The following is a 57,076-nucleotide window of genomic DNA, read 5'->3' on the forward strand; positions in this document are numbered from 1 at the left end:
ACCCAGGACGTGGTGCCGGCCCCGAGCGGACATGCGGAGGGCCGGTACCAAGTTCCCGGAATGCCGGTACCAACCATCCAGACCAGCGGTACCAACTGAAGCTATCTGTCACCTTGGCTTGGAAGGGGAGGCTCAGTGACCCGATGACCCTACATTTTCACGCGCATACAACCTTTGCGTATTGTTTATTGGGGTCGGGTTGCCTGAACATCGCGCCGCGGAATCGATGGATCTATCCCTCAGCGGGTAGGGGTCCGCTCTCTATGGGCTGAGCAGCAGCATGGTGTGCCGAGCGTCGAAGCCTTGTTTCACGTGAAACATCACGTAGGGCCTGCGCTAGGCGGAATAGCCCGCCGCCACATAGTCGCTGTTCACAGAACGTGGAGCATTGGGTCCGGTGTTTCACGTGAAACATTGTGGCTGGGAGGGTTGCGCCGTCTCCTTCCAAAGCCGACCGTAGAGTCTCGCCAAACACGGCACCGCCAGCGGCCCTCTTCCCGGATGGTCTGGTGGGTGCGTTCCCTTGCCATACCCCGGCGTATTTGGGCACCGAACGAACCCGGTCTCAGCTCATTTCGCGTCGCCCGCACGGAACCGGAGTCTGTGCTGTCGCGGCAGGCAGCCCCCGTCGCACCAGCGGCCCCCACGCAGGCGTGGCGCCCGGCGATCCCGTGCATCACTGAAATTGGGGATTGCGCCCGGACCGCCGATTTGTACCTCCGCATTTACAGAATGGTGAAGCGGATGCCTAGCGACAGTCGCGGGATGTGGAACTGAGGCCGTGCGGCATGGAAGTTTCACCTTCCCCAGTCAGATTGCCTATGCCCGAACGGCTGTACCGCCATACCGGCCGGGGGAGTCGCCTGAGAGAACCTGCGGCGTTCGGGTGTGTTCCACGTGAAACATCCGTGGGCCGTCAGACAAGCCAACTCCCGCGATCGCGCCGACCCTGGGGCGAACGCTACAGACCTCCGCGGTCGCGCCTCTTCAGGCATGGCGGTTAGCGTGGAGATGCTTCGGGTCTGACGTACTGGTGATTCCACCCTGGGGAATGTTTCACGTGAAACACTGTGCGGCGGGGTACCCTCGGCTGTATCGGCTGGTCTGTTCGCAGCGAAGATAGACTGCATTCGATAGACCACTGTCGTTTACTGACTACGTGCCTAAACTGGCGGCGTCCAGGGCGGATCAACGTGCCTGAAGCCTCAATCCTGTTGCCTGCTACCCGGCGCCTGGGAACACCGGAACTTCCGTTCATCCGAACCACACCCCCATAGGCCACATGGGAGGCATCTCAGCTTGATTCATACTGCCTTCCCACATCGAGGGAAGCCCTACGCGTCCGTTGAGCGACGGCGATTACCCCGCAGGACGGGGCTTCCTGCGCCAGCTGCAGCCACGAGAATACTCACAAGACTTCGCTGTTTCACGTGAAACACAACGCATCCTATTGTCTCGGGCATCACCAATAGTGAGAATTCTCCACTGTGCTGGCTCGGCCGCCGCTAGCCGCTGCCCATGCTTGCGACTGGGAACAACCGCGGACGCCGTCCGTCCCGAGAACAGCGGCTACCTTTCCCGGGAAGAAGCAATAGGAAGGCTAGGAAGGACCGCGGAGCTCGGACTGTAATGGTTGGGTCGAAGTGATTGCGTCGAAATGATTGGTCAGATATTGGGCACGTCTGCACTTCCGGTGCCGCATAGCGCCTGCCGCCCCCACCACTAACCTATGCTTACGTCTTGCTGGCACTGGCCCCAGGAGCCGGGCTTGGCACACCAGCACCCGACACCCCATTCTCCACAAGGACGCAGCGGAACCTGGAGTCCGGAGGTGTTCACTTGGCTGGGCACGGAGGAAGGGCAACCTAGCCGCCTTGCCCGCGACGGTGGCCACCTCACTGGAATCCTCTGCTCGCGTCCGGCCAGAGGGGAGCGGAAGACGAATGCGCTCGTCAGCCTTGGTGACCCAGATGGGGGAGCAGGCAAGATCGTGCCAGGCAGAAGCCACGTTACGTATCCAGAAGATGTGGTGGGACGGCCGCTACCTGGCCCGCCGTGGCTTCCTCTATCGCGGAGGTGGAGAGACCCCGGGCTACACTTTCACCGCCGGCATGAATCTCCAGGCGCGGCGCCCGACAGGCGCTGACGACTGCTGTGGCGGCATCTCACGGCCCGAGATCCAAGTGATACGGCTCCTCAAAGCTCTAAGCAAGTGCCGCCTGCCCTGCCCGGGGGAACGACAACTGTGAACGGATTGGCCCGAGGGCAGTCGTGAATTTGGGGATCCGAAGGACTGTTCTGGGTAGGCCGATGAGATCCTGAATCGCCTCTTGATGCCATTCAAAAGTGAAACGGGGCGGATTCCCACTGAGTTCTCCACAGAACTTATTCACACAGTTATCCACAGGCAGCGAGGCCTTGATCACAATCTCACCATCCGTCCCTTACCAGTGGGCCGAACCGTCGCTTCCATCTCGTCGACGAACGAGCGGCCGTGACACATCCGATCCCATCGATGCGCGTTCACGACCGGGCATCGTCACAGCGAAACTGCACACGGCAAAGTGCGGAATACCGCAGAAAATTAACCATCAGTGGGGGATTTTTGAAGCACAGCAGGGCGTGAATGAGGTCAGGCTTCGAGGCCTGTGAATGTTTCACGTGAAACACGTCTGACTAGCCGAAGGCACCCCTATTGCGGACTCTCCTTCGGCGCCCGTGGAGCAGCGTCGCCACGTGCGACACCCACACCCAACCTCCGGGTAATCCACAAAGTTATCCACAGGCTTTTCCACCGGGATATCCACCGTTGTCAAAGGCCACAACCTACTGCCGCTCCCGCCACCGTTGGACATACTGGTCCGGGCCCAGGCGGCTATCGACGCAGCCTTCAAGCCAGTGAAGGGCGACCGTATCCTCCGGCGCAGGCGTGCACCCGCCGCGCCGGAAAGGGATTTGCTGGGGAGTAGCCAATGGCACTCGCCATCTTCCGGTCCCGCCAGAACAGGCGATCCCGTCAAACCCGCCAGAACAGGCGATCCCGTCATACCTGCCAAACCTGACAGACCGGCCCGCCAGCCAGCCAGCTGGTACTTTGTCACTCCTCTTGACCTCATCCGGCCAGGGGCGGTGTGGACGCGTGCAGCCATCAGTGCCGGAATCCGTAAGGCACCCCCCGAGCCGGAACAGTGCCGGCCACGCGAGGAACCTTCCGATCATGTGAAATCGTCTTTAAGGGGCGACAGCAATCACCCGGTGGGAGTCTTCCCTCTCCTGCAGGTTCACCATGTGGCCATTCCCCCGCACGAGGGAAGGGCTGCAGTTCGGGCGTCCCGTACCCTCCTTTTCGAGACCGGTACCGTGGAGTCGCACTGGCGCTGCCGCTGCGACGGCACAGCTGGTTCCTGCACCGCACAACAACGATCACCAGTCGGCTGCCCGCCGGTTCGCCAGTCGCCGGCGGTCCCCACACACTCACCATCGGCCGGTGCCCTGGTGAATTGCCCTCCACGTGACTGACCCGTCTCCCCGTTGAAGATGGCTCACACCGATGGCGGGCCCGCGGAGCGCATGTCTGGGGTGTCCAACGGGCTGGCGGAATTCTCAGGAGCCGACGGCATCAGTATTGGAGGATGTCGTCCGGGTTTTACTGCGATCTGGTCGGCAGACGGAGCCTGTCCGGCTACCGGGGGAGACCTCGCCGTGGCGACACCAACGCGCTATGCCGCGGGACACCAGCACGCTCCTGTGCCCCGTGTAGGGCGCCGGGGAACCGCTAGGCGTCCTGCAGCGTCCCTGATGAAGCCGGGGCTGGCCTTGCCTGCCTATAGCCCGCGTAGGGGCCTGTGGCCCATTTCCGGGCTGACGGCGCGACGAACCCGATCCCGCCTACTGTTTCTCCGCCTATCCCGCCAGTGCGCCACCTGTATCGCAACCACCCCTGCATGTTTCACGTGAAACACGAGACTGCGTCCACACAGAGTCTGAGGAAGCACTTTCGGGTCATCATTGCGAGTGGATCACTCCATCGAAGACGTCGACGGATCACTCCGCCTCAGGGCCGAAGTTGATTCCACTGTCCGTACCCTTCTGAAGTCCAGCGCGCCACCGTCAACTGGAGAACAGCCGCTGAGTTCGCACCCACCAAGGGTCAGCAGCCCGTACTCGGGCCAGACCGGATCCACACACTTCCAGATCCGTGACAGGTGGGTGGGTGCGAAAATCCTCGCGCGGAGTAGGGGGTTGCCTGTCGGCCTGGCCGATAACTCAGCGGTCTTCCGCACAATGCAACGGCTTCCTAGGGCCCATCAAGCATGACTTGATGTTTCACGTGAAACCCGCCACCGATCAAAATATGCGAAGGCGCCGGTCCTGTCCGAAGACCGAGCTTCGTTTGGGCGGGAAATGTAGCCCGGAAGCCGCAATCAGATACCTCGGGAGGGCGGTAGAAAGTCAGAAACAGACTCCAGAACCACCGCTGCGGAGACTACAACAACCAACAATTGGTGTCGCGACCAACAACAAAGGGACCCGTTTCACGTGAAACGGATCCCTTCGGAGTGCGGTTCTAAGCTAGCTCGGAGCACCGGGCGTGAGGACATCCATAATGCGGTTGAGGTCCTCCACGCTTGCGAACTCGATACTCACACGGCCCTTGCGCGCACCGAGGGAGATCTTGACATTGGTATCGAGCCGGTCCGAGAGCGATGACGCCAAATAGTCCAGGCGCTCGTGCCGTGCGCCAGGACGCGGAATGTTGTTCTTTGGTGTCGAAGCCGGATTCTGGTAGAGGGTCACGGCCTCTTCCGTCGCACGGACCGACATGCCTTCGGCAACAATCTTCTGGGCGAGGCGTTCCATCGCGGCGGCATCCGGAAGCGCAAGCAGCGCACGCGCGTGGCCGGCAGAGATGACGCCCGCAGCAACCCGGCGCTGAACCAGCGGCGGAAGCTTGAGCAGCCGGAGGGTATTGGACACCTGCGGGCGCGAACGTCCGATGCGGTCGGCCAGTTGTTCATGGGTGGTGCCGAAGTCCTCCAGCAGCTGCTGGTACGCGGCCGCCTCTTCGAGCGGGTTCAGCTGGCTCCGGTGCAGGTTTTCCAACAGTGCGTCGCGGAGGAGGTCATCATCGGTGGTGTCCCGGACAATGGCAGGAATAGTTTCGAGGCCCGCGGCCTGCACTGCCCGCCACCGACGCTCGCCCATGACGAGCTCGTAGGGTTCTCCACCCTCTTCGGTTGAAGTACGGACAACAATTGGCTGGAGGACGCCAATTTCCCGGACGGAGTGCACCAGCTCCGCCATGTCGTCCTCATCGAAGACGGAACGCGGCTGCTTGCGGTTGGGGTGGATGTCAGTGACCGGGATTTCCGCAAAGCGGACTCCAGGCACGTCAACGAGTTCCACACCCTGATCTTCAACGCCGGAAACCGATGCTGTCCCGGGCGCCTTCTTCACGGCCGGCTTGGCCGCCGCAGCGGGGGCCTTCCGTGCCGTCGCCTTCTTGGCCGCGGGAACGGTTTTCGTATCCGGCGCGCTGGAATTGGTCCCAGCCGCTGTTGGGGAGAGTGTCTGCGACGCTGCAGCTGCTTCCTCGTCGGGCACAACTGTGGTGTCTTCGGCTACCTCGGGGGCCGGTGTCCGCTTGCGGGCTTCAGGAAAGAAAAGATCCACGGGACGGGACGGCGCTGAACCGTTGCCGGAAGCCGCGGCGGAACTTGGAATGAGTGCCCCAAGTCCACGGCCGAGGCCGCGTCGCTTATCGCTCATGGATAAATCCCTCCATTGGAAGAGCCAGGCATCACCGGACTCTAGCTAGTGCAATTCTTGAAAAGATTCTAACGTTCCGCGATTTCGGCTGCGGCTTCCAGGTAGGACAGGGCCCCGCTGGATGAGGGATCGTAGGTCATCACGGTTTGCTGGTAGCTGGGAGCTTCTGAAATACGGACCGATCGGGGGACCACAGCGCCGAGCACCTGCTCCGGGAAGTGCTCGCGCACCTCAGCTGCCACCTGGGCAGCGAGATTGGTGCGGCCATCGTACATGGTCAGCAGGATGGTGGAAACGACCAGATCCGCATTCAAGTGCTTCTGGATCATTTCGATGTTCTTCAGCAGCTGGCTCAGTCCCTCCAGCGCATAGTACTCGCACTGAATCGGAATGAGCACCTCGTTGGCTGCGCAGAACGCGTTGACGGTCAGCAGGCCCAGGCTCGGCGGGCAGTCGATGAAGATGTAGTCCAGCCGCTCCTCACCGTTCTTCGCCCGTTCCTTGGAGTACACGTCAATCGCACGGCGGAGGCGCTGCTCGCGGGCAACAAGGCTGACCAGCTCAATCTCCGCGCCCGCAAGGTGGATGGTGGCGGGTGCACAGATCAGCTTATCGATGTCCGGGCAAGGTGCCACAACGTCCTGCAACGGGATGTCGTTGATGAGCACGTCGTAGATGCTGTCAACGTCGGCGTGGTGTTCAATTCCGAGCGCTGTCGAGGCGTTCCCCTGGGGATCGATGTCGATGACCAGCACGTTCAGCCCCGCAGCAGCCAGGGCGGCAGCGATGTTGACGGTTGTGGTGGTCTTGCCGACCCCGCCCTTCTGGTTCGAGACGGTGAAGATCCGGGTCTTCTCCGGCTTCGGAAGTTCGCGTCCCAGGAGACGCTCGCGCCGCTTGTTCTCATGGGCGAGCTCACGGGCAATCGGGCTGGAATCATCGATGGAGTCGAGGACATTTCCACTGGAGACTACGGATGTTTCACGTGAAACACTCGCCATTCCGGTGGTCTTTGCAACTGAAGCCGTGCGATTTCCGGAGTAATCGTGTGCGACTGCGGGCGCAACAAAGGCCCGTGCGGACCCCAGGGACACGAACGGGGGAATCCGTTGTGTGGAGGCTTCGCTACTGGTCACTGTGACACACTCACTCTCGTTCGGCTCTTGCTGCCGGTTACTAGCCTAACCTCTTACCCAAGGAGACCGAGGGCACCGGGCTGATGCTAGGCGATCTTTTGAGGCTTATTCACAACGATTCGGACAACGGTTGTGGGTTCGTCGAGGAGGTCCTCACCCACCAGTACAACGGAGGTCTGGGTGCCGCCGAGCTTCCGGATCACCTTGGCGGCTTTTTCAATTTCCTCGCCGGCGCTGCGTCCCTTAATGGCGACCACTTCGCCCTTGCCCGCCAGCAGCGGAATGGTGAGTCCGGCCAGGTTGGACAGTGCTGACACGGCGCGGGCGGTGACGACGTCGGCGTTCACCATCCCCACCGCAAGTTCCGCGCGGGTGCGCATAATCGTCACGTTGTCCAGGCCGAGGTCGTCCACGACTTCCTGGAGCCAGATGACGCGGCGCTCAAGGGGTTCGATCAGAGTCAGTTCCAGATCCGGCCGGGCTATGGCCAGGCACAGGCCCGGCAGTCCGGCGCCGCTGCCAACGTCGGCCACATGGCTTCCCTCGGCAATCTGGCTCTCAATCACGGCGCAGTTCAGCACGTGCCGGCTCCACAGCCGGGGTACCTCACGGGGGCCGATGAGGCCCCGCTCCGTCCCGGACGTGGCGAGGTGCTCCACGTAGCGCTTTGCGAGGTCCAGGCGGTCACCAAAGATCGCCTGTGCTGCCCGCAGTTCAGCCTCGGTAATGTCAACCATCAAGCTATCCACCGGCACGTTCAGTCGGCGGAGACGACGATATGGCGGTCGGCGCCTTCGCCCTCGGACTCGCTGATGAGGCCCAGGTCAGCGACGGCGTCGTGCACAATCTTGCGCTCATAGGCGCTCATCGGGGCCAAGGCCACGGTTTCACCGGACTTCTTCACGGAAGCGACGGCGTCTTCTGCAATCTTCTGCAGCTCGCCGGCGCGCTCCGAACGGTAGCCGTTGATGTCCAGCACCAGCCGGGACCGGTTTTCGGTCGCCGACAGCACGGCGAGCCGGGTCAGTTCCTGAAGGGCTTCGAGTACTTCGCCGTCCTTGCCAACCAGGTTCTCCAGCCCGGCCGATTTTTCCTCAGCGACGATAGAAATGTAGGTACGTCCGTTGCGGACTTCAATGTCGATGTCGCCGTCAATGTCGGCGATGTCCAGCAATTCCTCAAGGTAGTCCGCCGCGACGTCGCCTTCTTCTTCCAGACGGCTCGCGGAGATTCCCTTGCCCTCGGCACCCTCGGAATCTTCGGCACCTTCATCGGTGGTCTGATCGGTGTCCTGGACTGCGTTCAAGGCGTCGTCCTGCTCGTCGATGGCTTCAGCGGAAATAGCGTGTGCGGTACTCTCGGCGGACATTACTTCCTCTTCCTGTTCTTACGTTGTGGCTGGACGCGCTGGCTCTTGGCCACCAGGGCCTCAGCGGCCGCGGCTTCAGCGGCAGCTGCTTCGGCCTTCTTGGCGCCCGTCAGGGGCAGGGCCGGCAGCCCCTTTGCGGCACGGCGCTCGGCCAGGGCCTTGGCGGCGGGGGATCCCGGCGTCGGCATGCGGCGGATCACGAAGAACTGCTGCGCCATGGTCCAGAGGTTGGTGGTGGTCCAGTAGATCAGGACGCCGATGGGGAAGTTGATGCCACCCACACCGAAGACGATCGGCAGGACGTAGAGCATCATCTTCTGCTGCTTCATGAACGGGCTGGCCATGGCCTCTTCGGACATGTTCTTGGCCATGATCTGCTTCTGCGTGATGAACTGCGAGGCCGTCATAGCCAGGATCATCACGATCGACAGGATCCACACGGCCACCACGTTGCCGCCCTCGGGTGTGCCGTGCAGCAGGGTGGCGGAGAGCGGGGCCCCGAAGATGCTGGACTCATCGAACTGGACCACTTGCTCGTGGCTCATCGCGCCGATGCTCTTCCCGCCGGTCGCCGCCGTCGTAATCCCGGAGAGGACCTGGAACAGGGCGAAGAAGAAGGGCATCTGGATCAGCATGGGCAGGCACGCGGAGAAGGGGTTGGTGCCATGCTTTTTGTACATGGCCATCTGTTCCTGGGCCATGGCCTGGCGGGACAGCTGGTCGGTCTTGCCCTTGTACTTGTCCTGCAGCTTCTTCAGATCCGGCTGCAGCAGCTGCATGCCGCGCTGGGCCTTGATCTGCTTGACGAACACGGGAATCAGAGCCGCACGGATCACCAGCACCAGGCCGATGATGGACAGGGTCCACGTCCAGCCATTGGCGGCGGGCATGCCGATGGCGCTCAGGCCATCGTGGAAGACCACCATGATGGCGGACACAAGCCACTTGAACGGAAACATGATTGTTTCAAAGAAATCCATACGATATCCCTATTCGTCAGGCCGCAGAGCGGCCTTCTCCATCAGTCTGAGCAGCCAGGTACTTGTCCGGATTGTTCAACACAACAATTGTGGGGGTGCGGTCTGCGGGCCACTCGTATTTACCGGCGGGGACATGGTCCACACCACCGGCATTCCAGGGATGGCAGCGCAACAGACGCTTGGCAGCCAGCCAGCTTCCCTTCACCGCGCCGTGGACCGTAACCGCCTCAAGGGCGTAGGCCGAGCAGCTGGGAAAGAAGCGGCAAACCTGGCCGTACAGCGGTGAGATCGCCTTGCGGTACGCCAGAAGCAGCAGGATAAGGATATTGCGGGGCAAGTTCCAGACTGCCCGACCCAGCCATACGGCTGCGGATTTTGCAGGAGGGACGACGGCGGCAGTTAAGTTACGCACGCGGGGTCCCTTCCTGTGTTGTCTCGTAAGAAACTGAAGAAGCAGCCTTAGGAAGGCGGCTGCCCAGCCGTTTCATGTTGCTTTCAAGGGCGGCGTCATAGTCCGATCGCAGCTGGTCCCAGCTGGCCCCCGACGCAGCGGGCAGGGCCCGGACCACGATCGCGAACCCGCTGCCGTATTTCTGCAACGACAAGGCACCGACTTCTCTCAGTCTCCTCTTAACGAGGTTCCTGACAACAGCGTTCCCGACACTCTTGGAAACGATGAATCCGATCCGGCTTGGTTCATTGGCAGCCAGGGCTGCCGTATATAACACTACGTTCCGGCGTCCATTGCGGACACCGGAACGTACAGTTGTTGAAAAATCGGTTGATGTCCTCAGACGGTTGCGGGTGGCCAGCACCTTTAAACTCGCACAGGGATGTAGACCGACGAGTCAGTTATTTAGGCCGACAGCTCGGTGCGACCCTTGCCACGACGGGCTGCCAGGATGGCACGGCCGGCACGGGTACGCATACGAAGGCGGAAGCCGTGCTTCTTGGCTCGACGGCGGTTATTCGGCTGAAAAGTCCGCTTGCTCACGTTAGTTACTCCAGTGGGATCAAAGGTGCGCCCACCCGATCAAGGGGAAGAACTGGTCGACGCTAAGTTTTGTATGTGCCGCTTCCCTCGACTCGCAAGACGCAGGGCGTCGGGAGAGAAACAAAAGAGGCGAAAAGCGTACACATGGGACTTCACAACGTTAGGGCTTGCTGCCCTCCGGAGTCAAACCGGGGGTCGCGCCGCAGACTTTCCCCAGCTATGGCTAACCGCCGCCCCAGCCTGTGGATGAAGTGCGTCACGCACCCCGTTTTCGAACTACACCAGTGTGATTATCCACAGGACAGAACCCAGCTATCTTCTGGACTTTTCATCGCCTAGAGTGTCCCAGTAGCCGATTATCCACGGACTGTGCATAACCCTGTGGATTAAGCCGGGGCCAGCGCACTGGTTCGGGACTTGTGGCTGCAGGTAATGCAGGCAAGCAAGTTTGAGGAACTGATTGATGACAGTAGACGAAGCCAACCAAGCCAACACTGTCGGAAGTTCCTGGCGGCGGGTAGTGAGCCTGCTGGAGAATGACCACCGTGTCTCACCCCGACAGCGTGGCTTCGTCATCCTCGCCCAGGCCCAGGGCCTCATCGGTTCCACCCTTCTGGTCGCCGTGCCCAACGAACTCACCCGCGAGGTGCTCCAGACGCAGGTGAAGGAAGCCCTCGACGACGCCCTCCGGAACGTTTTTTCCGACGAAATCCGTTGTGCGATCGACGTCGACACCGATCTGGTACCGCTCCACACGGAACCGGAACCCGCCGTCGAGCTGTCCCTGGTGGCCGATCCCTCGGTGGAACTGAAGCCGCAGCCGATGCTGCCAAGCACCTCGCACGAATTCGGCCGGCTGAATCCAAAGTATGTGTTCGACACCTTTGTGATCGGTTCTTCCAACCGCTTCGCCCACGCAGCGGCCGTCGCCGTCGCCGAAGCTCCGGCCAAGGCCTACAACCCCCTCTTCATCTACGGTGATTCCGGACTGGGCAAAACCCACCTGCTCCACGCGATCGGCCATTACGCCCGCCGGCTCTACAGCGGGATCCGGGTCCGTTACGTCAACTCAGAAGAATTCACCAACGACTTCATCAACTCGATCCGCGACGATGAAGGCACCAGCTTCAAGACGACCTACCGCAACGTGGACGTCCTGCTGATCGATGACATCCAGTTCCTGGCCGGCAAGGACCGGACGCTGGAGGAGTTCTTCCACACGTTCAACGCCCTGCACAACAACAACAAGCAGGTGGTCATCACTTCCGACCAGCCGCCCAAGTTGCTCGCTGGTTTCGAGGACCGGATGAAGTCACGGTTCGAATGGGGCCTGCTGACCGACATCCAGCCGCCGGAACTCGAAACCCGGATCGCGATCCTCCGGAAGAAGGCCCTCAGCGAGGGCCTCTCCGCACCGGACGATGCCCTGGAATACATCGCTTCGAAGATCTCGAGCAACATCCGCGAACTCGAGGGGGCCCTGATCCGCGTCACGGCCTTCGCCAGCCTGAACCGCCAGCCCGTCGACGTTGCCCTGGCCGAGATGGTACTCAAGGACCTCATCACCGATGATGGGGCCCAGGAGATCACCTCCGCGCAGATCCTGACCCAGACTGCCGACTACTTCAAGCTCAGCATGGAGGAGCTTTGCAGCAAGTCGCGGACCAGGACTTTGGTGACGGCCCGGCAGATCGCCATGTACCTGTGCCGTGAGCTCACGGACATGTCCCTTCCCAAGATCGGCCAGGAGCTCGGCGGCCGCGACCACACCACGGTCATCCACGCGGACCGCAAGATCCGCGAACTGATGGCCGAGCGCCGGGTGATCTACAACCAGGTGACCGAGCTGACCAACCGGATCAAGCAGCAGCAGCGCAATTCCTAGGCAGTCCGTCCGCGCACTCTTACCTTATTAACAGGCACCTGTGGACAAGCCTGTGGATAGTTAAGGGGACAACCGCGGTTAATGGGCTTAAAACCCTTAAGGCATCTGTGGATCAGCGGATCGGCAACAAATGTTATCCCCATCCACACCCTGTTTAAAACCTGCTCCACCCACAGTCCATGAACAGGGCTTAACCCCGGAATCGCACCGCCAAACAGGGTTATCCACAGTATCCACAGCAGTTATTAACACTACTAATCCCTAGAAAATGAAATTCCCTCAAATAACAACTTCGCTCCGGACCCCGCACACCGCCAAGGACCGTCCCGGCCCTGGCCGGAAACCGGCACCGGGCCGGGCGGAGCGAACCACACGGATGTAACCCGGGGATGGGAGAATCACACTTCTTGCGGCTAAGCTGTCTGCAGTGTGTCCGTCCTGGACATCTTTTGTGATTCCCAGCCGGGCCGGTGGCCCGGCCACCAGCGATGACAGCAGCAATGAAAGGCGGCACCCTTCCGTGAAGTTCAGAGTCGAACGGGACGTCCTGGCAGAAGCCGTGACCTGGACCGCCCGGTCGTTGTCTCCGCGGCCGCCGGTACCCGTACTTTCCGGCCTGCTTCTCAAGGCTGAAGCCGGTACGGTCAGCCTGTCGAGCTTCGATTACGAAACGTCAGCGAGGCTTGAAATCGCAGCTGACATCACAACCGAAGGCACCATCCTGGTCTCGGGACGCCTCCTTGCCGACATTTGCCGCAGCCTTCCGTCCGCACCGGTCGACATCGAAACCGACGGCAACAAAGTCACCCTCACCTGCCGCCGAAGCAGCTTCCACCTGGCCACCATGCCGGAAGCTGAATACCCGCCCCTGCCAGCACTGCCCCCGATCAGCGGCACGGTCCCGGGCGACTCCTTTGCCCAGGCTGTCTCCCAGGTGATCATCGCGGCGAGCAAGGACGACACCCTGCCGATCCTCACCGGCGTCCGAATGGAGATCGAGGACGACCTCATCACGCTGCTGGCCACCGACCGCTACCGCCTGGCGATGCGCGAACTCCCGTGGAAGCCCGTCACCCCGGGCATCTCAACCAGCGCCCTGGTCAAGGCCAAGACCCTCAACGAAGTAGCCAAGACCCTTGGCGGCAGCGGCGACATCAACCTCGCCCTTGCCGATGACGACAGCAGGCTCATCGGATTTGAGAGCGGCGGACGTACGACGACGTCACTCCTGGTTGACGGCGACTACCCCAAGATCCGCTCACTGTTCCCCGAGTCCACGCCCATCCACGCGACTGTGCAGACATCGGAACTTGTCGAGGCCGTGCGCCGCGTCTCGCTCGTGGCGGAACGCAACACCCCGGTCCGGCTCGCTTTTACCCAGGGCCAGCTGCACCTCGACGCCGGCACCGGCGAAGATGCGCAGGCCTCCGAAGAGCTCGAAGCTCAGCTCACCGGCGAAGACATCACCGTCGCGTTCAACCCGCACTACCTGATCGAAGGCCTGAGCGTCATCGAAACCAAGTTTGTCCGGTTCTCCTTCACGAGCGCGCCCAAACCGGCCATGATCACGGCTCAGCACGACGCCGACGGCGAGGACCAGGGCGACTACCGCTACCTGGTCATGCCGGTCCGGCTGCCCAACTAACTGGCAGTTACCTCCGTTTTGAGGGATCAAAACGGCCGTAACTGCCAGCCAGTTGGGTAGACGCCACCACCGGAAACACCCCAGCGCAGAAAAGAGTTCAACCCGTGCACATCGGACTTATCGGCCTTGGAAAAATGGGTTTCAACATGCGCGAACGGCTGCGCAAGGGTGGAGCTGACGTCACCGGGTTTGACCGCAACCCGGACGTCACCGACGTCGCGAGCATCGATGAACTGATCGCCGCCGTCCCGGCGCCGCGCCTGATCTGGGTGATGGTCCCCTCCGGCGAGATCACCGACGCGGTCATCACCGAACTCGGCAACAAGCTCGACGCCGGCGACCTGGTGGTGGATGGCGGCAACTCCCGCTTCACCGAGGACCAGAAACACGGGGCAGCACTGGCGGAAAAAGGCATCCGTTTCGCCGACTGCGGTGTCTCCGGCGGGGTCTGGGGCCTGCAGAATGGTTACGGACTCATGGCCGGCGGTGACGCCGCGGACATCGAACGGGCGATGCCCGTCTTCGACGCACTCCGTCCCGACGGCGACCGCGCCGACAGCTTCGTCCACGTCGGCGGGATCGGCGCCGGCCACTACGCCAAGATGGTCCACAACGGCATCGAATACGGACTGATGCAGGCCTACGCCGAAGGCTACGAACTCCTGGCCGCCAAGGACATCGTCACCGATCTCCCCGGCACGTTCCGGGCCTGGCAGAAGGGAACCGTCGTCCGGTCCTGGCTGCTGGACCTCATGGTAAAAGCCCTTGACGAGGATCCCGGCCTGGAGTCGATAGACGACTACGTCGAGGATTCGGGTGAAGGCCGCTGGACCGTGGAGGAAGCAATCGCCAACGCCGTGCCGGCCCCGGCCATCACGGCAGCGCTTTTCGCCCGCTTCTCCTCCCGGGAGGACAACTCGCCCGCGATGAAGATGGTTTCCGCGCTGCGCCACCAGTTCGGCGGGCACGCCACCCGTCCGGCCAAGTAGTCCCGCCCTGAAATCCTGAACCGGCGTGTACCTAGAACAACTTTCGCTCACAGATTTCCGCAGTTATGCCCAGGTGGAGCTGAGCCTGGAGCCCGGCGTCACGGTGCTGGTCGGCTCGAACGGCATCGGCAAGACCAACCTCATGGAAGCCATCGGCTACCTGGCTACGCTCAGTTCGCACCGGGTCAGTTCCGATGCCCCGCTGCTGCGTTTCGGCACCGACCGGGCCATGATCCGTGCCAAGCTGGTCCGCAGCGAGCAGTCCACCGTGCTCGAACTCGAAATCAACAGCTCCCGCGCCAACCGCGCCCGGATTAACCGCAGCAATCCGGTCCGGGCCAGGGACATCCTGGGTATCTGCCAAACCGTACTGTTCGCCCCCGAGGACCTGGCCCTGGTCAAGGGTGATCCGTCCAGCCGGCGCCGTTTCCTCGATGAACTCCTGGTCAGCCTCATCCCGCGGCATGCAGCCACCCGCAGCGACTACGACCGGGTGTTGAAGCAGCGCAACGCGCTCCTGAAGTCCGCCCGCGCGGGCAAATTCAGCACGGGACACGAGGCCACCCTGGATGTCTGGGACCAGCACATGGCCCGGGCGGGAGCCGAGCTGTTGCACGCGCGGCTGGAACTGGTGGAACGGCTCCGGCCCCACCTCATGAGCGCCTACGCGCAGCTCACGGACGGTTCCAAGGAAGCCGGCGCCATCTACCGCTCCACACTGCAGGGTGCGGTGGAGGACGACGGCGCTGCGCCGGCCGCCGCTTCCGGTCCCGCGGCTGCCCGCGGCGGGGAAGCCACCGGGCCCGCCGAGGACCTGCGCCTGCTCTCCGTCGACCAACTCACCGAACGGTACGTCCAGGCGTTCGCTTCGTCGCGGCGCAAGGAACTGGAGCGCGGGATCTCCCTCGTGGGCCCGCACCGCGATGAACTCGAACTGGTTCTGGGGTCAGCCCCTGCCAAAGGGTATGCCTCGCATGGCGAGACCTGGTCCATGTGCCTGTCCCTGCGTCTGGCCTCGTACTACGTCATGCTCGATGACACCAGAACCGGGGGATCCGCCCCGATCCTGATCCTGGACGATGTTTTTGCCGAGCTTGACGTCCAGCGGCGGCGTAAACTGGCCGCAATAGTATCCGGCGCCGAGCAGGTGCTCGTGACTGCCGCCGTGGAGGACGATATCCCGACGGAACTGGCCGGGCGGCGGGTGAAGGTAATCCCGGGAGGAATCGATGAGCGGGAAGATCGATGAATAAGGATACCGACGGCGGCCTGCAGCCGGGCCGCGACCCGGATGACATCGACGCCGCCCAGTCGGCGCTGAACAGGATGCGCGACGCGGCCGCGTCACGCGGCGAAATCCGGCGCAAGGCGCCGCCGCGGCCCGGAACCACCCCGCCGAAGTCCGGCCGCAGTACCGGCAGCACCCGCGGTTTCGGACAATTCCATGGCACCGGCCGGGACCCGATGGGGCTCGGCAAAGTGGTGGGGCGCCTTGTCGCGGAGCGCGGCTGGAGCTCTCCTGTGGCCGTCGGCTCGGTGATGGCCGAGTGGGCCACACTCGTCGGACCGGAGATTTCCGCCCACTGCACCCCGGAGAGCTTCACCGATACCACCCTCCACGTCCGCTGTGATTCGACCGCCTGGGCTACGCAACTGCGCCTGCTGAGCCTTAGCCTGCTGGAGAAATTCCGCACCGAACTCGGCGAAGGGGTCGTCACCAAGATCCAGGTCCTTGGACCTGCGGCGCCCAGCTGGCGCAAGGGCGGCCGGACCGTCAACGGGCGCGGGCCGCGGGACACCTACGGATAACGTCCGGGACTCCCACCGCACCCGGTCTGAAGCACTCCTTGCAAAACTCTTGAAAATTCCGCAAACGGCGTGTAGGGCGCTCAGAGGCACCGGAGCCGTATAGGAACCCGCATCCCGTACCCCTGGAGCCTTGCAGGCGGAGTCTGCGGCCTCCCAGCGGCACTTTCCTTCCCGTTTGGCCCCCTGGAATGCGGGTTTCACCCCTATAACACGGTAGAATCGTGAGAGATAACTGGGCGCCGGTGAAACGTTGACTGAGTCCGTTTCCGACGCAATATCCGCGTGCGGTAGACGGATCCTCGAGCCAGCAGAACAACCGGTGTCATCAGTGACGTGCCCGTTGGCAGTAGCTGTTTCCTCCGGGAAGGGGCAACGGCCGGCCTTTAACGAAAAAGAGGAGTCGAAAGCGCCTGTGGCTAACGACAATGCAGAGATCCCGGCAGTGGAACCAGTAGTGGCTGATACGGCGGACACCCCGCCCGAAACCGCGACTCCCCACAGCTACGGCGCCAGCGACATCACGGTGCTCGAAGGCCTGGAGGCTGTCCGGAAACGTCCCGGCATGTACATCGGCTCCACCGGACCGCGCGGTTTGCACCACCTGGTCTATGAAGTCGTGGACAACTCGGTTGACGAGGCCTTGGCCGGGTACTGCACCCACATCGAAATCGTGCTGCAGGCCGACGGCGGGGTCAAGGTGGTCGACAACGGCCGCGGCATCCCGGTCGACATGCACCCGACGGAGCACAAGCCCACCGTGGAGGTCGTTATGACCATCCTGCACGCGGGCGGCAAATTCGGCGGCGGCGGCTACGCCGTGTCCGGCGGCCTGCACGGCGTCGGCATCTCCGTCGTCAACGCACTCTCGAGCCGCGTCGATACCGAGGTCCGCCGGCAGGGCAACGTCTGGCGGATGTCCTTCGCCGACGGCGGCAAGCCGCAGGGCGGCCTGGTCCAGGGCGAAGAGACAACCGAGACCGGCACCACCCAGACGTTCTACCCGGATGCCAGCATCTTCGAATCCACGGATTTTGATTTCGAAACGCTCCGCGCCCGCTTCCAGCAGATGGCGTTCCTGAACAAGGGGCTGCGGATCACGCTGACCGATGAGCGGCGCGCCGCAGCGGAACCGTCCGAGGTCGGGGACCTGGACCTCGACGTCGTTCCGACCGAGGGTGAAGTCCCGGCCGAATTCCACACCGTGGTCTACCAGTACGACGACGGGCTGCTGGACTACGTCAAACACCTGAACTCCGGCAAGAAGGTCGATGTGGTCCACGAGGACGTCATCGCCTTCGAAACCGAGGACAAGGAACGCCACATCGCCCTGGAAATGGCGATGCAGTGGACCAACGCGTACTCCGAGAGCGTCCACACCTACGCCAACACCATCAACACCCATGAGGGCGGCACCCACGAAGAGGGCTTCCGCGCCGCGATGACCTCGCTGATCAACCGCTACGCGCGGGAGAAGAGCATCATCAAGGAAAAGGACGACAACCTCACCGGCGACGACATCCGCGAAGGCCTGACCGCCGTTATTTCAGTCAAGCTGGCCGAACCCCAGTTCGAGGGCCAGACCAAGACCAAGCTCGGCAACTCCGAGGTCAAGGGCTTTGTCCAGCGCGTCGTCACGGACGGGCTCGGCGACTGGCTCGAACGGAACCCCGGCCCCGCCCGCGACGTCATCCGCAAGGCCATCTCTGCTGCCCAGGCACGGATGGCGGCCCGGAAGGCCCGCGACAACGCTCGCCGGAAGAGCCCGCTGGAATCCTTCGGCATGCCTGGAAAACTCTCGGACTGCTCGTCGAAGAACCCGGAAAAGTGCGAGGTCTACATCGTGGAGGGCGACTCCGCCGGCGGTTCCGCCAAGCGCGGCCGCAACCCGGAAACCCAGGCCATCCTGCCGCTGCGCGGCAAGATCCTGAACGTGGAGCGGGCCCGGCTGGACAAGGCGCTGGGCAACGCCGAGGTCCAGTCCATGATCACCGCGTTCGGCACGGGGATCGGCGAGGACTTCGACCTGAGCAAACTGCGCTACCACAAGATCGTCCTCATGGCCGATGCCGACGTCGACGGCCAGCACATCACCACCCTGCTGATGACCCTGCTGTTCCGCTACATGCGCCCGTTGATCGAAAACGGCTATGTCTACCTGGCGCAGCCCCCGCTGTACCGGATCAAATGGTCCAATGCACCGCACGACTACGTGTACAGCGACCGGGAACGCGATGCGCGGCTGCTGTCCGGCCAGGCCGCCGGCCGCCGCATCCCCAAGGACAACGGCATCCAGCGTTACAAGGGCCTGGGCGAAATGGACTACACCGAGTTGTGGGACACCACCATGGACCCCGACCACCGGACGCTGCTTCAAGTCACCATGGACGATGCCCTGGCCGCGGACCAGACCTTCTCCACCCTGATGGGCGAAGACGTTGAATCCCGCCGCAACTTCATTCAGCAGAACGCCAAGGACGTTCGGTTCCTGGATATCTAGCGGCTCGAAGCCCTGAATATTCCCGGACCGATATATACCTGAAACGGAAAATATAGACTATGAGTGACGAAACACCAGAAGTCCCGGCCGACGCCGAACCCGTCATTGAGGGCACCGTCCTTAACACCGATGTGCTGACGGACCGTGTCGAGCAGGTTGACCTGCAGACGGAAATGCAGCGGTCCTACCTCGACTACGCAATGGCCGTGATCGTGGGCCGCGCCCTCCCTGACGTCCGCGACGGCCTCAAGCCCGTCCACCGCCGCGTGCTGTACGCGATGTTCGACGGCGGCTACCGCCCGGAGCGCTCGTTCAACAAGTGCGCCCGCGTGGTCGGCGAAGTCATGGGCCAGTACCACCCGCACGGTGACACCGCCATCTACGATGCGCTGGTCCGGCTGATCCAGGACTGGACCATGCGCTACCCGCTGGCGCTGGGACAGGGAAACTTCGGCTCGCCGGGCAACGACGGCGCAGCAGCACCGCGGTACACCGAAACGAAGATGGCCCCGCTGGCCATGGAGATGGTCCGCGACATCGACGAGGAAACCGTCGACTTCCAGGACAACTACGACGGCAAGAACCAGGAACCCACCATCCTGCCGGCGCGTTTCCCGAACCTCCTTGTCAACGGCTCCTCGGGCATCGCCGTCGGCATGGCCACCAACATTCCGCCGCACAACCTCCGCGAGGTTGCCGACGGCGTCCAGTGGTACCTGGCCAACCCGACCGTGAGCCGCGAGGAACTCCTCGAAGAGCTGATCGTCCGCATCAAGGGACCCGACTTCCCGACCGGTGCCACCATCCTGGGCCACAAGGGGATCGAGGACGCCTACCGGACGGGCCGCGGCTCGATCACCATGCGCGCCGTGGTCAACGTGGAGGAACTCCAGGGCCGTACGTGCCTTGTGGTCACCGAACTGCCCTACCAGGCCAACCCGGACAACCTCGCGATCAAAATTGCCGAGCTCGTCAAGGACGGCAAGATCTCCGGCATCGCCGACCTCCGCGATGAAACCTCCGGACGCACCGGCCAGCGCCTCGTGATCGTGCTCAAGCGCGACGCCGTCGCCAAGGTGGTGCTGAACAACCTCTACAAGCACACCCAGCTGCAGGACAACTTTGCGGCCAACATGCTGGCGATCGTCGACGGCGTGCCCCGCACGCTGAGCCTGGATGCGTTCATCCGGCACTGGGTCACACACCAGATGGACGTCATCGCCCGCCGGACCCGCTACCGGCTCCGCAAGGCCGAGGAGGAAGCGCACATCCTGCGTGCCCTCCTCAAGGCACTCGACGCGCTCGACGAAGTCATCGCACTGATCCGGGCATCGAACACCACCGAGGCTGCCCGCGACGGCCTCATGCAGCTCCTCGACATCGATGAGCTCCAGGCCCGCGCCATCCTGGACATGCAGCTGCGCCGGCTCGCGGCACTGGAACGCCAGAAGATCCAGGACCGCCACTCGGAACTCGAAGCCATGATCACCGAGTACAACTCGATCCTGGCCTCGGAGGAACGCCAGCGCCAGATTATCAGCACCGAACTGGCTGAAATCGTGGCCAAACACGGCGATGACCGCCGCACCAAGGTCCTGTTGGGCTTTGACGGCGACATGTCGATGGAGGACCTGATCCCCGAAGAGGAAATGGTCGTCACGATCACCCGCGGCGGCTACGTCAAGCGCACCCGCAGCGACAACTACCGCTCACAGCAGCGCGGCGGCAAGGGCATCAAGGGCGCGCAGCTGCGCGGCGACGACGTCGTCGAGCACTTCTTCGTGACCACCACCCACCACTGGCTGCTGTTCTTCACGAACCTTGGCCGGGTGTACCGGGCCAAAGCGTACGAGCTGGTGGAAGCCGGACGCGACGCCAAGGGCCAGCACGTGGCCAACCTGCTCGCGTTCCAGCCAGACGAGCACATCGCCCAGGTGCTGGACCTGCGGGACTACCAGCAGTCGCCGTACCTGGTCCTGGCGACCAAACGCGGCCTCGTGAAGAAGACCCGCCTCGAGGACTACGACACCAACCGCTCCGCCGGCGTCATCGCGATCAACCTTCGCGATGGCGATGAGCTGGTCTCCGCCCAGCTGGTCTCCGAGACCGATGACCTGATGCTGGTCTCCCGCATGGGCCAGTCGATCCGCTTCACCGCCACCGACGAAGCCCTGCGCCCGATGGGACGCGCCACCTCCGGGGTCACGGGCATGAAGTTCCGCGAGGACGACGAACTGCTGGCGGCCGACGTCGTCACGGACGGGTCCTTTGTCTTCATCGTCACCGAGGGCGGCTACGCCAAGCGCACGGCCGTGGAGGAATACCGCCTCCAGGGCCGTGGCGGCCTTGGCATCAAGGTGGGCAAGTACCAGGAGGAGCGCGGCCACCTCGTGGGCGCGCTGATTGTCCAGGAGGAGGACGAGGTCCTGGTGGTCATGGAGGGCGGCAAGGTGGTCCGCTCCTCCGTGACCGGAGTGCCGGCCAAGGGGCGGGACACCATGGGCGTCATCTTCGCCAAACCAGACAAGAACGACCGGATCATCGAGGTGGCCCGCAACAGCGAACGAGGCCTGGAAACCGACGAGGTGGTCGAAGACGAAGATGCACTCGACGCTGCCGAAAGTCGGGCATCGGCGACGGATGACGTAACGTTGGCTGAAGATACCGGATCCCTCGAGGGGTCCGCAGCGGAAGAATCAGCACCGGCCCCGGAGTCAGATGAGTCATCAGGCAATGCCGAGCTGGACGAAGACAACACCGGAGGTAACGCGTGAGTAATTCCGACTCATATCCCAAGCCGAACAGCGGCGTTCCCGGCGGAGTGCGGCAGCCTGCCTCCGCGCCGCGGGTAAGCGCGCCGTCCCGCCCCGAACAGCGCCCCGGAGCAGCCGGCGGAGCCAATGGCTCTGCACAGCGGCCGGCAGTGCCCGGCCAGCGCCCCGCGCAGGGACGCCCGGCCACCCCCGGACAGCGCCCGACCACCCCCGGACAGCGCCCGGCCACCCCCGGTCAGCGCCCGGCCACCCCAGGACAGGGTCCGACCCGTCCGGGACAGAACACTGCCGGGCTGATCAAGCCGGCACCCAAGGCCAAGGTCCGCCGGGCCCGCCTCCTGGTCAGCAAGGTTGACCCCTGGTCCGTGCTGAAGATGGCCTTCCTGCTCTCGGTGGCACTGGGCATCGTGACCGTTGTGGCCGCGATTGTGCTCTGGACAGTCCTGGACCTGACCGGGATCTTCGACCAGGTTGACGGGCTCCTCGGCACCCTGGCCGGTTCCGAAGGCGGCGGCTTCGAATTGAAGAAGGTCGCCTCGCTGGGACAGGTGGCATCCTTCGCCACGATCATTGCCGTCATCAACGTGGTGTTGCTGACGGCGCTGTCCATGCTCTCGGCAGTGTTGTACAACATCTCGGCCACCCTCGTGGGCGGCATTGGAGTCACCCTCACGGACGACTAAATCCCATAGTTTTCCCGGATTTTTCCCGGGGAAATGCCTCGATTTGAGATCGGGCCGGGATGTGCTGTAAAGTCGTATCTCGGCCCGATGAGGCATCGGGGCGTATAGCTCAGGCGGTTAGAGCGCTTCGCTGATAACGAAGAGGTCCCAGGTTCAAGTCCTGGTACGCCCACGGAATCTGTACAGATTCAAGTGGAGGGTCGGTTGGTATTTGTTTATCACCGAACCGGAACGGGGTGCATGTGAAGAAGTTGCTGGTTGTTGCAGCCACGATCGCAGGCGTCCTGCTCTACAAGAAAGTGAAGGAATCCGAGGCCCGGAAAACGGTCTGGAGCGAATCAACCGACACGGTTGACTAGCCCGGATTCCCCGGATCGGGAGCTGGGAAACAGCTTCCCGAACTAGGGTATGATTGTCGGGTTGCTTCTTATGGGGGCATGGCGCAATTGGTAGCGCACCTGCTTTGCAAGCAGGGGGTTCGGGGTTCGAGTCCCCGTGCCTCCACCATAGGATAGGCCCCGGCCCGCGGAAACGCGGACCGGGGCCTTTTGCATGTCCACTGCTTGCCTGTCCACTGCGCGGATGGCCCGGCAGTGCCCCCTCATTCCTTGGGTTTGGCGTAGTCGTCCATGCCCTGCCAGTCGATAAAGACGTAGGGCTCGTCGCCGACGACCCACGCATCATGTCCCGGCGGGATGACGCCGAAGTCACCCGGGCCGAACTCGTTCTCCTCGCCGTCGTCCATGACGACCTTGAGGCGGCCCGAGATTGTGTAGCCCTTGTGGGCAACCATGCAGCTGTCCGTCTGGGCGATCGGCTTGACGTGCTGGGACCACTTCCAGCCCGGCAGGAACGTCGCACGTGCCACGGCGCCGGCGTCGAGATTGACGAGCTCAACCTGGCCCATCCCGTCTTTGACGGGGCGGGTTTCCTCCGGATTGTCCAGGCTCTTGCGGATGGTTGCAGCCATGATGGTCTCCTTTGTGGATGATGGTGAGACCGGATTTAAGACTGGCACCGCCGCCTGCCGCGGTCAAGGATGCAGCTGGTTCAGCTGCGTGCTCTCCGTCCCCACTACTGTTGGACCGTGAACTTCTTCCTTGCTGCCCTGGGCGTCCTTGGGGTGGCCTCCTCCGGGCCGCTCATCGCCGCCACCCTGGGGGCCACCTCCGTCAGTGCCCTGGCCATCGCTTTCTGGCGCAACGCGATCGGTTCGGTCGTTATGGCCGGCCCCGTGCTGGTCCGAAACCCACGCCAGTTCGGCCGGGTCACCGGCCGGGAGTTTCGCTGGTCCCTGGCGGCCGCCGTCGCCCTGGCGCTGCACTTCGCCTGCTTCATCACCTCGCTGCAGTTGACCTCGGTCGCGGCAGCGACGGCCCTTGTTTGCCTGCAGTCGGGCTGGATCGCCATTTTCCAGCTCTTTCGCGGCGTCAGGCACCGCTGGCCCGTCCTGGCCGGCCTTGGGATCGCGTTCTGCGGTGTCGTCGCGATTACCGGGTTCGACATGGGCAGCTCCCCGGACGCGCTGCTGGGCGATCTCCTGGCCGTGGCGGGCGGCGCCTTGGCAGGGATCTACACGCTGGCCGGCGGCAAAGCCCGCCAGAGCATGGGGACGGGCATCTACACGACCCTGTGCTACGGGATGTGTGCGGCCGTCGTTGCGGTGCTGGCGCTGTTCTCGCAGCAACCGCTGGCAGGCTTCGAAGCCTCCGGCTGGCTGGGCATCCTGGCGGTCACGGTATGCGCCCAGCTGATCGGCCACACAGCCTTCAACCACCTGCTGGCGACCATGAGCCCGCTGCTGGTCTCCATGATCATCCTGCTGGAGATTCCGGGCGCTGCGCTGCTGGCCGCCGCGTTCCTGGCTGAGACCTTGCCAGCCGGCACCTATGCCGGTCTGGCGATGATCCTGGTGGGGCTCGCCGTCGTCGTCCTGGGACAGCGCAGTTCACGTTCAGTGCGGCGCACTGCGGCCGGACTGGCGGAGCTGGGGACGGACTGACTTTCGAAGGCCGGCGCCGGCCATGCCGGGGTTACTGGCCGCCGCGGCGGGCAGGCTGCGTGGTGTTGACCGTGTGGATTGCGCGCAGGAGCTTGGCCGGGAAGTACACCGAGAAGAAGACAACCATGGGCGCCTTGAGCGCCATCTTTTTAACGTTGTGGGCCTTGTACGTGCGGTCGAAGCGCGTCACGTAGTAGCGGTAGTCGCGGGGAGAGTCTTCCAGCCGGCGCGCCGACATGCCGGAGACCATCTGCGGCCAGTACTGGATCCTGAGCTCGTGGTCGGCCAGGTGCAGGGACAAATCGATGTCCTCGTGCATCTCGTCCTTCTCATCCCGGCATGTCTCGCCGCGGATGATCTCCCACGCCGAGCGGCGGAGCGCCATGTTGGACCCAAAGAGAAAGTGGTACTGGTGTTTGGCCAGCTTGAGCATCAGCTGGCGCATCTTGTCGTCGGCCTTCAGGCCAAATCGCCGCATCGGCATGTCGTAGTAGACCACCGGGCCGGTCGCGGCGTGGACCGATTTGTCCCGGAAAGCCTTCTGCACCTGTTCGACCCAGTCGGGTTCGAGCACGGAGTCGGCGTCGATCCGGCCGAGGATGTCTCCCGTGGCATGGTTGAGGCCGAAGTTACGGGTGGGGATCAGACCCTGGTCCCGGTCCTGGCTGAGCAGGATGATGGGGCTCTCGGGGTACTCCAGTTGCATCTGCCGGATGATATCGGCTGTGCGGTCCGTGGACATGTTGTCGACGACGATGATCTCGTGCGCCGGGACAGACTGGTAGACGGCAGCAATCAGACACTGCCGGATGACGCTTTCCTCGTTGTACGCCGGGATGACGATAGACACAGCCGGCGTTGGCGCAGCGTCGTGTAAGGCATCCTCAGAGGATTTTTCGGGTGACATTCCCCCAAATTTAGCACTACCGCGGTTTTTCCAGCCCGGCGCCGGGCAATCCCCCGGCTACGAACTGGTAAACATCGTGCTCAAACACGCCCAAAAAAGGGAGGGATCCCGCCACTGGCGGAATCCCTCCCTCAACGGCTGCCCGAAAGCGGCCCACAGGCTTGTCTAGCTGCCGGTGCTCTTGTCCGTGCCGTTGTTACGGCTTGCGGCGATGTTCCGAACTGCGGTCTTGGCATCGGTTGCAATCTTGGCGGAAGCGTCCTTGATGTCCTCGACAGCGTCCTCGGCCGCATGCTTGGCGGTGGCTGCGGCGTCGTCGGTGGTCTTGGCCGCTTCAGCCGAAGCGTCCGCGACAGCGTCCGCTGCGGCAACGCTCGCTGCGCCGGCCTGGCCGGCTGCTTCCTTGACGGTTTCCTTGACATCGTTGACAGTTGTGGCCGGCACGGGCGCAGGGGTGACCGGTGCAGGCGTTTTCCAGGGATCCTCGACCGGCTTGGAAGCCTTCCACGCGGCAACACCGGCAGCGGCAGCTGCGGCGATGATGCCGAAGATCAGCAGCCCGCGGTGCTTGGGCTTCTGCGGCTTGGCAACCTCGACGCCGACGGCCTTGCCAGCCTTCTTCGCAGCAACCTTGACGTGGGTGCCGGCGGACTTGGCCTGCTCCTGGACGGAGTGGATGATCCCCGCGTCTCCGAGCCTCTGGGCAACGGCGTCCACATGGGCCGGTGCGCTCTGGAGTGTACGGTGCACGGCGTCGGAGGCGTGGCCGATCTGGTCCGAAAGCTTCGGCAGATATTCGACGACAACCCGGTCGCGGGCGTTTGCGATGACCGGCGTTGCCTTGTCCAGCGCCTCATGCAGGCGCGGGGTGGCTCCCTCAACGGCATCGTTGATTCTCGGTGCGAGGTGGGCCAATCCGTCCTGGAGGCGCGGGGTTACCGTCGCCACGCCGTCGGCGAGATTGTAGGCCGCCGACTTGAGCCCCTCCTGGATCTTGGGAGAAGCTGTATCCAGGCCCTGCTGCAGACGCGGAACGGCCCAGTTGACGGCCGCCTCAACCCGCGGGGTTGCCCATTCCTTGGCGTTCTCAACTCCGGCGCTGACTGAATGCTCCAGCTCACGGGCAATTCGATCCGTTTTTTTCACAACTACCTCCCGATTAATGTGACGGTTCTGCAGTTAGCCTACGTGTCCCAGACCTCACGGGCTATTCTTCAGGCCGATTCCGGGCCGATTTCACCCAGCGCGGAACTGGCGGAGCGGCCCTATGTGTAATGGCCTGTCATGGAAGAATAGGGCCTATGACTGCCATCGCAACTGCAAAAGCAACCATCCACACGAGCATGGGCGACATTGTCGTCAACCTCTTCGGTAACCACGCTCCCAAGACCGTCGAGAATTTCGTCGGACTGGCGACGGGCGAGAAGGCCTGGACCCACCCGGAATCGGGCGAGGACAAGACGGGGACGCCGCTGTATGACGGCACCATCTTCCACCGCATCATCAAGGACTTCATGATCCAGGCGGGCGACCCCCTGGGCCGTGGCGTTGGCGGGCCGGGTTACAAGTTCGACGACGAGATCCACCCGGAGCTGACCTTCAACGACCCCTACAAGCTGGCCATGGCAAACGCCGGCATCCAGATGGGCCGCGGCACCAACGGCTCACAGTTCTTCATCACCACCATCCCCACCGGCTGGCTGCAGGGCAAGCACAGCATCTTCGGTGAGGTAGCCGACGACGAGTCCAGGAAGGTCGTCGACTCCATCGAGGGTGTCCGCACCGGAATGGGCGACCGTCCGGTCGAGGACGTCGTCATCAAGAGCATTGATGTAGTGAAGCTCTAGCCCACCGCATGAGCTACGGAATTCCGGCGGCAGAGCCGTCCGCGCAGATCCCGGTGTGCCCCCGGCACCCGGACCGTCCCGCCTATGTGCGCTGCCAGCGGTGCGGGCGCCCTGCGTGCCCCGACTGCCAGCGGGCGGCCGCCGTCGGATTCCAATGCGTTGACTGTGTTAACGAAACAAAACGTACGACGCCGAACGTCAGGACCGTCTACGGCGGCGCCGTGACCGCCGGTAAGCCCGTGGTCACCCTGTCCCTCATCGGGCTCTGCGTCCTGGTCTTTGTTCTCCAGTGGCTGGTCCCCGGGCAGGTTGTCGAGGATAACCTGGCCTTTGCATCTGTGTACGCCGCTCCCCAGTACGGCTATTTCGAACCTTGGCGCATGCTGACCTCAGCGTTTGTCCACTCACAAGGCTTCCTCCTCCATATAGTGCTCAACATGTACATGCTGTGGGTGTTTGGCCAGGCACTGGAGCCCCTCCTCGGAAGAATCCGCTTCCTGGCGATCTTCCTGCTCTCCGCCGTCGGCGGATCCGTCGGCTACCTCCTGTTGACACCTGTCCTGCCGCCCAGTGGCGTTGTGGGCGCTTCTGGCGCCATCTTCGGCCTCTTTGGAGCCATGCTGGTGGTCCAGCGCCGCCGCGGTGGCGACACGAGGCAACTCTGGGTGCTCATCCTTATTAACGGCGTCATCGGCTTCGTGGTCCCCGGAATTGCCTGGCAGGCCCACCTGGGCGGTGCCGTCACTGGTGCCCTGTGTGCCGCCGTCGTTGCGTACACGCCCCGCGGCCCGCGGCAGGGCCTGCTGCAAGCGGGCGGCCTGGTCTTGGTGCTCGCGCTCCTCATCGCCGTCTCGGCCCTCCGGGTTGCCAGCGCCTGACCGCGCTTCCCTGCCGTCACCCCGCACTCCTGCGCTCTCCCCTCCTTTCCCCGTGCTCGGCGGCGCCACGTCAGACGCCCGCCAACCGCCCGTCCCCGGACGTTCCCGCCCAGTTGTTCGGTGCGTGAGCACGTCTGGTCCTCATGGAGCCCTGGATTTCCGCGGGAGCGGCGGGGTGAAGGTGGCAACAACTGGGCGGGAGCGTCGTGCCGAAGGGCGTTTCCCACAGCATTTCCCTGTTTTCCACAGCGAGTCCTGCCCTGCGCGCACCTTTGCGCCGCCGCCGTTGCGACCGGCACCGTCCGCAGCAGGACGGCCGAAACGCACAGTCGGCAAGTTGTCCACAGGGGTTATCCACAGTGTTGGTAACTTACACGCCTGTAGTTCAAGACGCGGTCCTGGATCTGAGGGCCACAGTGGGCGATTCTGCCGATTTGCACTTCGAGATCTCCACATTTGTGGATAACTCCTGTGGGCTGCCCTGTGGTTAAGTGGACAACTCCGGTCTGGAACGCCGGTCTTTCGGTGGCGTGGCACTGGAGACCGTCACGGCGGTGCGGCTGGGAGCTTCCGTCAGGAGACCAAGCTCCAGGCTCAAGTCTGCTTTCAACAGGGTTATTCACAGTGTTAATAACTAGTCCCTCGAAGTGACGCGGCCGGAATTGGTGCCACGTGGCGCCAGGGACCCCCGAAGGCCGTTCCGATGAGCGCGTTGTCCCCAGCTGTGGATAAGTTGTGGGTACCGGCCTGTTGTTAAGTGGATAACCCCGTCGCGGGGGGCTGAACCTGGAAAGGTGCGGGTAAGAAGGCGCCGCGGTCCCGCTTCCCAAAAGCGGATGCTGCAGCTTTGGACTTATCCACAGGCAATCCACACTGTTAATAACTCACATGCCCGTGACTCCCTGCGGAATTCCTTCCGGCAGGAGTTCCTGAGGGCCACAGCGCGCGGGAATTGGAGGATCAGAGGGAATCTCGAACAAAGTTATCCACATTGTGGATAACTCAAGCAGAGTTGTGCACAGCGCCTCGGGATCAGCGCGGCCAGATGCCGGAGGTTCCCCTGCGGTGGCTGTCCAGCAGATGGGTGTCGATCATGCCGATTGCTTCCATCAGGGCGTACATGGTGGTGGGCCCGACGAAAGCGAACCCCCGCTTCCGCAACGCCTTGGACAGGGCGATGGACTCTGCCGAGGTGGTAGGGATGTCCTCGTGGGACGCCGGCTCGGGTGTGGACCCCGGCTGGAACGCCCAGACGAAGTCAACCAGTCCGCCGTCGGCCCGCAGTGCAATGGTGGCCTGGGCGTTGGTGATGGCGGCACGGATCTTCAGCCGGTTACGGACAATCCCGGCGTCGAGGAGGAGCCGCTCAACGTCGGCTTCGGTGAATGCTGCCACCGTCTCGGGATGGAAATTGTGGAAGGCAGTCCGGAACGCCGGCCGTTTCCGGAGAATCGTGGCCCAGGACAGCCCGGCCTGGAAACCCTCGAGGCTGATGCGCTCATAGAGGCCCTGTTCGTCGCGTACCGGAAGTCCCCATTCGGTGTCGTAGTACTCGCGCAGCAACGGATCCACGGCCGCCCACTGGGGCCGGGCCAGGCCGTCGTCGCCGATCACCGGGCCTGTTACTGTCGGGGTCATCCGGGCTCCTTCGCTCGCAGTGTTTCTCCGCTCCAGCATTATCGGCCCTTCGGAGGCCTCGAGGTTAACGCAAAAGACCGGTACACGGGGTGTACCGGTCTTTCCTCAGGTTCGGCGCGAGTCAGGAGCGCCAACGGGTGGTCATGAGGAAACCGACGATGGCGATGCCGAAGCCGGCGATGATGTTCCCGGATCCCCAGGCGGCGACGGGAAGGGTGCCTTCGCTGATATAGAAGGTGATGATCCACAGGAGGCCGAGGATCATCAGGCCGAACATCACGGGCTTGAACCAGACCGGGTTGGGCTTGTTGGCCTGCGCCGCGGCAGTCTGCGGCGTTGCGGGGGTGGTGCGTTTGCGGCGCTTTGACTCGGGCACGGATCCTCCTGGGCTGCTGGAACAGGAGCGGGTCACTGGCTTGATATCCTGCAAGGAGGAATACACCGGCGGTCAGCGCGCTCTTGGTCATGTCGAAGTTCTTGTTCGGAGCCAATTCTAGCTGTAGTTGGCGCCAGCGCGGTGTCCGCCGCGAACGTCCGGGAGGAGAACGCACGTGCTGCAGCTGCAGGATGGTTCCGTTCCTTTTTCCCTGGATGGCACAATTCACCGGTTCACTGATTCAACGATTGGTTCAGCAAGGCATCCATGAGCACAACCAAGATTCTCGTCATCGACAACTATGACAGCTTTGTGTACACCCTGGTGGGATACCTCCAGGAACTCGGTGCCGAGACCACTGTGGTCCGCAACGACGACGTCACCCTCGCCGAGGCGATCGACCTCGCCGAAGCGCGCGACGGCGTCCTCATCTCGCCGGGTCCCGGGAACCCCGCCGGCGCGGGGGTCTGCATCGAGCTGATCAAGTGGTGCGGAAGCCACAACAAACCAATGCTGGGGGTCTGCCTGGGCCATCAGGCTCTGGCGGAGGCGTACGGGGGGACGGTCACTCACGCTCCGGAACTGATGCACGGCAAGACGTCCCTCGTGGAGCACCACGGGAGCAGTGTGTTCACCGGGTTGCCGTCGCCCTTCACCGCGACCCGCTACCACTCCCTCGCCGCCGTCCGTGAGAGCATCCCGGAGGTCCTGGAGATCACGGCGGAGACGGGGACCGGGGTTGTTATGGGGTTGCAGCACCGCACCGCGCCTCTCTGCGGGGTGCAGTTCCACCCGGAGTCCGTCTTGACCGAAGGCGGTTACCAGATGCTCGGGAACTGGCTCGAATCCCTCGGCATGTCAGGTGCTGCCCAGCGGGCCTCGACGCTCAGCCCGCTCATCAAGCACTAGCGGGCGAGGCCGGCCGGGTTAGCCCGGTCCTATTTGGTGCTCTTGGTGGGCGTCGGGGTGGGCGTGGGTGTCGGGCTCGGCGGGGGCGGAGGCGCCTTGGCCACGGTGACGGTGATCGTCTTGCGCTGTTCCACGAGGGCATCCGCCGGGTCAGCCTGTCCGGTGACTTTTCCCGGTTCCACTTCTGAGTTTTCGACTTCCGTGGCGTTCATGCCCAGGCCAAGTGCCTTCAGGGCCGCTTCAGCCTCGGCCCGGGGAAGGCCCACGAGCTGGGGAACCACCACTTTTCCGGTGGACACGATGATTTCCACCTGGCTGCCCGCGGCCACATTCTGGCCCGGTGCAGGGTTGGTGGTGATCACAATGCCCGCCGGGACCGTGGGACTGTTGGCCATGGTGGTGCCAGGTGCTCCGGCCAATCCCTTCTGGCGGAGCACATCGCGGGCTGCCGCCTCCGTGCGTCCCGGCAGGTCGGCGGGGATGGTGATGACGCTGGGGCCCTCCGAGATGTTCAGCGTGATATCCGAATTGGGGTCCAGGGAGTTCCCCGTTGCCGGGACAGTGCCGATGGCGATGCCCTTGCCAATGGTCTCGTGCTGCATCCGGCTGAGCTGGGGTTTGAGCCCGGCGTTGTAGAGCTTCTGGAGCGCCTCGGTCTCGGTCAGCGAGGTCACCGACGGCACCAGGACTTTGGCGACCGGGGGCGGAGCCTGGTTCATCATGTTGTAGAGCCACAGGCCGCCGCCCGCCAATACGAGGACGGTGACGATCACGAGTGTGGTGATCCACGTCCGGCGGCGGGACTTCTGGCGCTGGGTGTGCTCCCGCTCGGGCGGAAGGACCAGCGGCAGGCTGCCTGTGTCCGCGGCGCCATAGACGACACCCTGTTCCATCGGAGCATTCTCATCATCGCCCGGCGTCCCCAGAGCGGGCCGGAGCCTGCCAGTGGGGGTCTCGTCAAGGAACTTCGCGCCCGTTACCGAGAAAGCGGCCGTCGGTGTGCTGTCCGGCGTCGGAACCGTGTCATTGGGGTTGGTGGGTGCTTCGCTGGCCGCCGCCGGGGCGACGCCGACTCCGCTCCGCGCGGCCCGGAGGGCGCGCCGGAAGGCCGCGGCGTCCTGGAACCGGTCCGCGCGGTTCTTCTGCAGCGCCTTCATCAGCACGCTGTCCAGTGCCTCGGAGACGTCAGGATTCAGGCTGCTCGCCAGTTCGGGGATCTCGCGCACATGCTGGTAGGCAACGGACACGGGGCTGTCGCCGATGAAGGGCGGCCGGCCGGCCAGCATCTCATACAGCAGGCACCCGGCCGAGTAGAGGTCGCTGCGGGCATCCACGGTCTCGCCGCGGGCCTGTTCCGGTGAAAGGTACTGTGCCGTCCCCACCACGGCCTGGGTTTGGGTCATGGTGGCTGCCGAGTCCGCCATGGCGCGGGCAATTCCGAAGTCCATTACCTTGACGCTGTTGGAATCCGGGCAGAACATCACGTTGGCCGGTTTGATGTCGCGGTGCACGATCCCGGCCTTGTGGCTGTAGTCCAGGGCGGCGAGCACCCCCAGCGTGAAGTCGATCGCCTGGTCGATGCTGACTTCCTTGGCCCTGATCAGGTCCCGGATCGTCTTTCCGGAGACGAACTCCATCACGATGTACGGGACCCGTACGGTGTCTTCGTGGTCCCCGGGTACGGCGTGGTCCCCGGTGTCATAGATGGCCACGATTGAGGGATGGTTCAGGGCGGCCACCGCCTGCGCCTCGCGTTTGAACCTGGCCTGGAACTGGGGGTCCCGGGCCAGGTCCGGGCGGAGCAGCTTAACAGCCACGGTGCGTCCCAGCCGGGTGTCGACACCGCGGAAGACGTCGGCCATGCCGCCGCGGCCGATCAGTTCACCCAGCTCATAGCGCCCGCTGAGGACGCGCTGTGTGTTCACGGGGCCGCGCTCCTCCCGGTGTGACGGTGTGCGGGGTGAATTAGTCATCATGACCTACGGGGTGGCCTTGCAGGTGGGCGGGGTCCCGGGTTTCTCGGTTGCCTTGCAGTCCGGCAGGGGGCCGGCGGCCGGAGCCGGGGCCTTGGCCAGGTGATACGTCACCAAGGATCCGGCCGGGGCTTTGGCCCCGGAAGCAGGCTCTGAGCTGACAAAGGTGCCGGCGGGCTCCTTCTTGGACGTGGGATCGACGGGATCCCCCTTTGCCCAGCGGAAGCCCGCGCTTTCGATGGCCTGCTGGACGGCGGCTTCGCTGGCGCCGGACTGGAGCGTCGGGACCGTGACGGATTCCGGGCCCTTGGAGTAGCTCACTGTGATGGTCGAACCGGGCTGGACTCGCCCTGCAGGGTCAATTTGAACCACCGTTCCGGGAGTGGCATCGTCGAAGACCTCGGCTCCGGTCACAACAAGCCCCAGGCCGATCAGTTCGCTGCGGACCTGGTTGAAGGGGCGGCCGAGGTAGCTTTCCGGAATCAGGTTGATCGTAGCCGGCGTGGACTGTGTGGGCGTCGCGGAACTGCTGGTGGGGCTGGGACTCGAGGACGTGGGCGAAGCGCTGGTGCTGCCCGGCTTCGCGCTGGTGGTGGCGATGCTGCTCGCCGGCGTCTGCGGGAACAGGATCCCGGCCTGGGTCAGCACCACGCCCACGAGCGCGAAGAGCACCAGCAGGATCAGGGCGATCAGCGGCCAGGTCCAGGGGCTGCGGCCGCGGCGTTCCGGCTCATCGACCGGCTCGTCGTAGTCGTCGTCCTCCTGGACCCAATTGCGTTCCGCGGCGAGGGCATCGGCGCGGGACAGGGTGTTTCGGGCATCGTAGGCGCTGGCGGCGGCGGCTCCCGCAGCCAGTCCCGCGGCGGCGCCCGCTCCCGCCGCGCCGACCACCGGCAAAGCGGAGGTGGCCGACGTCGTGCGGTCCGCCTCGCCGATGACACCGGTTGCCGCGGTGGGAATGTCCACCGGGGCCGTGATCGGTCCGGTTGCTGCCTCGAACAGGAGCATGCCCGGAACCGCGGCGTGCGCAGCGGCGATGTCGCCGTTACGGATGGCTTCGGCGGCCTCGGACAGTTTGAGAGCATCGGCCGGGCGGTTCTTGGGGTCCTTGGCCAGCATCGACATCAGCAGGGCGCGGACCGGCTTCGGCAGGGTCTCCGGCAGCGGTGGCGGCGCGTCATTGACCTGGGCCAGCGCGATGGCGATCTGCGATTCGCCGGAGAACGGGCGGCGTCCAGTGAGGCACTCGTAGCCGATCACGCCGAGGGCGTAGATGTCAGAGGCACCGGTGGCCAGCTGCCCGGTAGCCTGCTCGGGGGCCAGGTACTGGGCCGTTCCCATCACCTGCCCGGTCTGGGTGAGCGGGACCTGGTCCGCGAGTCGGGCGATGCCGAAGTCCGTGACCTTGACGCGGCCGTCCGGGGTGATCAGCAGGTTGCCCGGCTTGATGTCGCGGTGGACCAGGCCCTGGGCATGGGCCACCGAGAGGGCGCGCGCCGTCTGGGCGATCATGGACAGGGTGCGGTCCGGGGACAGCACCTGTTCATGCTCGATGATGCTGCTCAGCGGCTGGCCCGGGACCAACTCCATCACGAGGTAGGCGGAGCCTTCTTCCTCGCCATAGTCAAAGACATTGGCGATGCCCACATGGTTCAGGAGCGCAGTGTGGCGGGCCTCGGCCCGGAACCGCTGGAGAAAGCCCGGATCACCCGTGTACTCCTCTTTGAGCACCTTGATGGCGACGATGCGGCCAAGGATTAGGTCTTTGGCTTTCCAGACTTCTCCCATGCCGCCGATCGCAATACGCGTCGTCAGCTGGAATCTGCCGCCGAGGGTGATTCCTGATGAAGGCCTCACTTATTCAACACCGCCTCAAAGATCTTCTTCGCGTTCGGACTGGTTAGCTTTGCGCCGGTGGTGATGTCTACGCCTTCCATGACGATAGTGACAGCCACCTGCGGGTCATTCGCCGGGGCAAACCCGGTAAACCATGAGTTGTTCAGGCCGTTGCCGAGTTCCGCGGTGCCGGTCTTCCCGGCGACCTTGACGCCGGGCACGGCCGCACCCCGGGCGATGCCGTCGCTGACGACACTGACCATCCACTCGTTGATCTGCCGGGCGATGTCCGCCGTGGTGGAGGTCCGCAGCACCTGGGGCTTCGGCTCGCTGATCGGCCGCAGGTCCGGGGAGCGCACGGCTTTGATCAGGTTCGGCTGCATCTGCACTCCGCCGTTGGCGATCGCGGCCGTCATCTGGTTGATCTGCAGCGGGGTGGCCCGGACGTCGCGCTGGCCGATCGACGACTGCGCCAGGCTGGCATCATCGAGCTTTTCGGTCGGGAAGAAACTCGGGGCGGAGTCCAGCTTCAGCTGGTCGCCAAAGTCCTGCCCGAAGCCGAATTTCTCCGCTTGGTCGGCAATGGCCTTCTGCCCCAGATCCAGCGCGATGCTGGCGAACGGAGTGTTGCAGGACTGCTGCAGCGCGAAGGCAAAAGTCGCCGTATCGCGGGTGTAGCAGTTGCCGCCGGCGTAGTTGGGCAGCTTGTATTGGATGCCGGGGAAGGACATCTCCGCCGGGTTGGGCAGGACGCTGTCCTTGTTGTACTTTCCCGAGTTAAGGGCAGCGGCCGTGTCAATGAGTTTGAAGACTGAGCCCGGTGCCAGCAGTGCCCCGGTGGGTCCGCTGACATTCTGGTTCAGGTTGATTCCGGGGACCTTGTTCAGCTCGGCGAAGTTGGCGGCCTCGGCCGCCGGATCCTGCGTGGCGATCAGGTTGGGGTCGTAGGAGGGCTTGGAGACCATGGCAATAATCGCGCCGGTTCTAGGATTTGTCACCACGATCGATCCGCGCTGGCCATCCGGGATGAGGTCGAAGGCGAGCTTCTGGATCTTGGGATCCAGTGTGAGCTCCACGGAGGCGCCCTTGGGCTGGTTGCCCAGGAAGAGCTGGCCGACACGGTCCAGGAACTGCTGGTCCGAGCTGCCCGCGAGCTCCTTGTTCATCGTCTTCTCCAGCCCGGTCACGCCGAAGCTCCTGGAGAAATAGCCGGTGATCCCGGCGTAAGGCTCCGGCTGCGTGTAGGTGCGCTGGAACTTGCAGCTCTCGTCGGCAGCGACGGACGCCGCCACCGGGGTGCCGCCAACGATGATCGCGCCGCGGTCGTTGCAGTAGTTCTGCAGGAGGGTGCGCTTGTTCCAGGCGTTGGCCTCGAGTTCGTCCGCGCCGACCACCTGGACGTAGCTAAGGGCACCAAAAATCAGCACGAACATCGCGATCGCGGCGATCCAGGAATTGCGAATGGCCTGGTTCACAGCTTCACCGCCTCGGTGGGGGCATCCGGACTGTGCAGCCCGGTGCCGGGGCCGGCGGCCGGCTTCGAAGGCATGGCAGGAATAACTTTCTGTGGATCGGGTTGTTCGCCGGGGGCCAGCGGGGTTGTGTCCACCGGGCCGCGAGCCGTGTGAGAGATCATCAGCAACAGTCCGACAATGATCCAGTTGGCCAGCAGGGACGAGCCGCCTGCGGCCAGGAAGGGCGTAGTGAGACCGGTGAGGGGAATGAGCCGGGTGACACCGCCGATCACCACGAAGCACTGCAGCGCGATGGCGAAGGAGAGCCCGGTGGCCAGCAGCTTCCCGAACGCGTCGCGGGTGCCGAGCGCGGCACGGAAGCCGCGGGTGAAGAGCAGCAGGTACATCAGGACGATCGCGAAGAGGCCAATGAGCCCCAGTTCCTCGCCGAAGGAGGCAATGATCATGTCGCTGTTGGCGAAAGGCACCAGATTGGGGCGGCCCTGGCCGAGGCCGGTGCCCACGAGCCCGCCGTTGGCCATGCCGAACAGTCCTTCGACGATCTGCAGACTGCCGCCGAACTCCCGTCCGTAGACCTCGTCGGTGAAGGCGTTAATCCAGCCGTCAATCCGCAGGGCGACGTGGGAGAAGGCCTTGGAGGCAACGAAGCCGCCGGCAGCCATGAGCCCCACGCCGATGATCACCCAGCTGATGCGGCTCGTGGCGACATAAATCATCACGAGGAAGAGACCGAAGAACAGGATCGAGGAGCCCAAGTCCCGCTGGAAGATCAGCACCCCGATGCTCACGAGCCAGGCGGCGAGCATGGGGCCCATGTCCTTGAACCGCGGGAACTGGATGGGCCCGACCTTCCGGCCGGCGAGCAGAATAAGATCCCGGTTGGAGGAAAGATACCCGGCAAAGAATATAGCGAGCGTGATCTTGGCAATTTCACCCGGCTGGAAGGTCATCGACCCGAACTTGATCCAGACCCGCGCGCCGAGGATTTCACCGGCGGAAATGCCGGGAACCAGCGGCAGGATCAGCAGGACCGCACTGACGGCCAGCGAGATGTACGTGAAACGCCGGAGGACCCGGTGGTCCTTGAGAAACCAGATGACGGCGATGGAAACAGCCATGGCCACGAGGGTCCACCGCAGCTGGTTGTTGCCCGTGTCCTCCCCGACCCGGTCCAACCGGTGAATCATGGCGAGGCCCAGACCATTGAGAGCCACCACCAGCGGAAGAATTACTGGATCGGCATATTTCGCCCGGATGCGCAGCACGATGTGAAATGCCAGGGCGGCGGCGGCGAGCAGGCTCGACTGGAACCAGAAGTCGGTGTCGAAGGCCTTCTGCCGGTCCACGCCGACCAGGGCGTTGGCGCCAATGCCGACGGCGAGGGCCAGGACCAGCAGGACAAGTTCGATATTCCGCCGCGGCTTGGGGGTCGGATCGATGGGTGTCATTTGGCCACCTCGCAGATCGGCGCCGTCGCCGACGGCGATGGTGTGGCAGTCCCGGCCACGCCAGGGCTCGCCGTGTCACCCGGAGTCGCTGTCGCACCGGGGGTCGCGGGCGTCGGGGACGGGGTGATGCACTCGTCCGCGGGGGCGGTGGTGCCGGTGCGCTCAAGGTTCTTGACGATCCGCTGGGCATCGTAGAGGTCCCGGGCAGGCACGGTCTGGCGCACCCGCTGCTGGGAGAATTCGGGCAGATCTGACATCCGGATTTCGGTCACCGTTTCGAGGGTGGAGAGCTGGATTGGTCCAAGGCGCTGGGAGACCCCGTTGAAGATGGCCACATGCTGGTCCTGCTCGCCGATGTAGTACCGCGTCTGGGTCCAGGCGTAGCCCAGCCACAGGCCCAGGGCGAGGAGTGCCACAATGGCGGCGGCGATGGAGACAGTCACCCAGCGGCGGGGCCGGCCGGCTGGCCTGTACTCCTCGGCTTCTTCCTTCGCCTGCTCTGACTTATGGGTCAGGACGGTCGCTGCCCGGCGGGCCATGGTGCGCCCGGCGATGGTGGGGATTGATCCGGATTCCGCGGCCGCGGCGGCGGCACCCACGAGTTCGTGCGGGCGGCTGGCAAGCTCCTCGCGGAGCACCTCGGCCGTAAGATGCTCACCCAGGTGCGGATCGGTGGAGGCCTCGGGTTCACCTTTACCGCCAGCGCTGTCGGCTGCTTTGTCGGTGGCCGCACCGGCATCCTTGGGGGATGATTCCGGGGCCTTGGCCGGGGCAGAGGACGCCGCTGCAGCGCTGGCGGCCACGGGAGCCGCCGGGGATCCGCCGGTCATGCCGGCGTCGGGTGTCTTCTGCGGCTCTCCGCCCGTTTTCGCCGCGCCGAAGGTGCTTCCGGGCCGCCGGTCATCGCTTTCGGACACGGTCGCGGTCACGGTGGACGTTGACGGGGCCGGGACAACTTCGACGGCGGCCGTCCGGACGTCGTCCGTGGTCTGTTCGGCGATTTCCAGCATCACGACGGTGACGTTGTCCGGAGCGCCGGCTTCAAGGGTGAGATCGACCAGGAGTTCGGCGCATTCACGCAGGTCCTTGGTCTCCCGGACGGTCCGCTCCACAACGTGGCCCGCCACGTAATTCAGGCCGTCGGAACAGAGCAGCCAGCGCTCACCCGGTTCGACGTCGAGGGTTGCCAGGTCCAGTTCAGGGCTGGCGTCGACGTCGCCGAGGACGCGCATCAGGACGTTCTTGTGCGGATGGGTTTCGGCTTCTTCGGGCCGGAGGCGGCCTTCGTCGATGAGGCGCTGCACGAACGTGTGGTCCACGCTGACCTGCTCGAATTTGCCGTTCCGCAGACGGTACGCGCGGGAGTCGCCGATGTGGGCGAAGTGCAGCTTGCCTTCGGCCAGCAGGAGGGCTGTAACGGTGGTGCCCATCCCGGCCAGCTTGGGATTGATGTGGACGAGTTCCGAGAGCAGCGAGTTGGCGGTCTGGATCTCGTCGGCCAGGATGGTGCCGGCGTCGCCGTCGTAGTCGTCGCTGTCGAGATGGATCATGTCCAGCACAGTGGCGGCAGAGGCGACATCGCCTCCGGCGTGTCCGCCCATACCGTCGGCGACGACGGCGAGGTGGCGGCCGACGTAGGCGGAGTCGTCGTTTTTCGCGCGCACCCGGCCCACGTCGGAACGCGCGGCGTAACGCATGATGAGCGGCCGCTTGGAGGCAGTTGTTTTGCCTTTTGCCTGGTCTGCGGGAACATCCGGGGCAGCCATGGCTACGGCCTCAATTCGATGACCGTCTTGCCGATTCTCACGGGGACACCCAACTCAACCGGCAGGGCCCTGGTGAGCTGCTGATCGGCCAGATAGGTGCCGTTGGTCGAACCAAGATCCTCAATGAACCAGCGGCTGCCCTGCGGGAACAGGCGGGCATGGCGGCCGGAGGCGTAGTCATCCTCCAGCACGAGGGTGGCCTCCTGGGCACGGCCGAGCAGGATGGGGCTCGCCGCCAGCGGAATCGTGGTGCCCTTGAGCGGACCTTCCGTGACGACCAGCTGGCGGGGCTGCTGTTTGACGGGGGCGGCCGGTTCGGCCAGGGCCGGGTTCTTGCGCACCTGCCGCGCCGTCGGGGCGCCCGCCGCGGCCTTGCGGCCGATCATGAGGTCGCGGCGCATGGCGGCAACGATGCTGAAGATCAGCACCCACAGGAGAAGGAGGAAACCGAAGCGCAGGGCCGTGATGGTCAGTTCGCTCACCGGCGGCCGCCTGGGTTGGCGGGCAAAAGGCGGAAGATGATTTTGGTCCGTCCCATAGTGATCGTGGTGCCGTCGGTGAGTTCCGAGGACCCCACGATCTTGTGGCCGTTGACGTAGCTGCCGTTCGTGGAGCCCAGATCGACGGCCTGGGCAGTGCCAGTCCCCGTCCGGATTTCCAGGTGGCGGCGGGAAACGCCGGTGTCATCAATAAGGATGTCTGCTTCTGAGGAGCGTCCCAGCACGATCGAGGGCGCGTTGAGGGAGTACCGCTGCCCGTCGATGTCCAGGACAGGCTGCATCCGGGAAGGCTGGCGCGTCGGCGCGGCAGGCATGCCGCCGTGCGCCGCCGGCTGCGCGGGGGACGGGGACTTTTCGGTCCGCGACTTGATCTCGAAGTCTCCGGCGCGGCGTTCCTCGTCACGGCGGAAGCTGATCCGGACGGGACCCTGGAGGGTGTAGCCCTGGCTGCGCACGTGGTTGATGACGACGTCGCACAGTTCTTCGGCGAGCGGTGTGCCCCATTCCTGGGCCCGCTGGAAGTCGGCGTCACTGAGGAGGACATCAAAGACGTTGGGGGCGAGGGTCCGTCCCGCGGCGATGGTGAGGGCCTTGTTGTCCACCTCGCGGCGGAGGTGGCTGGCGATCTCGACCGGCTCAACTTGGGCACGAGAACCGGTGGAGAAGACTCCGCGGACGGCCTTTTCGATGCCGCGCTCGACTTTGTCCAGCAATCCCATGGCCCTTCTCCTTTCGTGACGGCTGCAGGGCAGCATTCGTTCCGGAACTCGGATTCCCACATCTGCGGGAGCCCGCTGGTAACGGGCACTCCTACATCAGATACTACTGGGCGAGTCTGGGAATGGCCTTAATGCGCGTCGCCACTCCGCGCTGGAAAACTGCGGCGGCCCGGCTCTGACATGCGCTGACGTCGACCCTGCCCGGCCGGCGGGGAGGACCCGCGGGCGCCCTGCGGCGCCTCCCTGCGGCCCCTTGCTACTTCCCCGCTCCTAGCCCGTTGTTGTCCCCACTGGTGTCCCTCCGGGGGCCGATTGGTGTTTTCCCGCTGTTGTCCGTTATGCTTGATCTCGCTGCTTTTACGAGGTTGGTGGTCCGGATTCCGGGCCAGGATTGAGTGGAAGAAGTTGCGCGCGAGTGGCGGAACGGCAGACGCGCTGGCTTCAGGTGCCAGTGTCCGAAAGGGCGTGGGGGTTCAAATCCCCCCTCGCGCACGCAAACAAATGAACCCCGGTCTTCGGACCGGGGTTCATTTTTGTCTGGCGCGGCCTACGCCGGGCCCGGCGCTGCCTATGCCCGCAGCGCGCCGAAGCCGGTGACAAGCGCGTCGAGTCCCAGCTCAAAGGCGACATCGGCCTGGTTCTCGTAGCCCTGGTCGGCCAGCCGGGCGACGGCCGCGGTGAAATTCGGCGTCGAGGCCGCCATGCTTCCGGAGTCGAAGATGTCCGCCGGGGCAGTGACGTCATACGCCGAGCCGAAGATGAAGGACTCCAGTGCCACGATCGCTGAAACAATCCGCTCCTGCGGGAAACCTGCCCGGCTGAATCCTGCACTGACGGCCTCGTACATGGCCAGGGTCTTGGGCGCGTCAGTGACCGGGAGCACTGCGATCACCGGGATCAGCGGCGTGTGCTTGGAGAACACGTCGCGGTAGCTCCAGGCCCAACTGCGCACGGCCCGCTCCCACGGTTCGGCGTCGAAGGCCGACACATCCACAAACGAGGTCAGGTGGTCCTGGACCAGGACCAGCACGTCCCGTTTGGACGAGACGTGGTTGTACAAGGCCGACGGCGCCACGTTGAGCGTCCGCGCCAATGCCGCCATGGTGAACCCGTCATAACCGCTCTTCCCGATGAGCTGCAGCGCTGCCGCGGTAATGCCGTCCTGGTCGAGGACGGCGGCAGCAGGCCTGCCCACCCGGCGGCGCGGTTTCGCATCCTGGCGCTGCGGATCCGCAGGGGCACTGGTTGATGCCGGCATTGCTGGCCTTTCTGCCGTCGAAGGGGCCCTCCCGTTCTGCCCCTACTTTACGGGCGAAATGTCTTCGGCAAAGGGTCTTCCCTGGCGCACCCGAAGGGTCTATAGTCGAGTCTAAATGAATGGCATTCATTTAGTGGTCCGCATCACTTTGCGGCCACAGAGAGGACATCATGCTGGAACTTGACCGCGACGTCGTCATCGTCGGAGCAGGCCCCGCCGGGCTGACCGCAGCCCGGGAACTGAAGAAGGCCGGCCTGAGCGTGGCCGTCCTGGAGGCGCGCGACCGTGTCGGCGGCCGCACCTGGACCGACACGATCGACGGCGCCATGCTGGAAATCGGCGGCCAGTGGGTTTCCCCGGACCAGACCGAACTCCTGGCGCTCCTGGACGAGCTTGGCCTGAAGACCTATTCCCGTTACCGTGAGGGCGAATCCGTCTACATCGGCTCCGACGGCAAGCGCACCCTATATACGGGCGACACCTTCCCGGTCAGCGAAACCACCGCCGCCGAGATGGACAAACTCACCTCGCTGCTGGATTCCCTCGCCGCCGAGATCGGCCCCACCGAGCCGTGGGCGCATCCCAAGGCCCGCGAGCTGGACACCATCTCCTTCCACCACTGGCTGCGGGGGAACTCCTCGGACGAGGAAGCCTGCAACAACATCGGCCTCTTCATTGCCGGCGGCATGCTGACCAAACCGGCCCACGCCTTCTCCGCCCTGCAGGCAGTGCTGATGGCTGCCTCCGCCGGATCCTTCACCCACCTCACCGACGAGGACTTCATCCTCGACAAGCGCGTCGTCGGCGGAATGCAGCAGGTCTCGCTCCTGATCGCCGCCGAACTGGGCGACGACGTCGTCCTCGACAGCCCGGTGCGCACCATCAACTGGGTGCCGGCCCCGGCCGCAGGAACTGAAGGAACCGGCGAAGACGGAGCCCAGCGGGTGACCGCCATCTCCGAACGCGCCACCGTAAATGCGCGGTTCGTCATCATGGCCGTACCCCCGAACCTCTACACCCGGGTTTCCTTCAACCCGCCGCTGCCGCGCCGCCAGCACCAGATGCACCAGCACCAGTCGCTGGGCCTGGTCATTAAGGTCCATGCCGTCTACAGCACCCCGTTCTGGCGCGAGGACGGCCTCTCCGGAACCTGCTTCGGAGCCGGCGCCCTGGTCCAGGAGGTCTACGACAACACCAACCACGAAGACCCCCGCGGGACACTGGTGGGCTTCGTCTCGGATGAAAAAGCCGATGCCATGTTCGAGCTCAGCGCCGAGGACCGCCGCCGCGCCATCCTCGAATCGATGGCCGGCTTCCTGGGGGACAAGGCCCTCGAACCGGAGGTGTACTACGAGTCGGACTGGGGCTCTGAGGAGTGGACCCGGGGCGCCTATGCCTCCAGCTACGACCTTGGTGGACTGCACCGGTACGGAAAGGACCAGCACGCGCCGGTCGGGCCGATCTACTGGTCTTCCTCCGACCTCGCCGCCGAGGGGTACCAGCACGTCGACGGCGCCGTCCGGATGGGCCGCCACACGGCAGCCCGGATCGTCGCAGCGGCAGACCGTGCCTCCGTGGCCGCCAATTAGTCCCTTCCACCCAACCCGCGCAACAGCTCAGAGAGGATCGGCCAGATGCGTTACGTAGTGGGGTATTCAGCCAACGCCAGAGGCCACGATGCCGTGAACCTGGCCGTGTCGCTGGCACGGGGCCGCGGTGCCAGCCTGGATCTGGTGCTGGTGGTGCCGGAAGTCCAGCAGTTCGGCGCCGCCCATGCGCCCAAGGCCGGTTTCGAGAACCTCCTGAACGAGCAGGCGCGCCAGTGGCTCGACGAGGCCCTCGCGCTCGTTCCGGCCGACGTCCCGGCGCAGGCGCACGTCCGCACCGGGGACTCCGATGCCCAGGCGCTGATCGAGGCGGCGGAGGAGCTCGGGGCGGACATTCTCGTCATCGGGGCAACCAGTGCAGGGCTGTTCAAGCGTTTCACCATCGGTTCGGTGGCCAGCGCACTGCTCCACGCCTCAACAGTTCCGGTGGCCCTGGCACCCCACGGCTACCACCGCACGGAGGCCCTCACCCGGATCAGTTGCGGACTCGGCACCCGGGCGGGAGCCGGGAAACTGCTCGACTTCGCCATCGGCATGGCGGCGAACCGGGGGGTCCCGTTGCGGGTGGTGTCACTGCTCGCGCTCGACGGCGGCGACCCGACCGGTACAGCGGAAGCCGCCCGCGAGTACGCGGAAAAGACCGTCGCGTCAGCCGCGCCGGTCGGCCCGTCGGGCGTCCAGCTGGCCGCCAGGACGGATGTTGTCGTGGCGCAGGGCCGGAGTATCGAAGAGGCCGTGGACGGCCTCGACTGGGAAGACGGCGAGGTCCTGGTAATCGGGTCGAGCCGGCTGGCCCGGGCCCGCGCCATCTTCCTGGGCAGTACCGCCAACCGGATCCTGCGCGCCCTCCCGGTGCCGATGCTCGTGGTGCCCAGCGGCTACGAACTCAAGCACCAGAACCATTCAACGTCGAATGACACCTCCCGAGAGGCACACCAATGAGCACCGAACACGCGACGGCCAAGCCCTCGCACGACACGCAAGCAGGACTTAGCGCCAAGGGTCTCAAAGCCGGATCGGTGGGCCTGATCGGCGCCGTCGTCATCGGTGTGTCCTGCATTGCCCCGGCCTACACCCTGACCGCGGCCCTCGGCCCCACGGTCGCCGAGGTCGGGGTCCAGCTGCCGGCCATCTTCCTGGTGGGCTTCATTCCGATGCTGCTCGTCGCGTTCGGCTACCGGGAACTGAACAACGCCATGCCCGACGCCGGAACCTCCTTCACCTGGGCCTCGCGCGCCTTTGGACCGTGGATCGGCTGGATGGGCGGCTGGGGACTGATCGCCGCGACGATCATTGTGTTGTCCAACCTGGCAGCCGTGGCGGTGGACTTCTTCTACCTCATGCTGGCCCAGCTGTTCGGCAATCCCGAACTCGCTGACCTGACCCTGAACCTGCCCCTGAACATCGCCACCACGCTGGTTTTCATCGCGCTGGCGTGCTGGATCTCCTACCGCGGCATGGAAACCACCAAGGGTGTCCAGTACGTGCTGGTTGCGTTCCAGCTCATTGTGCTCGGCTGGTTCGCCGTCGCCGCCTTCAGCCACGTCGCCAACGGCACAGCATTCGACGCCACCGCGATCACCCCCGACTGGTTCAACCCGTTCGCCGTCGGTTCGTTCTCGGCCTTCGCGGCCGGCGTCTCCCTCTCGATCTTCATCTATTGGGGCTGGGACGTCACCCTGACCATGAACGAGGAAACCCGCAACCCGGAGAAGACCCCGGGCCGGGCGGCCACCATCACCGTGCTGGTCATCGTGATCATCTACATGACCGTCGCACTTGCGACGCTGTCCTTCGCGGGCATCGGAAATGAAGGCCTGGGAGCCGGAAACCCGGAGAACCAGGGCAGCATCTTCGCCGTCCTCGCCGGACCGGTCATGGGTCCGTTCGCCATCCTGATGTCCCTGTCCATCCTCAGCAGCTCGGCCGCGTCCCTGCAGTCGACGTTCGTGTCACCGGCCAGGACCCTGCTGGCGATGGGCCACTACAAGGCGCTGCCGGCGAAGTTCGGCAAGATCAGCCCCACGTTCAAGTCCCCGAGCTACGCCACCATTGCGGCGGCCGTCGCCGCCGCGGCGTTCTACGTGATCACCCGGACCACCTCCGAGAACGCGTTGTGGGACACCATCACCGCACTCGGCATGATGATTTGCTTCTACTACGGCATCACCGCCCTGGCCTGTGTCTGGTTCTTCCGGAGCGAGGCGTTCAGCGGGGCACACGCGTTCTTCTTCAAGTTCCTGTCCCCGCTCCTGGGCGGCGTCATCCTGCTGGTGATGTTCTTCAAGACCGCTTATGACTCCATGGACCCGGCGTACGGTTCCGGCTCGTCCGTCGGCGGCATCGGCCTCGTGTTCATCCTCGGAATGGGCGTCATCCTGCTGGGCGTGGTGCTCATGCTGGTCATGTACAAGATCCGCCCGGAGTTCTTCAAGGGCAAGGTCCTGGCCCAGGGCTACTGAGCCCCGGCAGCAACGAACCGGGAAGGTCCTCCTTCCGGCAGCCATTGGAAAGTAAGCACACTTACCAATAGGCTGGCGGGAGGGGGACCTTCCCCCTTTCGGAACCAGAACGAGGTGACAGCATGTCGGATGCAGGAAACATCAGCAAAGTTACGGACATCATCAACGATTCGCGGATCGGAATGTTCACCACCGTCAATGACGAGGGCGCACTGGTCAGCCGGCCGCTGGCCGTCCAGGACGTGTTGGACGACGGCGACATGTGGTTCTTCACGTCCGCCACCACCTCCCAGGTGGCCCACGTCCGGGCGCACCCGGGCGTCAATATCTCGTTCGGCAAGGGGACGGAATGGGTGTCGGTGGCCGGAACGGCAGAAGTTGTCACGGACCGCGCGAAGATCCACGAGCTCTGGAACCAGATGGTCGAGGCCTGGTTCCCGGACGGTCCGGATACCCCGGAAGTGGTGCTGCTGCACGTCGATTCCGATTCAGCCGAGTACTGGACCAGCCCGGGTGGGACCGCCGCGACCGTGCTGCAGTGGGTCAAGTCCAAGGTCATGCACAGCCGCATGAGCGTGGGCGAAAGCGGCACCGTGGAACTGTAGCCGCCCTCAGTCGACGATCTTGAGCCCGGTTCCCCAGTTGAAGGACTCGTAGGCGGGGTTGGCCTGCAGCGCCGCCACCAAGAGCTGGAATCCCTCCAGCTCCCGCGCATGCCGCAGGCCGCCAACCCGCAATGGCCGCAGCCCCGCGGCTGCAGCGAACGAGGCAACCTGGTTGCTGGCCTCCTCGGAGTCCGAGGCGATGAACACATCCAGTGGCATCCCGCCGGCCGCTCCCGCCGTCAGCGGTCCGGCGAACGTGGTGTTGAAGGCCTTGACCACCGCCGCCCCCGGCAGCAGGGCGGCGATCTCCTCGGCGGCCGAGGTCCCCGGCTCGACGGTGAGGGAATCGAAGGTGTCCGCGTTGATCGGGTTGCTGATCTCCACCACGGTCTTGCCGCTGAGGGTGTCGCCGTAGTGCGTCGCCACTTCCTTGGCGGGCCCGAAGTAGAGGGCCAGCACCACGATGTCCCCTTCCGGGATATCACCCAGCCCTCCGGAGGTGGTGTCAGCGCCCAGTTCGGCGGCGAGTTTGGCCGCGTTCTCCGGGGTCCGGTCCAGGATCTGGAGCGAGCGTCCGGCGGCCACGGCGCGGGTTCCGATCGCCTGTGCCATGTTGCCGCTGCCGATGATGGTGATGTCTGTCATGGTGCTTCCTTTCGGGGGTAACCGGGGAATGCAGGGGCGGGGGGCTCAGGGCGCGAGATGCAGGGGGGATCAGCCGAGCGCGGGATCCGCCGTCGGGGATCCGGCAGCGCGGGCTGGGGCGTCGTGCCGGACGCCGGCAGCCCGTTCGGCGTCGGTGAGGGCCTGTTCCAGCCGTGCCACGGCCGGGGCATAGCCGGCGTCGGCCCCGCCGCGGAGCCGCTCCGCGGCCTTCATCGCCCGGATCATGGCTGCCGTCTCCGGCTGCCGCGGGTCACTCATGGCGGGGTAGTCGATGCAGTGCCCGGGGTCGAGTTCGTAGCGCTGCCATCTGGCCAGGGCGCTGCGGTGCCGGGCCGCGGCGGCCTCGTTGCTGGCTGCAGTTTCCCGGGAGAAACGCCTGGCCTCCTGCTTGCTGAAGACCCTGGGCGTCCAGAGATATGAGGCCGCAGCGGCCGCAGCGGCGAGGACCCCGAGCAGCAGGCCGGCCCACGGTGCCGCCAAGGCGGGAAGGATCACGGCCGGCGCCACGATGGCCAGCCCGGCGAAACCGTCCCAGAACACGGCATCCGGCAGGCCGTCGTCGTCGGCCGCCAGATGCTTCCGGACCCAATAGACCGAGGCTCCCGCCGCGCACACGACGACGACGGCCAGGGCAAGCAATTGCCACAGCGCGAATGGGGCGGGCGCGAACAGAGACGGCATTCCAACACCTCCAGGGATCCGGCCCGGTGCGGGCGCGGTTCCGCTGATTCCATTGGAATCCATCGCAGGCGGGCCGTCAATGGTCCCGGAACCGCGCGGGAGCCCGGAGCGGAGCGTCCGGTTCCCACCCGGGGCCGTCCCGGCGTAGCCTAGGCCTCATGCGACTGAAAATGTGCAGCATCCACGTCAAGGACCCCGCCGCTGCTTTCGAGTTCTACACCGGAATCCTGGGCTTCGAGAGCCTCATGGCCATGCCGGAGCACAACCTGTACATCGTGAAGGACCCGGCCGGCTCCGGCGGCGGATCGGTCGGGCTCCTGCTGGAGCCCAGCGACAACCCGATCGGGGCCGCCTACATGAACGGATGCCACGACGCCGGGCTGCCCGCGATCGTCTTCGGGGTGACCGATGTCCAGGCCGAGTTCAAGCGGCTCACGGCCAAGGGCGTCATGTTCCAGGGCGAGCCCTCCGTCGGTCCCGGGGGGACGACGGCAGTGTTCGACGACGGGTGCGGGAACTTCGTCCAGCTCCACCAGGACTGAGCGCGCGGTCCGGCGGACGCGGCTACTCGGCGGCGGTGCGTGCCTTCTTGGCATCCTTCTGTGCAGCCTCGTCCTTGACCCGCTGGGCCTCGGCGCGCACGGCAGCGTGGGTGGAGCGTTCGGCGACCAGCCACGCCGGGGGAGCCTGCAGCAGTGCGGTGATTTCCGCCGTCGTCAGCGCTTCCTCGACGCCGCCGCGGGCCAGGCCGCTGATGGAGACGTTGAGCTTCTGTGCGACCACCGGGCGGGGGTGCGGGCCGTTGCGGCGCAGTTCGGCGAGCCACTCCGGCGGGTTGGCCTGGAGCTCGGCGAAATCGGCGCGGGTGATGACCGAATCCTGGAACTCCTGGGGTGTTGCGGGCAGGTAGATGCCAAGCTTCTTGGCAACGGTGGCCGGCTTCATGGACTGGGAGTTTGCAGAGGTCATGCTTCAAGGGTATCCGGCCAGCGGCTGACTGGGCACCGGCACTGAGCTCTGACACCCGCCATGCGCCGGGCCGGGCGGTACTGTGAACATGTGTCCGCAGCAGAAGAAACACCCCAGACCCCCGGCGAAACCCCCGACGCCCCAGCCGAAGCAGCCGTGCGGGAGTTGCGTTTCGCCTACGTCCCCGGCGTGACCCCGGGCAAGTGGACCCGGCGCTGGGAGGAGCGGATGCCCGACGTTCCGCTGCGCTCCTTTATGTCCGACGACGGCGCCCAGCTCACCGTGCTGCGCGACGGTTCCGCGGACCTGAGCTTCGTCCGGCTGCCGGTGGAGCGCGAGGGCCTGAGCGTCATTCCCCTGTATGAGGAACAGCCCGTGGTGGTGGCGCCCAAGGGACACGAGATCTCGGTGTTCGAGGAGGTGGACCTGGCCGATCTGTCCAAGGAGTCGTTCCTGGACGTCGCCGAACTCGGCGGCCCGGAAATGGCGCTGCAGGTGGTGGCCACCGGGGCCGGCCTGGTAATCCTGCCGATGTCCGTGGCCCGCCACTTCAACGTCAAGGACACTGTGGCACGCAAACTCACCGGGGCACCCACGACGGAGATCGCCGTGGCCTGGCCCAGCGACACCACGGATGAGGTAATCGAGGAGTTCATCGGCATTGTCCGCGGCCGCACCGCCGCGAGCTCCCGCCAGCCGTCCGCCCAGCAGGACAAGCCCAAGAAGGAACCGAAGCCTGACCGGCGCGGTCCGGCCGTCAAGAAGCCCAAGGTGGCGCAGCGCTACGCCCCGAACCCGGACAAGGGCCGCGGCAAGGGATCCCGGAAAAAGGGCAAGCGCTAGGAGCGGCCCCGCCGCTGGAGTTGTGCGCCGGGTTTACTTGGCGCAGGCGTCCTGGAGGGCCTTGACCGATTCGGCCGGAGCCTGGTCGCCGGAGTCGGCGATCTGGCGCAGCGGGGTGGTGATCTCGGCGGGAACCCCCGCGGTCTCTGCGCCGGCGACAAGGCCGCCGAGCACTTCCTTGTCCTTGACGCTGACCAGGCCGTCCTCCACGAGGCTGCAGGCCTGCTTCTTCACTTCACTGCCGGCGGCCGTGGCCACCTGGGAGGCGCCGTCGCTGACGGCCTTGTTCGCGGCGTCCTGCACCTGCCCGCAGCCCGTCAGCGCGATCATCAGGGTGGCAGCGGACAGGGCGGCGAGGCGAAGTTTCATTCGTTCACCCTAACAAGGTCTCCTGAGCGGAAGCTGGCTGCGGCAGTTCTGCCAGCTGTTTGACCGGCTGAAGCCCGGGCCCCGGCCGCGTCCGCCGCAACACAGTTTGTGACGGACGAAACCGGCAGGAAACGTTGCCCGTCTACGCTGGCAACACCGCGGCGCCGCCAGGACCGTGACCGCCGGCGCCAGGCGCGCGGCCTGAAGCTGAACTTTCCGGAGGCGGTCGCCATCCTCAGCTACGAACTGATCGAGGGCGCCCGGGACGGCAGAACCGTGGCGGAGCTCATGAGCTACGGCACCACCCTGATCCGCCGCGAGGACGTGATGGAGGGCGTGCCGGAGATGATCCACGGCGTCCAGATCGAAGCCACGTTCCCGGACGGCACCAAGCTCGTCACCGTCCACGATCCCATCCGTTAGAGGAGCTGGCATGATTCCCGGAGAATACGTCCTTCGCCCCGAGCCAGTGCAGGTCAACGCCGGCCGCGAGGCGATCGACGTCGTCGTGACCAACACCGGCGACCGTCCCGTGCAGGTGGGCTCGCACTTCCACTTTGCCGAAGCGAACGCCGCCCTGACGTTCGACCGGCGCGCCGCCTACGGCCGGCGCCTCGACATTCCTGCGGGCACGGCGGCCCGCTTCGAGCCGGGGGACAGCAAGACCGTCCGGCTGATCGAACTCGCCGGCCGGCGTGAGGTCTACGGGCTCAGCAACGCAGTCAACGGCACGCTTGCCCCGATAGAGGGAGTACGCAGATGAGTTTCGAATTGTCGCGCAGGCAATACGCGGACCTGTAGGGCCCGACGACGGGCGACGCCATCCGCCTCGCCGACACCGAACTCTTCCTCGAGATCGAGAAGGACCTCACCGTGTACGGCGAGGAAGTGGTGTTCGGCGGCGGCAAGGTGATCCGTGACGGGATGGGCCAGAACGGCCAGGTGACCCGGGACGGGGACGTTCCCGACACCGTGATCACCAACGTCGTGGTGCTGGACTACACCGGGATCTACAAGGCCGACGTCGCGCTCCGGGACGGCCACATCTTCCGGATCGGGAAGGCCAGCAACCCGCAGATCACCGACGGCGTGGACATCGTGATCGGTGCGAGCACCGAAATCATTGCCGGCGAGCGGAAAATCCTGACCGCCGGCGGCGTGGATTCGCACATCCACTTCATCTCCCCGGACCAGGTCCCCGCCGCCTTGTGCAGCGGCGTGACCACGATGGTCGGCTGCTGGCAATCTGGGGAGTGGCGTCCGTGCGCGGGCGGCTGCTCGCCCGAGGCCGGAGCAACCCGCCGGCACCAGGTTCGGCGGCCCGGTCGTAAGGCGGACCCATGCGAACGGACTTCAGCCCTGGCGAACTGCCATCCGGGGACTTCTATCGGCTGCTGACGGCGTGGACAACCTCGCCCCGCATTCCTTCTTCACGGTCGCCTCGGTGAATCCGCCCATTATTCAGTTCACGTCGGTGGGTGAGAAGGATTCGCTGCGCAACATCGTCGCAGCGGGCGAGTTCATTGTGAATTTGGCTCCGGCGGACCTCATGGCCGAGGTCAACGCCACCGGCACGAATTTCCCTCCGGAGGTGAGCGAGTTCGACGCCGCTGGCCTGACGCGTGAAGCCGGCCGCACGGTGCAGGTTCCCCGGGTTGCGGAATCGCCCGTGGCCCTGGAGTGCAAGCTCCACAGCACGCTGGAGATGGGCGACTGCTTCCTGGTCTTCGGCGAAGTCACGCATGCCGTGGTTGCCCCAGAGGTTCTCCAGGGATCGCATCCCAGGATCAGCAAACTGTCGACGCCGGAATTCGGGTAGCGCCGGGAATTCGCCGCCGCGCAGGCCAGGAAGCGCGTCGCGGGTGTGCTGCCCGCGGTGCGGCAGCGTCGCTCAGTCCCCGTGGACGGCGCTCTGCTTCTCTTCCGAGCGGTCCAGATAGGCCAGCAACAGGTCGCCGGCATGGTCCAGTTCGCCGGCTTCCAGGGCCTTGCAGATTTCCTCGTTGTCGTCGAGGTAGCTGCGGTAGAAGTGCGCGTCCAGGGTGGCTTTGTGGAAAAAGAGCCGCATCTCGGCCAGGACCTGGGCCATGATCGTGTTGAGGCGCGGGCTCTCGGCCAGCGCCACGATGGCTCCGTGGAAATGCTGGTTGGCGTTGCCCAGGGCCTCCTCGTCGTCCGCGGCCGCCGCGGCCCGGCCTTCCTCGATGGCGGCCCGGACCGCCGCCACCCGCACCGGGCTTCCGCCGCCCCGGATGGCGCTCACTTCGAGGAAGCGGCGCACGGTGTAGACGTCGTGGATGTCGCCCGGCCCCAGGCTCGCGACGAACACCCCGCGGTTGGGCTGCCGTACCACCAGCCGTTCGGCGGCGAGTTCGGCAAAAGCTTCGCGGACGGTGTTGCGCGAGACGCCCAGCTCCTCGGAGATGGTTGATTCGGTCAGCCGTGCGCCCGGCAGCAAGAGCCCCTCCGCCAGTTGCAGCCGCAGTTCGGCAGCGACCCGGTCCGCGACGGACGGGATGGCCACCCGCAGCCGTGCCGCCGCGGCCAGCGTCGCGCCGGTTGAGCCGGGAATGCCACGGAATCCTGCTTCGGAGCTCGTCATACTTCAGAATTTACACGATCGTCACATCGTGGAATCGAAGAATTGTTGAACAATACGTAGATTTGAGGCATCCTAGTTAGGGGGCTATCAATGAGACGAGGATCACAAATGGCAACCATCGACCTGAACAGCGACGTCGGCGAGTCCTACGGACGCTGGAACCTGGGGGACGATACGGCGATGTTCCGTTCGGTTTCCAGCGCGAACGTGGCCTGCGGATTCCATGCCGGGGACCCCAGCGTGATCCGGAAGACCTGCCGCGAGGCGGTTGCCGCCGGCGTCGTGATCGGCGCCCATGTCGGCTACCGCGACCTCGCCGGATTCGGCCGCCGCTTCCTGGACATCGACCCGATCGAACTGGCGGACGACGTCGTCTACCAGATTGGTGCGCTGCAGGCCCTGGCCGCCGCAGAAGGCGGCAAGGTCACCTACGTCAAGCCGCACGGCGGCCTCTACAACGCGATCGTCGCGCACACCGCGCAGGCGAAAGCCGTCGTCGACGCCGTAAAGTCCGTCGATCCGAACCTGCCCATCCTGGGCCTGCCGGGCTCGGAAGTGCTCCGCCTGGCCGAGGCCGCCGGGCTCCGCGCCGTGACGGAAGCCTTCGCGGACCGGGCCTACAACCCGGACGGCACCCTCGTGTCCCGCACGCTCCCCGGAGCCGTCCTGCACGACCACACCGAGGTCACGGAGCATGCCCTCCGGATGGCCTCCGATTCCGCCGTCCGCACGATTGACGGCTCCATCCTGAAGATCCGCGCGGAAAGCATCTGCGTGCACGGCGACTCCCCGGGAGCCGTCACCATGGCCGCCGCAATACGCGAGGCGCTCACCGCCGCCGGCATCAGCACGGCCGCGTTCGTCTGACCCGCCAAGACCACAGCTACACCGGCATTGCGTCATCCCGCCGGCGACGCTTCAGCACCCCCGCCCAGCACAGGCAGCACCCCGCACCCTGGAGGAAATCATGACCGCACCGCACCAGGCCACCCCGGCCGCCAGCAAGAGGAAGCTGCCGCCCGGCGCCCTCAAGGCCTATGTCGCAAGCCTCACCGGCACCTCGCTGGAGTACTACGACTTCGCGATCTACTCCGTGGCCTCGGCCCTGGTGTTCCCGAAGATCTTCTTCCCGGGCAACGACGAATTCGTTGGCCTCCTGCTCTCCTTCTCCGCCTTCGCGGTCGGCTACCTGGCCCGCCCCATCGGTGGAGTGATCTTTGGCCGTCTCGGTGACAAGATCGGGCGCAAACACGTCCTAGTGGTCACCCTGATGCTGATCGGCGCCGCCACCGTGCTGATCGGTGCGCTGCCTGACTACTCGGTCATCGGCGTCGCGGCCCCCATCATCCTGGTGCTGCTGCGCCTGGCCCAGGGCATCGGCGTCGGCGGCGAATGGGGCGGTGCCGTCCTGCTCTCCAGCGAATTCGGCGACGCCAACAAGCGCGGCTTCTGGTCCTCGGCCGCGCAGATCGGCCCGCCGGCCGGCAACCTGATGGCCAACGGTGTCCTGGCCTTCCTGGCCGCCACGCTCAGCAATGAAGCCTTCCTCTCCTGGGGCTGGCGCGTCGCCTTCCTCGCCTCCGCCCTCCTGGTGGTCTTCGGCCTCCTGATCCGGCTCAAGCTCGAGGAAACCCCCGTCTTCAAGGCCATCCAGGCCCACGGCGAGCAGCCCAAGGCCCCCATCAAGGAAGTCTTCACCAAGGAACCGCGCGCCCTCGTGGCCGCTGCCCTGTCCCGGGTCTGCCCCGACGTGCTCTACGCCCTCTTCACCGTCTTTGTGGCCGTCTACGCCACCAAGCAGCTGGGCATGACCACCGGCAACGTGCTCTCTGCCATCCTGATCGGCTCCGCCTTCCAGCTGTTCCTGATCCCCGCCGCCGGCGCCCTCACGGACCGCTTCAACCGCCGCCTGGTCTACGGCATCGCCGCCGTCGGCACCGCACTCTACATCCCGGTGTTCTTCTGGATGATCCAAGGCAAGTCCGTTGTGATGCTCACCACCGGCGTCGTGATCGGCCTGGCGTTCCACGCCTTCATGTACGGCCCGCAGGCCGCCTACATCACCGAGCAGTTCCCGGCCCGGCTGCGTTACGCCGGCAGCTCGCTGGCCTACACCCTGGCCGGCGTGGTGGGCGGCGCCGTCGCACCGCTGATCTTCACCGCGCTCTACGCCGCGACCGGGAACTGGTACCTGATTGCCGGCTACCTCGCGATCGCCTCGATCGTCACCGTCGTCGGGCTGGCCCTGGGCCGGAACCCGCAGACCGCGGAAGAAGAGCGCCTCCTGCAGGAAGCCCACGCCTAAGCGGCGCGGATCCAATTCAAGGCACCGGCAACGATGAAGGCAGCTGATGATTGAGACAGCGGGGGAAACCCTGGCAGTACAAAAAGCGGCAGTTCACAAAGTGAGTTCCGTGCGGGCGGTGGGAACCCGCGCGGTACTCGCCGAGCTCACCGGAACCCAGGACGTGCTGGCACTGCAGGCGCTGCTTTTGGAGAACCCGTTGCCGGGCCAGCTGGACGTCCTCGCCGCGGCCGAGACGGTGCTGGTGACGGCTGACTCCCCGGTCTCGGCCAAGCGGATCGCCGTTCGGCTGCTCCGGCTCGACCTCACCGCGCCCGTTCAGCGGGACGGCGGGCTGGTGGTCATCGACACCGTGTACGACGCCGAGGACCTCGCCGAAGTGGGGGAGCTGACCGGCCTCGGAACCGAGGGCGTCATCGCAGCCCACACCGGGCAGATCTGGACCGTTGCCTTCGCCGGCTTTGCCCCCGGCTTCGGCTACATGGTGGGAGAGAACCAGGCCCTCGAGGTGCCGCGGCGCAGCTCGCCGCGTACGGCCGTCCCCGCGGGATCGGTGGCGCTGGCGGGCAACTACTCCGCCGTGTACCCGCGACGCTCGCCCGGCGGCTGGCAGCTGATCGGCCGCACCGGCGCGAAGATGTGGGACCTGGGCCGGGAGCGGCCTGCCCTGGCCGCCCCCGGCCACCGGGTGCAGTTCCGCGCGGTCCGGGACGCCGTGTCGCTGGCCCCGGGTCGCCCCGCCGAGGTTGCCGCTCCCGACGTGACGTCCGGCCTGCGGGTCGTCACACCGGGCCTGCAGAGCCTGATCCAGGACCTTGGCCGCTACGGCCACTCCGGCCTGGGCGTCTCCGCCGCCGGCGCGCTGGACCGGGCGTCGCTGCGCCGGGCCAACCGCCTCGTCGGGAACGCGCCGTCGGCCGCCGCCATCGAAACGGTCGCTGGAGGTCTCGCGGTGCAGGCGGTCGGGGACCAGGTCCTCGCCGTCGCCGGTGCCACGTCGGAACTGACCATCGCGTCGCCGTCGGGGGGTGACCTTGAGCCAGCCTGGCGGACCGTCCCGATCGCCACCCCCTTCGCCCTGCTCGACGGCGAAACCCTGACCATCGGCGGGCCGCAGAGCGGTTTCCGCAGCTACCTCGCCGTCCGCGGCGGCGTGGACACCGCCCCGGTGCTCGGCAGCCGCTCCACCGACACCATGTCCGGGATCGGCCCCGCTCCGCTGGCCGCCGGCCAACTGTTCGCCGCCGGCGGGGAGGCCGAATCCGGCGTCGTCGGGCACCCCGAACTGCAGCCGGACTTCCCGGGCACCGGCGTCACCGTGCTCGACGTCGTCCCCGGCCCGCGCGCCGACTGGTTCGACGCCGCAGCGCTGGCGTCCTTCTGCGGCCAGGACTGGGAAGTGAAACCGCAGTCCAACCGCGTCGGCATGCGCCTGCAGGGAGCCCCGCTGCAGCGCACCCGCCAGGGCGAACTCGCCAGCGAGGGCACCGTCGCCGGCGCCCTGCAGGTCCCGCCGGAAGGGCTCCCCGTGCTCTTCCTGGCCGACCACCCGATCACCGGCGGCTACCCGGTGATCGCCGTGGTGGTCGACTCCCAGCTGGACCTCGCAGCCCAGGTCCCGATCGGCGGCAGGATCCGCTTCCGCTGGGCGGACGCCAGCACCATCGAAAACGCCACCCCCGAAGAAGAAGTGAGTAACTGATGCGCAAGGTCCTGATCGCCAACCGCGGTGAAATCGCCGTCCGGATCGCCCGGGCCTGCGACGACGCGCAGCTGGCCTCCGTCGCCGTCTACGCCGACATCGACGCCGACGCCCTGCACGTCTCCGCCGCCGACGAGGCCTACGCACTGGGCGGCAACTCGCCCGCGGACACCTACTTGAACATCCACAAGCTCCTCGCCGCC

Annotated in this window: 52 protein-coding genes, 3 tRNA genes and 1 pseudogene (1 of these 56 cut by a window edge); 30 read left to right on the top strand and 26 right to left on the bottom strand. The window is 65.1% G+C overall.

Going from position 1 to position 57,076, the window contains the following annotated elements:
- Positions 1-4,572 precede the first annotated feature (4,572 nt).
- From ACZY0Y_RS12210 to rpmH, 8 genes are all read right to left on the bottom strand, one after another.
- Entirely contained in the window at positions 4,573-5,769 is a 1,197-nt protein-coding gene (locus tag ACZY0Y_RS12210) for a ParB/RepB/Spo0J family partition protein (protein WP_463958237.1), read from the bottom strand.
- Positions 5,770-5,837: 68 nt separating this feature from the next.
- Complete coding sequence (locus ACZY0Y_RS12215) at positions 5,838-6,905, bottom strand: ParA family protein (protein WP_463883327.1); 1,068 nt, start codon at positions 6,903-6,905, stop codon at positions 5,838-5,840.
- Positions 6,906-6,991: 86 nt separating this feature from the next.
- Positions 6,992-7,642, bottom strand: a complete 651-nt coding sequence (rsmG, locus tag ACZY0Y_RS12220; protein ID WP_463958239.1) for a 16S rRNA (guanine(527)-N(7))-methyltransferase RsmG — start codon at positions 7,640-7,642, stop codon at positions 6,992-6,994.
- Positions 7,643-7,662: 20 nt separating this feature from the next.
- Positions 7,663-8,274, bottom strand: coding sequence for a Jag family protein (locus ACZY0Y_RS12225; RefSeq protein WP_463958241.1), 612 nt, complete (start codon positions 8,272-8,274; stop codon positions 7,663-7,665).
- Complete coding sequence (gene yidC / locus ACZY0Y_RS12230) at positions 8,274-9,254, bottom strand: membrane protein insertase YidC (protein WP_463883331.1); 981 nt, start codon at positions 9,252-9,254, stop codon at positions 8,274-8,276. The genes ACZY0Y_RS12225 and yidC overlap by 1 nt, the downstream gene beginning before the upstream one ends.
- Positions 9,255-9,270: 16 nt before the next feature.
- Positions 9,271-9,666, bottom strand: coding sequence for a membrane protein insertion efficiency factor YidD (yidD, locus tag ACZY0Y_RS12235; RefSeq protein WP_463883333.1), 396 nt, complete (start codon positions 9,664-9,666; stop codon positions 9,271-9,273).
- Positions 9,659-10,069 (bottom strand): ribonuclease P protein component, encoded by a 411-nt coding sequence (gene rnpA / locus ACZY0Y_RS12240; RefSeq protein WP_463958243.1) that lies wholly within the window; start codon positions 10,067-10,069, stop codon positions 9,659-9,661. The genes yidD and rnpA overlap by 8 nt, the downstream gene beginning before the upstream one ends.
- A gap of 41 nt (positions 10,070-10,110) precedes the next feature.
- Positions 10,111-10,248, bottom strand: coding sequence for a 50S ribosomal protein L34 (rpmH, locus tag ACZY0Y_RS12245; RefSeq protein WP_003800212.1), 138 nt, complete (start codon positions 10,246-10,248; stop codon positions 10,111-10,113).
- A gap of 463 nt (positions 10,249-10,711) precedes the next feature.
- Between rpmH and dnaA the strand changes: the two genes are divergently transcribed.
- The 11 genes from dnaA to ACZY0Y_RS12300 all read left to right on the top strand — a co-directional run bounded on the left by dnaA (position 10,712) and on the right by ACZY0Y_RS12300 (position 23,037).
- Positions 10,712-12,133, top strand: coding sequence for a chromosomal replication initiator protein DnaA (gene dnaA, locus ACZY0Y_RS12250; RefSeq protein WP_056428740.1), 1,422 nt, complete (start codon positions 10,712-10,714; stop codon positions 12,131-12,133).
- Positions 12,134-12,653: 520 nt separating this feature from the next.
- A complete protein-coding gene (gene dnaN / locus ACZY0Y_RS12255; protein ID WP_160668641.1) occupies positions 12,654-13,778 on the top strand; it encodes a DNA polymerase III subunit beta in 1,125 nt (374 codons plus the stop codon).
- A 104-nt stretch (positions 13,779-13,882) separates the two neighbouring features.
- Positions 13,883-14,767 carry a phosphogluconate dehydrogenase (NAD(+)-dependent, decarboxylating) gene (gene gnd / locus ACZY0Y_RS12260; RefSeq protein ID WP_463958245.1) on the top strand — a complete coding sequence of 295 codons (885 nt, stop codon included), beginning with the start codon at positions 13,883-13,885 and terminating at the stop codon, positions 14,765-14,767.
- Positions 14,768-14,792: 25 nt separating this feature from the next.
- Positions 14,793-16,016 (top strand): DNA replication/repair protein RecF, encoded by a 1,224-nt coding sequence (recF, locus tag ACZY0Y_RS12265; protein ID WP_463883336.1) that lies wholly within the window; start codon positions 14,793-14,795, stop codon positions 16,014-16,016.
- Entirely contained in the window at positions 16,013-16,576 is a 564-nt protein-coding gene (locus ACZY0Y_RS12270) for a DciA family protein (RefSeq protein ID WP_160668638.1), read from the top strand. The genes recF and ACZY0Y_RS12270 overlap by 4 nt, the downstream gene beginning before the upstream one ends.
- Positions 16,577-16,988: 412 nt before the next feature.
- Positions 16,989-19,073, top strand: a complete 2,085-nt coding sequence (gene gyrB / locus ACZY0Y_RS12275) for a DNA topoisomerase (ATP-hydrolyzing) subunit B (protein ID WP_463883338.1) — start codon at positions 16,989-16,991, stop codon at positions 19,071-19,073.
- A 59-nt stretch (positions 19,074-19,132) separates the two neighbouring features.
- Complete coding sequence (gyrA, locus tag ACZY0Y_RS12280; protein WP_463958247.1) at positions 19,133-21,847, top strand: DNA gyrase subunit A; 2,715 nt, start codon at positions 19,133-19,135, stop codon at positions 21,845-21,847.
- Positions 21,844-22,530 (top strand): DUF3566 domain-containing protein, encoded by a 687-nt coding sequence (locus tag ACZY0Y_RS12285; RefSeq protein WP_463958249.1) that lies wholly within the window; start codon positions 21,844-21,846, stop codon positions 22,528-22,530. Before gyrA ends, ACZY0Y_RS12285 begins: the two co-directional genes overlap by 4 nt.
- Positions 22,531-22,628: 98 nt before the next feature.
- Positions 22,629-22,702: transfer RNA gene (locus ACZY0Y_RS12290), tRNA-Ile, on the top strand.
- 70 nt (positions 22,703-22,772) lie between these two features.
- Positions 22,773-22,889, top strand: a complete 117-nt coding sequence (locus ACZY0Y_RS12295; protein WP_463958251.1) for a DLW-39 family protein — start codon at positions 22,773-22,775, stop codon at positions 22,887-22,889.
- Positions 22,890-22,961: 72 nt separating this feature from the next.
- A tRNA-Ala gene (locus ACZY0Y_RS12300) sits at positions 22,962-23,037 on the top strand.
- Positions 23,038-23,131: 94 nt separating this feature from the next.
- Here ACZY0Y_RS12300 and ACZY0Y_RS12305 read toward each other — a convergent pair.
- Positions 23,132-23,500: a cupin domain-containing protein gene (locus ACZY0Y_RS12305; RefSeq protein ID WP_463958253.1), complete on the bottom strand. Its 369-nt coding sequence runs from the start codon at positions 23,498-23,500 to the stop codon at positions 23,132-23,134.
- A gap of 117 nt (positions 23,501-23,617) precedes the next feature.
- Between ACZY0Y_RS12305 and ACZY0Y_RS12310 the strand changes: the two genes are divergently transcribed.
- Complete coding sequence (locus tag ACZY0Y_RS12310; RefSeq protein WP_463958254.1) at positions 23,618-24,532, top strand: DMT family transporter; 915 nt, start codon at positions 23,618-23,620, stop codon at positions 24,530-24,532.
- A gap of 31 nt (positions 24,533-24,563) precedes the next feature.
- Here ACZY0Y_RS12310 and ACZY0Y_RS12315 read toward each other — a convergent pair whose 3' ends face one another.
- Together ACZY0Y_RS12315 and ACZY0Y_RS12320 are read right to left on the bottom strand one after the other, a co-directional pair.
- On the bottom strand, positions 24,564-25,439 hold the full coding sequence (locus ACZY0Y_RS12315; RefSeq protein ID WP_463883346.1) for a glycosyltransferase family 2 protein: 876 nt from the start codon (positions 25,437-25,439) through the stop codon (positions 24,564-24,566).
- Between the two features lie 165 nt (positions 25,440-25,604).
- Positions 25,605-26,585 (bottom strand): hypothetical protein, encoded by a 981-nt coding sequence (locus ACZY0Y_RS12320; RefSeq protein WP_463958256.1) that lies wholly within the window; start codon positions 26,583-26,585, stop codon positions 25,605-25,607.
- A 155-nt stretch (positions 26,586-26,740) separates the two neighbouring features.
- Here ACZY0Y_RS12320 and ACZY0Y_RS12325 point away from each other — a divergent pair, with 155 nt between their 5' ends.
- Positions 26,741-27,286: a peptidylprolyl isomerase gene (locus ACZY0Y_RS12325; protein WP_463883350.1), complete on the top strand. Its 546-nt coding sequence runs from the start codon at positions 26,741-26,743 to the stop codon at positions 27,284-27,286.
- Between the two features lie 8 nt (positions 27,287-27,294).
- A complete protein-coding gene (locus ACZY0Y_RS12330) occupies positions 27,295-28,164 on the top strand; it encodes a rhomboid family intramembrane serine protease (RefSeq protein ID WP_463958258.1) in 870 nt (289 codons plus the stop codon).
- A 1,032-nt stretch (positions 28,165-29,196) separates the two neighbouring features.
- Here the strand turns inward: ACZY0Y_RS12330 and ACZY0Y_RS12335 are convergent.
- A complete protein-coding gene (locus ACZY0Y_RS12335) occupies positions 29,197-29,802 on the bottom strand; it encodes a DNA-3-methyladenine glycosylase I (RefSeq protein ID WP_463883354.1) in 606 nt (201 codons plus the stop codon).
- A 121-nt stretch (positions 29,803-29,923) separates the two neighbouring features.
- The gene (locus tag ACZY0Y_RS12340; protein ID WP_024366922.1) at positions 29,924-30,178 is read right to left on the bottom strand and encodes a cell division protein CrgA; all 255 of its coding nucleotides are present in this window, start codon (positions 30,176-30,178) and stop codon (positions 29,924-29,926) included.
- Between the two features lie 267 nt (positions 30,179-30,445).
- Between ACZY0Y_RS12340 and ACZY0Y_RS12345 the strand changes: the two genes are divergently transcribed.
- Positions 30,446-31,087 (top strand): anthranilate synthase component II, encoded by a 642-nt coding sequence (locus tag ACZY0Y_RS12345; protein ID WP_463958260.1) that lies wholly within the window; start codon positions 30,446-30,448, stop codon positions 31,085-31,087.
- Positions 31,088-31,116: 29 nt separating this feature from the next.
- Here ACZY0Y_RS12345 and pknB read toward each other — a convergent pair whose 3' ends face one another.
- The 7 genes from pknB to ACZY0Y_RS12380 are packed head-to-tail and all read right to left on the bottom strand — an operon-like array spanning position 31,117 to position 40,804.
- Positions 31,117-33,060 carry a Stk1 family PASTA domain-containing Ser/Thr kinase gene (pknB, locus tag ACZY0Y_RS12350; protein ID WP_463958262.1) on the bottom strand — a complete coding sequence of 648 codons (1,944 nt, stop codon included), beginning with the start codon at positions 33,058-33,060 and terminating at the stop codon, positions 31,117-31,119.
- Positions 33,061-33,066: 6 nt separating this feature from the next.
- Entirely contained in the window at positions 33,067-34,917 is a 1,851-nt protein-coding gene (locus tag ACZY0Y_RS12355; protein ID WP_463958263.1) for a protein kinase domain-containing protein, read from the bottom strand.
- On the bottom strand, positions 34,914-36,371 hold the full coding sequence (locus tag ACZY0Y_RS12360; RefSeq protein ID WP_463958265.1) for a peptidoglycan D,D-transpeptidase FtsI family protein: 1,458 nt from the start codon (positions 36,369-36,371) through the stop codon (positions 34,914-34,916). The genes ACZY0Y_RS12355 and ACZY0Y_RS12360 overlap by 4 nt, the downstream gene beginning before the upstream one ends.
- Positions 36,368-37,819, bottom strand: a complete 1,452-nt coding sequence (locus ACZY0Y_RS12365; RefSeq protein ID WP_463958266.1) for an FtsW/RodA/SpoVE family cell cycle protein — start codon at positions 37,817-37,819, stop codon at positions 36,368-36,370. The genes ACZY0Y_RS12360 and ACZY0Y_RS12365 overlap by 4 nt, the downstream gene beginning before the upstream one ends.
- Positions 37,816-39,585, bottom strand: coding sequence for a PP2C family protein-serine/threonine phosphatase (locus tag ACZY0Y_RS12370; RefSeq protein WP_463958268.1), 1,770 nt, complete (start codon positions 39,583-39,585; stop codon positions 37,816-37,818). The genes ACZY0Y_RS12365 and ACZY0Y_RS12370 overlap by 4 nt, the downstream gene beginning before the upstream one ends.
- Before the next feature lie 2 nt (positions 39,586-39,587).
- Complete coding sequence (locus tag ACZY0Y_RS12375) at positions 39,588-40,067, bottom strand: FHA domain-containing protein FhaB/FipA (RefSeq protein WP_024368146.1); 480 nt, start codon at positions 40,065-40,067, stop codon at positions 39,588-39,590.
- Complete coding sequence (locus ACZY0Y_RS12380) at positions 40,064-40,804, bottom strand: FHA domain-containing protein (protein ID WP_160668621.1); 741 nt, start codon at positions 40,802-40,804, stop codon at positions 40,064-40,066. The genes ACZY0Y_RS12375 and ACZY0Y_RS12380 overlap by 4 nt, the downstream gene beginning before the upstream one ends.
- A gap of 409 nt (positions 40,805-41,213) precedes the next feature.
- On the opposite strand from ACZY0Y_RS12380, the gene ACZY0Y_RS12385 reads away from it, so the two are divergent.
- A tRNA-Leu gene (locus ACZY0Y_RS12385) sits at positions 41,214-41,296 on the top strand.
- A 76-nt stretch (positions 41,297-41,372) separates the two neighbouring features.
- Here the strand turns inward: ACZY0Y_RS12385 and ACZY0Y_RS12390 are convergent.
- On the bottom strand, positions 41,373-42,062 hold the full coding sequence (locus ACZY0Y_RS12390; RefSeq protein ID WP_463958270.1) for a TetR/AcrR family transcriptional regulator: 690 nt from the start codon (positions 42,060-42,062) through the stop codon (positions 41,373-41,375).
- A 170-nt stretch (positions 42,063-42,232) separates the two neighbouring features.
- Between ACZY0Y_RS12390 and ACZY0Y_RS12395 the strand changes: the two genes are divergently transcribed.
- From ACZY0Y_RS12395 to ACZY0Y_RS12410, 4 genes are all read left to right on the top strand, one after another.
- On the top strand, positions 42,233-43,651 hold the full coding sequence (locus ACZY0Y_RS12395) for a flavin monoamine oxidase family protein (protein WP_463883367.1): 1,419 nt from the start codon (positions 42,233-42,235) through the stop codon (positions 43,649-43,651).
- Positions 43,652-43,696: 45 nt separating this feature from the next.
- The gene (locus tag ACZY0Y_RS12400; protein ID WP_463958271.1) at positions 43,697-44,611 is read left to right on the top strand and encodes a universal stress protein; all 915 of its coding nucleotides are present in this window, start codon (positions 43,697-43,699) and stop codon (positions 44,609-44,611) included.
- Entirely contained in the window at positions 44,608-46,131 is a 1,524-nt protein-coding gene (locus ACZY0Y_RS12405) for an APC family permease (RefSeq protein WP_463883371.1), read from the top strand. Before ACZY0Y_RS12400 ends, ACZY0Y_RS12405 begins: the two co-directional genes overlap by 4 nt.
- 122 nt (positions 46,132-46,253) lie before the next feature.
- Positions 46,254-46,736 carry a pyridoxamine 5'-phosphate oxidase family protein gene (locus ACZY0Y_RS12410; protein ID WP_463958272.1) on the top strand — a complete coding sequence of 161 codons (483 nt, stop codon included), beginning with the start codon at positions 46,254-46,256 and terminating at the stop codon, positions 46,734-46,736.
- Positions 46,737-46,742: 6 nt separating this feature from the next.
- On the opposite strand, the gene ACZY0Y_RS12415 is transcribed toward ACZY0Y_RS12410, so the two are convergent.
- Positions 46,743-47,381 (bottom strand): NADPH-dependent F420 reductase, encoded by a 639-nt coding sequence (locus ACZY0Y_RS12415; protein WP_463883375.1) that lies wholly within the window; start codon positions 47,379-47,381, stop codon positions 46,743-46,745.
- A gap of 69 nt (positions 47,382-47,450) precedes the next feature.
- Positions 47,451-48,083: a hypothetical protein gene (locus ACZY0Y_RS12420; protein WP_463958273.1), complete on the bottom strand. Its 633-nt coding sequence runs from the start codon at positions 48,081-48,083 to the stop codon at positions 47,451-47,453.
- 158 nt (positions 48,084-48,241) lie between these two features.
- On the opposite strand from ACZY0Y_RS12420, the gene ACZY0Y_RS12425 reads away from it, so the two are divergent.
- Entirely contained in the window at positions 48,242-48,625 is a 384-nt protein-coding gene (locus tag ACZY0Y_RS12425; protein ID WP_463883378.1) for a VOC family protein, read from the top strand.
- Between the two features lie 22 nt (positions 48,626-48,647).
- On the opposite strand, the gene ACZY0Y_RS12430 is transcribed toward ACZY0Y_RS12425, so the two are convergent.
- Positions 48,648-49,052: a DUF5997 family protein gene (locus ACZY0Y_RS12430; RefSeq protein WP_024368156.1), complete on the bottom strand. Its 405-nt coding sequence runs from the start codon at positions 49,050-49,052 to the stop codon at positions 48,648-48,650.
- Positions 49,053-49,142: 90 nt separating this feature from the next.
- Here ACZY0Y_RS12430 and ACZY0Y_RS12435 point away from each other — a divergent pair, with 90 nt between their 5' ends.
- Positions 49,143-49,895 carry a LysR family transcriptional regulator substrate-binding protein gene (locus ACZY0Y_RS12435; protein WP_463883381.1) on the top strand — a complete coding sequence of 251 codons (753 nt, stop codon included), beginning with the start codon at positions 49,143-49,145 and terminating at the stop codon, positions 49,893-49,895.
- Between the two features lie 33 nt (positions 49,896-49,928).
- Here ACZY0Y_RS12435 and ACZY0Y_RS12440 read toward each other — a convergent pair whose 3' ends face one another.
- Positions 49,929-50,264 carry a hypothetical protein gene (locus ACZY0Y_RS12440; protein WP_160668609.1) on the bottom strand — a complete coding sequence of 112 codons (336 nt, stop codon included), beginning with the start codon at positions 50,262-50,264 and terminating at the stop codon, positions 49,929-49,931.
- Positions 50,265-50,411: 147 nt separating this feature from the next.
- On the opposite strand from ACZY0Y_RS12440, the gene ACZY0Y_RS12445 reads away from it, so the two are divergent.
- The 4 genes and pseudogenes from ACZY0Y_RS12445 (at position 50,412) to ACZY0Y_RS12460 (ending at position 52,083) form a co-directional block, all read left to right on the top strand.
- Positions 50,412-50,687: an urease subunit gamma gene (locus ACZY0Y_RS12445; protein WP_463958280.1), complete on the top strand. Its 276-nt coding sequence runs from the start codon at positions 50,412-50,414 to the stop codon at positions 50,685-50,687.
- 10 nt (positions 50,688-50,697) lie between these two features.
- Complete coding sequence (locus ACZY0Y_RS12450; RefSeq protein ID WP_463883383.1) at positions 50,698-51,027, top strand: urease subunit beta; 330 nt, start codon at positions 50,698-50,700, stop codon at positions 51,025-51,027.
- Positions 51,024-51,500 (top strand): annotated as a pseudogene (gene ureC / locus ACZY0Y_RS12455) (urease subunit alpha); the annotation flags it as partial. The gene ACZY0Y_RS12450 and the pseudogene ureC, both read left to right, overlap by 4 nt.
- 166 nt (positions 51,501-51,666) lie before the next feature.
- Complete coding sequence (locus ACZY0Y_RS12460) at positions 51,667-52,083, top strand: flavin reductase family protein (protein WP_463958274.1); 417 nt, start codon at positions 51,667-51,669, stop codon at positions 52,081-52,083.
- Positions 52,084-52,155: 72 nt separating this feature from the next.
- Here the strand turns inward: ACZY0Y_RS12460 and ACZY0Y_RS12465 are convergent, their stop codons facing one another.
- Positions 52,156-52,866 (bottom strand): GntR family transcriptional regulator, encoded by a 711-nt coding sequence (locus ACZY0Y_RS12465; protein WP_463883387.1) that lies wholly within the window; start codon positions 52,864-52,866, stop codon positions 52,156-52,158.
- A gap of 108 nt (positions 52,867-52,974) precedes the next feature.
- Here ACZY0Y_RS12465 and ACZY0Y_RS12470 point away from each other — a divergent pair, with 108 nt between their 5' ends.
- From ACZY0Y_RS12470 to ACZY0Y_RS12485, 4 genes are all read left to right on the top strand, one after another.
- Positions 52,975-53,733, top strand: coding sequence for a LamB/YcsF family protein (locus tag ACZY0Y_RS12470; protein WP_463958275.1), 759 nt, complete (start codon positions 52,975-52,977; stop codon positions 53,731-53,733).
- Positions 53,734-53,833: 100 nt separating this feature from the next.
- On the top strand, positions 53,834-55,171 hold the full coding sequence (locus ACZY0Y_RS12475; RefSeq protein ID WP_463958276.1) for an MFS transporter: 1,338 nt from the start codon (positions 53,834-53,836) through the stop codon (positions 55,169-55,171).
- Positions 55,172-55,217: 46 nt separating this feature from the next.
- Entirely contained in the window at positions 55,218-56,873 is a 1,656-nt protein-coding gene (locus ACZY0Y_RS12480) for a 5-oxoprolinase subunit B/C family protein (RefSeq protein WP_463958277.1), read from the top strand.
- Positions 56,873-57,076 carry the 5' portion of an acetyl/propionyl/methylcrotonyl-CoA carboxylase subunit alpha gene (locus tag ACZY0Y_RS12485; protein ID WP_463883393.1) on the top strand. 1,557 nt of this gene lie beyond the right edge of the window, so the window shows 204 of its 1,761 coding nt (coding positions 1-204); the start codon lies at positions 56,873-56,875; its stop codon lies off the right edge, out of view. Before ACZY0Y_RS12480 ends, ACZY0Y_RS12485 begins: the two co-directional genes overlap by 1 nt.

The organism is Pseudarthrobacter kochi (assembly GCF_055412805.1).

Coding starts and splice junctions, on each gene's coding strand:
- ACZY0Y_RS12210 (WP_463958237.1), bottom strand. CDS start 5,769: ATGAGCGATAAGCGACGCGGCCTCGGCCGTGGACTTGGGGCACTCATT.
- rsmG (WP_463958239.1), bottom strand. CDS start 7,642: ATGGTTGACATTACCGAGGCTGAACTGCGGGCAGCACAGGCGATCTTT.
- ACZY0Y_RS12225 (WP_463958241.1), bottom strand. CDS start 8,274: ATGTCCGCCGAGAGTACCGCACACGCTATTTCCGCTGAAGCCATCGAC.
- yidC (WP_463883331.1), bottom strand. CDS start 9,254: ATGGATTTCTTTGAAACAATCATGTTTCCGTTCAAGTGGCTTGTGTCC.
- dnaA (WP_056428740.1), top strand. CDS start 10,712: ATGACAGTAGACGAAGCCAACCAAGCCAACACTGTCGGAAGTTCCTGG.
- ACZY0Y_RS12270 (WP_160668638.1), top strand. CDS start 16,013: ATGAATAAGGATACCGACGGCGGCCTGCAGCCGGGCCGCGACCCGGAT.
- gyrA (WP_463958247.1), top strand. CDS start 19,133: ATGAGTGACGAAACACCAGAAGTCCCGGCCGACGCCGAACCCGTCATT.
- ACZY0Y_RS12305 (WP_463958253.1), bottom strand. CDS start 23,500: ATGGCTGCAACCATCCGCAAGAGCCTGGACAATCCGGAGGAAACCCGC.
- ACZY0Y_RS12315 (WP_463883346.1), bottom strand. CDS start 25,439: ATGTCACCCGAAAAATCCTCTGAGGATGCCTTACACGACGCTGCGCCA.
- ACZY0Y_RS12325 (WP_463883350.1), top strand. CDS start 26,741: ATGACTGCCATCGCAACTGCAAAAGCAACCATCCACACGAGCATGGGC.
- ACZY0Y_RS12330 (WP_463958258.1), top strand. CDS start 27,295: ATGAGCTACGGAATTCCGGCGGCAGAGCCGTCCGCGCAGATCCCGGTG.
- ACZY0Y_RS12335 (WP_463883354.1), bottom strand. CDS start 29,802: ATGACCCCGACAGTAACAGGCCCGGTGATCGGCGACGACGGCCTGGCC.
- ACZY0Y_RS12345 (WP_463958260.1), top strand. CDS start 30,446: ATGAGCACAACCAAGATTCTCGTCATCGACAACTATGACAGCTTTGTG.
- pknB (WP_463958262.1), bottom strand. CDS start 33,060: ATGACTAATTCACCCCGCACACCGTCACACCGGGAGGAGCGCGGCCCC.
- ACZY0Y_RS12365 (WP_463958266.1), bottom strand. CDS start 37,819: ATGACACCCATCGATCCGACCCCCAAGCCGCGGCGGAATATCGAACTT.
- ACZY0Y_RS12370 (WP_463958268.1), bottom strand. CDS start 39,585: ATGGCTGCCCCGGATGTTCCCGCAGACCAGGCAAAAGGCAAAACAACT.
- ACZY0Y_RS12380 (WP_160668621.1), bottom strand. CDS start 40,804: ATGGGATTGCTGGACAAAGTCGAGCGCGGCATCGAAAAGGCCGTCCGC.
- ACZY0Y_RS12390 (WP_463958270.1), bottom strand. CDS start 42,062: ATGCCGGCATCAACCAGTGCCCCTGCGGATCCGCAGCGCCAGGATGCG.
- ACZY0Y_RS12395 (WP_463883367.1), top strand. CDS start 42,233: ATGCTGGAACTTGACCGCGACGTCGTCATCGTCGGAGCAGGCCCCGCC.
- ACZY0Y_RS12400 (WP_463958271.1), top strand. CDS start 43,697: ATGCGTTACGTAGTGGGGTATTCAGCCAACGCCAGAGGCCACGATGCC.
- ACZY0Y_RS12405 (WP_463883371.1), top strand. CDS start 44,608: ATGAGCACCGAACACGCGACGGCCAAGCCCTCGCACGACACGCAAGCA.
- ACZY0Y_RS12410 (WP_463958272.1), top strand. CDS start 46,254: ATGTCGGATGCAGGAAACATCAGCAAAGTTACGGACATCATCAACGAT.
- ACZY0Y_RS12415 (WP_463883375.1), bottom strand. CDS start 47,381: ATGACAGACATCACCATCATCGGCAGCGGCAACATGGCACAGGCGATC.
- ACZY0Y_RS12420 (WP_463958273.1), bottom strand. CDS start 48,083: ATGCCGTCTCTGTTCGCGCCCGCCCCATTCGCGCTGTGGCAATTGCTT.
- ACZY0Y_RS12425 (WP_463883378.1), top strand. CDS start 48,242: ATGCGACTGAAAATGTGCAGCATCCACGTCAAGGACCCCGCCGCTGCT.
- ACZY0Y_RS12430 (WP_024368156.1), bottom strand. CDS start 49,052: ATGACCTCTGCAAACTCCCAGTCCATGAAGCCGGCCACCGTTGCCAAG.
- ACZY0Y_RS12440 (WP_160668609.1), bottom strand. CDS start 50,264: ATGAAACTTCGCCTCGCCGCCCTGTCCGCTGCCACCCTGATGATCGCG.
- ACZY0Y_RS12450 (WP_463883383.1), top strand. CDS start 50,698: ATGATTCCCGGAGAATACGTCCTTCGCCCCGAGCCAGTGCAGGTCAAC.
- ACZY0Y_RS12465 (WP_463883387.1), bottom strand. CDS start 52,866: ATGACGAGCTCCGAAGCAGGATTCCGTGGCATTCCCGGCTCAACCGGC.
- ACZY0Y_RS12470 (WP_463958275.1), top strand. CDS start 52,975: ATGGCAACCATCGACCTGAACAGCGACGTCGGCGAGTCCTACGGACGC.
- ACZY0Y_RS12475 (WP_463958276.1), top strand. CDS start 53,834: ATGACCGCACCGCACCAGGCCACCCCGGCCGCCAGCAAGAGGAAGCTG.
- ACZY0Y_RS12480 (WP_463958277.1), top strand. CDS start 55,218: ATGATTGAGACAGCGGGGGAAACCCTGGCAGTACAAAAAGCGGCAGTT.